The organism is Pseudanabaena sp. UWO310 (assembly GCF_006861605.1).
GTDB lineage: Bacteria > Cyanobacteriota > Cyanobacteriia > Pseudanabaenales > Pseudanabaenaceae > Pseudanabaena.
The window spans coordinates 1-57,671 of sequence record NZ_SELU01000006.1 but is presented as its reverse complement, the minus strand read 5'-3'; the positions used below and the strand labels follow the sequence as shown (position 1 = coordinate 57,671).

Annotated in this window: 48 protein-coding genes (1 of these 48 running past the window's edge); 25 read left to right on the top strand and 23 right to left on the bottom strand. The window is 44.1% G+C overall.

Annotated elements, in window-relative coordinates:
- The 3 genes from PseudUWO310_RS03695 to PseudUWO310_RS03685 all read right to left on the bottom strand — a co-directional run.
- Positions 1-2,241, bottom strand: the 5' portion of a protein-coding gene (locus PseudUWO310_RS03695; protein WP_190315893.1) for a response regulator. Its footprint begins 717 nt before the window's first position; only the first 2,241 of its 2,958 coding nucleotides appear in the window; it begins with the start codon at positions 2,239-2,241; its stop codon lies off the left edge, out of view.
- Positions 2,238-2,972: a chemotaxis protein CheW gene (locus PseudUWO310_RS03690; RefSeq protein WP_142599112.1), complete on the bottom strand. Its 735-nt coding sequence runs from the start codon at positions 2,970-2,972 to the stop codon at positions 2,238-2,240. The genes PseudUWO310_RS03695 and PseudUWO310_RS03690 overlap by 4 nt, the downstream gene beginning before the upstream one ends.
- Before the next feature lie 127 nt (positions 2,973-3,099).
- Positions 3,100-4,848: a methyl-accepting chemotaxis protein gene (locus tag PseudUWO310_RS03685; RefSeq protein WP_142599110.1), complete on the bottom strand. Its 1,749-nt coding sequence runs from the start codon at positions 4,846-4,848 to the stop codon at positions 3,100-3,102.
- Between the two features lie 542 nt (positions 4,849-5,390).
- Here PseudUWO310_RS03685 and PseudUWO310_RS03680 point away from each other — a divergent pair.
- Together PseudUWO310_RS03680 and PseudUWO310_RS03675 are read left to right on the top strand one after the other, a co-directional pair.
- On the top strand, positions 5,391-5,828 hold the full coding sequence (locus PseudUWO310_RS03680; RefSeq protein WP_142599108.1) for a chemotaxis protein CheW: 438 nt from the start codon (positions 5,391-5,393) through the stop codon (positions 5,826-5,828).
- Positions 5,816-7,045 carry a CheR family methyltransferase gene (locus PseudUWO310_RS03675; RefSeq protein WP_142599106.1) on the top strand — a complete coding sequence of 410 codons (1,230 nt, stop codon included), beginning with the start codon at positions 5,816-5,818 and terminating at the stop codon, positions 7,043-7,045. The genes PseudUWO310_RS03680 and PseudUWO310_RS03675 overlap by 13 nt, the downstream gene beginning before the upstream one ends.
- A gap of 15 nt (positions 7,046-7,060) precedes the next feature.
- On the opposite strand, the gene PseudUWO310_RS03670 is transcribed toward PseudUWO310_RS03675, so the two are convergent.
- The 3 genes from PseudUWO310_RS03670 to PseudUWO310_RS03660 form a co-directional block, all read right to left on the bottom strand.
- The gene (locus tag PseudUWO310_RS03670) at positions 7,061-8,026 is read right to left on the bottom strand and encodes an N-acetylmuramoyl-L-alanine amidase-like domain-containing protein (RefSeq protein ID WP_142599104.1); all 966 of its coding nucleotides are present in this window, start codon (positions 8,024-8,026) and stop codon (positions 7,061-7,063) included.
- 531 nt (positions 8,027-8,557) lie between these two features.
- The gene (locus tag PseudUWO310_RS03665) at positions 8,558-8,743 is read right to left on the bottom strand and encodes a hypothetical protein (protein ID WP_142599102.1); all 186 of its coding nucleotides are present in this window, start codon (positions 8,741-8,743) and stop codon (positions 8,558-8,560) included.
- A gap of 71 nt (positions 8,744-8,814) precedes the next feature.
- Positions 8,815-9,063, bottom strand: coding sequence for a Ycf34 family protein (locus PseudUWO310_RS03660; RefSeq protein ID WP_142599100.1), 249 nt, complete (start codon positions 9,061-9,063; stop codon positions 8,815-8,817).
- 655 nt (positions 9,064-9,718) lie between these two features.
- Here PseudUWO310_RS03660 and ndhO point away from each other — a divergent pair.
- Positions 9,719-9,937 carry an NAD(P)H-quinone oxidoreductase subunit O gene (gene ndhO, locus PseudUWO310_RS03655; RefSeq protein WP_142599098.1) on the top strand — a complete coding sequence of 73 codons (219 nt, stop codon included), beginning with the start codon at positions 9,719-9,721 and terminating at the stop codon, positions 9,935-9,937.
- A gap of 191 nt (positions 9,938-10,128) precedes the next feature.
- Positions 10,129-10,824, top strand: a complete 696-nt coding sequence (gene surE / locus PseudUWO310_RS03650; protein WP_142599096.1) for a 5'/3'-nucleotidase SurE — start codon at positions 10,129-10,131, stop codon at positions 10,822-10,824.
- 153 nt (positions 10,825-10,977) lie between these two features.
- Here surE and PseudUWO310_RS03645 read toward each other — a convergent pair whose 3' ends face one another.
- The 3 genes from PseudUWO310_RS03645 to serS form a co-directional block, all read right to left on the bottom strand.
- Positions 10,978-11,379 carry a hypothetical protein gene (locus tag PseudUWO310_RS03645; RefSeq protein ID WP_009627182.1) on the bottom strand — a complete coding sequence of 134 codons (402 nt, stop codon included), beginning with the start codon at positions 11,377-11,379 and terminating at the stop codon, positions 10,978-10,980.
- 41 nt (positions 11,380-11,420) lie between these two features.
- Positions 11,421-12,095 (bottom strand): L-threonylcarbamoyladenylate synthase, encoded by a 675-nt coding sequence (locus tag PseudUWO310_RS03640; protein ID WP_142599094.1) that lies wholly within the window; start codon positions 12,093-12,095, stop codon positions 11,421-11,423.
- Positions 12,096-12,249: 154 nt separating this feature from the next.
- Complete coding sequence (gene serS / locus PseudUWO310_RS03635; RefSeq protein WP_142599092.1) at positions 12,250-13,524, bottom strand: serine--tRNA ligase; 1,275 nt, start codon at positions 13,522-13,524, stop codon at positions 12,250-12,252.
- Positions 13,525-14,099: 575 nt separating this feature from the next.
- On the opposite strand from serS, the gene PseudUWO310_RS03630 reads away from it, so the two are divergent.
- Positions 14,100-14,675 carry a Uma2 family endonuclease gene (locus PseudUWO310_RS03630; protein WP_142599090.1) on the top strand — a complete coding sequence of 192 codons (576 nt, stop codon included), beginning with the start codon at positions 14,100-14,102 and terminating at the stop codon, positions 14,673-14,675.
- Between the two features lie 60 nt (positions 14,676-14,735).
- Here PseudUWO310_RS03630 and PseudUWO310_RS03625 read toward each other — a convergent pair whose 3' ends face one another.
- Together PseudUWO310_RS03625 and PseudUWO310_RS03620 are read right to left on the bottom strand one after the other, a co-directional pair.
- Positions 14,736-15,005: a type II toxin-antitoxin system YafQ family toxin gene (locus PseudUWO310_RS03625; RefSeq protein WP_142599088.1), complete on the bottom strand. Its 270-nt coding sequence runs from the start codon at positions 15,003-15,005 to the stop codon at positions 14,736-14,738.
- The gene (locus tag PseudUWO310_RS03620; RefSeq protein ID WP_142599086.1) at positions 14,998-15,216 is read right to left on the bottom strand and encodes a hypothetical protein; all 219 of its coding nucleotides are present in this window, start codon (positions 15,214-15,216) and stop codon (positions 14,998-15,000) included. Before PseudUWO310_RS03620 ends, PseudUWO310_RS03625 begins: the two co-directional genes overlap by 8 nt.
- A 92-nt stretch (positions 15,217-15,308) precedes the next feature.
- Here PseudUWO310_RS03620 and PseudUWO310_RS03615 point away from each other — a divergent pair, with 92 nt between their 5' ends.
- On the top strand, positions 15,309-17,687 hold the full coding sequence (locus tag PseudUWO310_RS03615; protein WP_142599084.1) for a GUN4 domain-containing protein: 2,379 nt from the start codon (positions 15,309-15,311) through the stop codon (positions 17,685-17,687).
- Positions 17,688-17,877: 190 nt separating this feature from the next.
- Here PseudUWO310_RS03615 and PseudUWO310_RS03610 read toward each other — a convergent pair whose 3' ends face one another.
- A complete protein-coding gene (locus PseudUWO310_RS03610) occupies positions 17,878-18,639 on the bottom strand; it encodes a transposase (protein WP_142599082.1) in 762 nt (253 codons plus the stop codon).
- A 218-nt stretch (positions 18,640-18,857) separates the two neighbouring features.
- On the opposite strand from PseudUWO310_RS03610, the gene PseudUWO310_RS03605 reads away from it, so the two are divergent.
- From PseudUWO310_RS03605 to PseudUWO310_RS03545, 13 genes are all read left to right on the top strand, one after another.
- Complete coding sequence (locus PseudUWO310_RS03605) at positions 18,858-19,637, top strand: ATP-binding cassette domain-containing protein (RefSeq protein WP_055074470.1); 780 nt, start codon at positions 18,858-18,860, stop codon at positions 19,635-19,637.
- 75 nt (positions 19,638-19,712) lie between these two features.
- Positions 19,713-21,254 (top strand): glycine betaine ABC transporter substrate-binding protein, encoded by a 1,542-nt coding sequence (locus tag PseudUWO310_RS03600; protein ID WP_142599080.1) that lies wholly within the window; start codon positions 19,713-19,715, stop codon positions 21,252-21,254.
- A gap of 241 nt (positions 21,255-21,495) precedes the next feature.
- On the top strand, positions 21,496-21,846 hold the full coding sequence (gene patD / locus PseudUWO310_RS03595; RefSeq protein ID WP_142599078.1) for a heterocyst frequency control protein PatD: 351 nt from the start codon (positions 21,496-21,498) through the stop codon (positions 21,844-21,846).
- 118 nt (positions 21,847-21,964) lie between these two features.
- Positions 21,965-23,836, top strand: coding sequence for an NAD(P)H-quinone oxidoreductase subunit F (locus PseudUWO310_RS03590; RefSeq protein ID WP_142599076.1), 1,872 nt, complete (start codon positions 21,965-21,967; stop codon positions 23,834-23,836).
- Positions 23,837-23,933: 97 nt separating this feature from the next.
- Entirely contained in the window at positions 23,934-25,466 is a 1,533-nt protein-coding gene (locus tag PseudUWO310_RS03585) for an NADH-quinone oxidoreductase subunit M (protein WP_142599074.1), read from the top strand.
- 30 nt (positions 25,467-25,496) lie between these two features.
- A complete protein-coding gene (locus PseudUWO310_RS03580) occupies positions 25,497-27,464 on the top strand; it encodes an APC family permease (protein ID WP_142599072.1) in 1,968 nt (655 codons plus the stop codon).
- A 202-nt stretch (positions 27,465-27,666) separates the two neighbouring features.
- Positions 27,667-28,845, top strand: coding sequence for a tRNA guanosine(34) transglycosylase Tgt (tgt, locus tag PseudUWO310_RS03575; protein WP_142599070.1), 1,179 nt, complete (start codon positions 27,667-27,669; stop codon positions 28,843-28,845).
- Positions 28,845-29,234 carry a DUF1049 domain-containing protein gene (locus PseudUWO310_RS03570; protein ID WP_142599068.1) on the top strand — a complete coding sequence of 130 codons (390 nt, stop codon included), beginning with the start codon at positions 28,845-28,847 and terminating at the stop codon, positions 29,232-29,234. The genes tgt and PseudUWO310_RS03570 overlap by 1 nt, the downstream gene beginning before the upstream one ends.
- 215 nt (positions 29,235-29,449) lie before the next feature.
- Positions 29,450-31,279, top strand: a complete 1,830-nt coding sequence (locus tag PseudUWO310_RS03565; RefSeq protein ID WP_142599066.1) for an iron uptake porin — start codon at positions 29,450-29,452, stop codon at positions 31,277-31,279.
- A gap of 207 nt (positions 31,280-31,486) precedes the next feature.
- The gene (locus tag PseudUWO310_RS03560; RefSeq protein WP_142599064.1) at positions 31,487-32,689 is read left to right on the top strand and encodes a BMP family ABC transporter substrate-binding protein; all 1,203 of its coding nucleotides are present in this window, start codon (positions 31,487-31,489) and stop codon (positions 32,687-32,689) included.
- Between the two features lie 185 nt (positions 32,690-32,874).
- Positions 32,875-33,963 carry an ABC transporter permease gene (locus PseudUWO310_RS03555; protein WP_142599062.1) on the top strand — a complete coding sequence of 363 codons (1,089 nt, stop codon included), beginning with the start codon at positions 32,875-32,877 and terminating at the stop codon, positions 33,961-33,963.
- Positions 33,964-34,202: 239 nt separating this feature from the next.
- Entirely contained in the window at positions 34,203-35,129 is a 927-nt protein-coding gene (locus PseudUWO310_RS03550) for an ABC transporter permease (RefSeq protein ID WP_142599060.1), read from the top strand.
- Between the two features lie 144 nt (positions 35,130-35,273).
- Positions 35,274-36,551 (top strand): DNA cytosine methyltransferase, encoded by a 1,278-nt coding sequence (locus tag PseudUWO310_RS03545; protein ID WP_142599058.1) that lies wholly within the window; start codon positions 35,274-35,276, stop codon positions 36,549-36,551.
- Positions 36,552-36,861: 310 nt separating this feature from the next.
- Here PseudUWO310_RS03545 and PseudUWO310_RS03540 read toward each other — a convergent pair whose 3' ends face one another.
- From PseudUWO310_RS03540 to PseudUWO310_RS03530, 3 genes are all read right to left on the bottom strand, one after another.
- Positions 36,862-37,260 (bottom strand): DUF4253 domain-containing protein, encoded by a 399-nt coding sequence (locus PseudUWO310_RS03540; RefSeq protein ID WP_142599056.1) that lies wholly within the window; start codon positions 37,258-37,260, stop codon positions 36,862-36,864.
- Between the two features lie 78 nt (positions 37,261-37,338).
- The gene (gene cysS / locus PseudUWO310_RS03535) at positions 37,339-38,775 is read right to left on the bottom strand and encodes a cysteine--tRNA ligase (protein ID WP_142599054.1); all 1,437 of its coding nucleotides are present in this window, start codon (positions 38,773-38,775) and stop codon (positions 37,339-37,341) included.
- A gap of 196 nt (positions 38,776-38,971) precedes the next feature.
- The gene (locus PseudUWO310_RS03530) at positions 38,972-39,235 is read right to left on the bottom strand and encodes a BolA family protein (protein WP_009627391.1); all 264 of its coding nucleotides are present in this window, start codon (positions 39,233-39,235) and stop codon (positions 38,972-38,974) included.
- Between the two features lie 264 nt (positions 39,236-39,499).
- Between PseudUWO310_RS03530 and xth the strand changes: the two genes are divergently transcribed.
- Both xth and PseudUWO310_RS03520 read left to right on the top strand, forming a co-directional pair.
- The gene (xth, locus tag PseudUWO310_RS03525) at positions 39,500-40,291 is read left to right on the top strand and encodes an exodeoxyribonuclease III (RefSeq protein ID WP_142599052.1); all 792 of its coding nucleotides are present in this window, start codon (positions 39,500-39,502) and stop codon (positions 40,289-40,291) included.
- Positions 40,292-40,573: 282 nt separating this feature from the next.
- Positions 40,574-41,020 (top strand): pentapeptide repeat-containing protein, encoded by a 447-nt coding sequence (locus PseudUWO310_RS03520; protein ID WP_142599050.1) that lies wholly within the window; start codon positions 40,574-40,576, stop codon positions 41,018-41,020.
- Between the two features lie 18 nt (positions 41,021-41,038).
- Here PseudUWO310_RS03520 and PseudUWO310_RS03515 read toward each other — a convergent pair whose 3' ends face one another.
- Positions 41,039-41,530, bottom strand: coding sequence for a GNAT family N-acetyltransferase (locus tag PseudUWO310_RS03515; protein ID WP_142599175.1), 492 nt, complete (start codon positions 41,528-41,530; stop codon positions 41,039-41,041).
- Between the two features lie 126 nt (positions 41,531-41,656).
- On the opposite strand from PseudUWO310_RS03515, the gene PseudUWO310_RS03510 reads away from it, so the two are divergent.
- A complete protein-coding gene (locus tag PseudUWO310_RS03510; protein WP_142599048.1) occupies positions 41,657-42,064 on the top strand; it encodes an MAPEG family protein in 408 nt (135 codons plus the stop codon).
- 91 nt (positions 42,065-42,155) lie between these two features.
- Here the strand turns inward: PseudUWO310_RS03510 and PseudUWO310_RS03505 are convergent, their stop codons facing one another.
- The 4 genes from PseudUWO310_RS03505 to PseudUWO310_RS03490 form a co-directional block, all read right to left on the bottom strand.
- On the bottom strand, positions 42,156-43,688 hold the full coding sequence (locus PseudUWO310_RS03505; protein ID WP_142599046.1) for a phosphomannomutase/phosphoglucomutase: 1,533 nt from the start codon (positions 43,686-43,688) through the stop codon (positions 42,156-42,158).
- Positions 43,689-43,705: 17 nt separating this feature from the next.
- Positions 43,706-45,550 carry an ABC transporter ATP-binding protein gene (locus tag PseudUWO310_RS03500; protein ID WP_142599044.1) on the bottom strand — a complete coding sequence of 615 codons (1,845 nt, stop codon included), beginning with the start codon at positions 45,548-45,550 and terminating at the stop codon, positions 43,706-43,708.
- Positions 45,551-45,849: 299 nt separating this feature from the next.
- Complete coding sequence (locus PseudUWO310_RS03495) at positions 45,850-46,317, bottom strand: hypothetical protein (protein ID WP_142599042.1); 468 nt, start codon at positions 46,315-46,317, stop codon at positions 45,850-45,852.
- A gap of 25 nt (positions 46,318-46,342) precedes the next feature.
- Positions 46,343-47,779, bottom strand: coding sequence for a GTP-binding protein (locus PseudUWO310_RS03490; RefSeq protein WP_142599040.1), 1,437 nt, complete (start codon positions 47,777-47,779; stop codon positions 46,343-46,345).
- A gap of 354 nt (positions 47,780-48,133) precedes the next feature.
- On the opposite strand from PseudUWO310_RS03490, the gene PseudUWO310_RS03485 reads away from it, so the two are divergent.
- Complete coding sequence (locus tag PseudUWO310_RS03485; RefSeq protein WP_142599038.1) at positions 48,134-48,955, top strand: Tic22 family protein; 822 nt, start codon at positions 48,134-48,136, stop codon at positions 48,953-48,955.
- A 264-nt stretch (positions 48,956-49,219) separates the two neighbouring features.
- Here PseudUWO310_RS03485 and PseudUWO310_RS03480 read toward each other — a convergent pair whose 3' ends face one another.
- Positions 49,220-50,746 (bottom strand): DUF3086 domain-containing protein, encoded by a 1,527-nt coding sequence (locus tag PseudUWO310_RS03480; RefSeq protein WP_223805513.1) that lies wholly within the window; start codon positions 50,744-50,746, stop codon positions 49,220-49,222.
- An 829-nt stretch (positions 50,747-51,575) separates the two neighbouring features.
- Here PseudUWO310_RS03480 and PseudUWO310_RS03475 point away from each other — a divergent pair.
- Positions 51,576-52,823, top strand: a complete 1,248-nt coding sequence (locus tag PseudUWO310_RS03475) for an EAL domain-containing protein (RefSeq protein WP_142599035.1) — start codon at positions 51,576-51,578, stop codon at positions 52,821-52,823.
- 125 nt (positions 52,824-52,948) lie between these two features.
- Here the strand turns inward: PseudUWO310_RS03475 and PseudUWO310_RS03470 are convergent, their stop codons facing one another.
- Positions 52,949-54,202: an aminotransferase class I/II-fold pyridoxal phosphate-dependent enzyme gene (locus PseudUWO310_RS03470; RefSeq protein ID WP_223805512.1), complete on the bottom strand. Its 1,254-nt coding sequence runs from the start codon at positions 54,200-54,202 to the stop codon at positions 52,949-52,951.
- Positions 54,203-54,394: 192 nt separating this feature from the next.
- Between PseudUWO310_RS03470 and PseudUWO310_RS03465 the strand changes: the two genes are divergently transcribed.
- Positions 54,395-55,111 carry a pyridoxine 5'-phosphate synthase gene (locus tag PseudUWO310_RS03465; protein ID WP_009625445.1) on the top strand — a complete coding sequence of 239 codons (717 nt, stop codon included), beginning with the start codon at positions 54,395-54,397 and terminating at the stop codon, positions 55,109-55,111.
- A 289-nt stretch (positions 55,112-55,400) separates the two neighbouring features.
- Here the strand turns inward: PseudUWO310_RS03465 and PseudUWO310_RS03460 are convergent.
- Positions 55,401-57,671 (bottom strand): efflux RND transporter permease subunit (locus PseudUWO310_RS03460; RefSeq protein ID WP_142599033.1); only part of this gene is annotated, 2,271 nt, incomplete at its 5' end.

The following is a 57,671-nucleotide window of genomic DNA, read 5'->3' as shown; positions in this document are numbered from 1 at the left end:
ATATTGGCGGTTCTCGATGAGGTGAATTTCTGATTTTGAGACTAAAACGATGTGATCAATGCGCGAGAGGGGAAAGGCGTAGGGCTCTCCTCCAATCTCCACTAAGAGAGAACGGGTTACCGATAAAGTTAGGGGTAACTGTAGATGAAAGGTCATCCCTTTACCCGCCTGTGAGGATGCGCGAACCATGCCGCCGACCTGCTGTACCATATTCTGCACGATATCTAGCCCCACACCGCGCCCAGACACCTCGGTAACCTGTTTCGCTGTGGAAAATCCTGGTAAAAACAGAAAATCCATGAGTTCGATTTCGCTCATTTGGGCTGCCATAGAGCGAGTCGTCATCTTTTTGTCAATTATTTTTTGACGGATATTCTCAGGATTTAATCCTTTGCCGTCATCGCTGACGGTAATCGCCAGCATTCCCGAACGATGCATTGCTTCAAGGCGAATGATTCCTTCAGGAGACTTACCTACAGCTATTCTCGCTTCAGGGGCTTCTAATCCATGATCGATGGCATTGCGGAGAATATGCGTTAGGGGAGCCTCTAGCTTTTCTAAAATATCGCGATCGACTTGGGTAGACTTACCAATGATTTCCAGCTTAACTTGCTTGCCTAGCTGTCTTGCTAAATCGCGCACCATGCGGGGAAAGCCCTGTACTCCATCGGCAAAGGGGCGCATATGGCTAGCGATGACTTCACGATATAGGCGATCGGAGAGATTTGCCGATCGCCTAGCAAAAACCTCTAGTTCGCTCAAGCGCTCAGATAGAAAATGGCGACAACTATCGGCGGTGCGACGAGCGGATTTAAACTGGATGGACTCGACTGAATTAAGCTTTTTCTGAGATTCAAGGGACTCGGAAAGAACCTCTAATTGCCGATCTAGATCTGCTTGTAAATATTTTAGCTTTAGGAGTGAATCGGCAAAAGGTTGCAACCAATTAGCTTCTACGAGGGATTCTCCTGCTAACCCCATTAAACGATTGAGATTATCCGTATTGACTTTGACGGTACGTTCGGCAATTTTTTCAGTCTCGTGGTGGGGCTTGGTAAGTGTCGTAGACTGTACGGGAGAACTAGCTGCGATCGCATCTGCCTCTGTCACCATGAGCGCTTCGCTGGGCTTGGCAACAGAATGTCCTGCCACTAGGCTGAGGGAAGATTCCACATAGGTCAAGCCCTGATTAGGCTCTTCTGTGGCTTGTTTGGCTTGTGGGACTTTCTCTTTTTCCGTATAAGCCCCAGCCACTACTAATCTATCTAATCTATTGCGTCGTTCTTCAGGCAAAATACTTTCCATCGCCACCAGAACTTCCCCAATATTGTCCCGATTGTCAGTCAACCAATCGGAAATGTTTCCTGAAGATACTTGGGAAATATTGAGTAAAATATCGACACATTGCAGAAAGATATCGATATGACTGCTGGTGATTTTGATTAATTCTGATTGAGCGCTGACAAAGCAATCTTCTAGAATATGCGCTAATTGGACGGCAACATCGAGTTGGACGATACGCGCCGCGCCTTTAATCGAGTGGGCGGCGCGCATGAGTGGTTCGATTTCATCGATCGCGTTAGGGGTGTTTTCCAGTTGTAGCAATCCATCATTGAGCACAGCCACTTGATTTTCTACCTCCATCCGAAATAGATCTAACATGGAGAAGTCGCTCAGATCGGGAATTGTATCGCTTAGGGGCGATTCAATTAGGTGGCTATTGTAAAGGGATTCTCCATCGGCTTCCTTAATCGCTCTATGATTTGGGGTCGGATTATCGCTCTCCAACGTTTTTAGCTCAGTGGATTCACCGAGATGAAGATCTTCGGCTCTGGTAACCCTATTAATACGTTGGGTGTAAAGGTCAATATATTCTTGGCGATCGCTCAAAAAAGAGGAGATTTCTGCGACAGGAACCTGTCCAACCTCGGCAAGGAAATCAACGGTTTGATGAAAAAGGTCAATATGTTCTTGTTTCGGGAGGAAAAAACCTTCTTGAAAAGCCACAAAACAGTTTTCCAGACTAGCGGTTAAATTAGCGATCGCTTCGATATGGACAATTTTGGATGCTCCCCGAATCGAATGGGTGGCGCGCATGAGGTTGGTAAATAAATCTCTAGAGGCAGCACCGAGATTGCCAGAGATGGCTTCTAAACTTTTATACATGTCAGCGGTGTGGCTCTGGATCTCCATTTGAAATAGATCCAGCATGGAGAAGTCGCCCAAGTCTGGTTGGTTCACAGCACTCTCCTGCTTAAGGTATAAAATAGCAATTCGTCATCCAAATAGCCCACAGATCGATCTTGCCAAAACATAAGCCCTTTTGTATAGGTTTCCGTTCGTTTGGAGATCGTGGTGGGGATCTCTTGGAGGCGATCGCGATGAATGGCATGGATACCTTGAATTTCATCCACGGCAAATACCCAAGAATATCCATCTTTGGTAACTACCACCATCCGAGGGTACACAACCTGTCCTTGGCGATCGATCTGGTGAGCAGTGGTAGGTTCTAAGCCCAGTAATTCCATCATAGAAATACACATCAAAATTTCACCGCGAATATTCACTAATCCCTGCAAGATCTTATTGCTGCGATGGGGAATGGTATGGATAGTCTGTACCTGAGTTACTTCTTTGAAGAGCTGCGCTGGTAAAGCCAACCATTCAGCACCTAACCGAAAAATGCCGACCGAAAGGCGATTAGCAGCATTTAAACGATAATTTTCTGGTATATCCTGCGTTGCGGTTTCTGTCCATTCATCGAGATAGCCGAGGGGGGCTTCTCTTTCTAGGAGCGATCGCCCTGCTGCGGCATAAATAAAACAATTACGGCAATGAATTTGTTTTTTTAATTCTGGACAGGAGCGATCGCCCCATACACCAACCTTACGCCAGCAATTTTGGGTGGTTTCGGTTGTATCACTGGTTGTATTGGTTGTATTACTTAGGTTAGTACCGTGGGAATTATTCATAAAGAATGGCTCTTACCTTTCTGTTATATTTTTCGTGTCATATTTTTCGCCATATTTTTCGCCATATTTTTCGCCATATTTTTCGCCATATTAGTAAATATATTTACGAATATATTCGCGAATACTTTTAACTCAACAACTGAAACCGCGATATTTCTTGTCGGAGATCGTAACCAGCTTCATTGAGTTGATCGATCGCCCGATTGATCTCTCTGAGGGCATCGGCGGTTTGATTAGCCGCCTCGCTTAATTGCACCATCGCTTCACTAATTTGGGTCGCGCCGAGAGACTGCCCTTCCATTCCTTGACTGACGGCATCAAAACGGGGAGTCAATCCCTGCACTTGATGGATAATTCCCGCTAATTTTCCGCTAATGCCCCGAATATCATCAACGCCATGACCAACTTCGCGGGTAAATTTATCCATTTCCATCACCCCCGTGGCAACTGCTGATTGCATTTCTTTGACCATGGTTTCAATGTCTAGGGTTGCTACGGCAGTTTGATCTGCCAAGCGCCGAATTTCCCTAGCCACGACCGCAAATCCTAGCCCATATTCACCTGCTTTTTCCGCCTCGATCGCCGCATTTAGGGACAACAAATTAGTTTGATCGGCAACCTTCGTGATTGTCGTGACGATACTGTTAATATTATTAGCCTTTTCGCTAATGATCCCGAGTTTAGAAGAGATCGAACCCGTTGCCTCCGCTAACTGACGCATGGTGTTTTCCATGCGGGTGAGTTCCTGTTGTCCGCCACTTGCGGAAGCTGCGGTAGCTTCCGCACTCCTCGAGACTTCATTCATGACATGGACTAGTTCCGTTGAGGTGGCGGCAATTTCCTTAGCCGTGGCGACCACTTCATTGGTTGAAGCTACCTGTTCGTTGACCGTGGCTTCGAGTTGTTTGCCAGAGGCAGAAATTTGGGTTGAAGAAGTCATGATCTTGATCCCCGTCTGACTGACTTTGCCGATCAATCCATTGAGATTATGGGTCATCAACCTAAATGCATCCAGTAATTTCCCAATCTCATCCTTAGTCGATGATTCTGGAACGCGGCTGGTCAAGTCACCAACGGAGATCTTTTCGGCAACAGAGACCACACCAGCGATTTTTGCTCCTAGGGGTTTAGCGATTATATTACTGAAAATAACTCCGAAAAATATGGCGATCGCCGCCCCCGCGATCGCTATGCCTAGACTGTTGCGAATGGCTTTAGTAGCATCTTCCTCCGCTTTGAGCGCTGTTTTTACGGAAAGGCTGAGGTTGTAAGAAAGTAATTTATTTATAGCATCATCGGCTTTATAAAAAGATGGATTTAAGGTCACTAAGGAAAAACTTACTAGTTTGGCTAAAACATCGGCAGCGTTTTTTGCTTTGACAAATTCTGGAGAGTTAGCTTGTCCTTTTTGGGTGAGATCGAACATGACTTGCAATGGGTTGGGCATATCGGCGCTTTCAAACTCATCGCTAATCTCCGAAAAACGGCGACTATTTTGTGTCCACTCTTCCCAAGGACTTTTTAATTCTCTATAGATGCCTAACTCCGTATCATCAATGGGCAAACTTTCGTATACTTTAAAACTATCCGTAATTACTTTAAATTTTGATTCAATCGTCTGTCGCGATTTCAATCTTTCTTCTTTAGCTACTTGAGGAATTAGTAGATTTCGTTGTGATGCCTTTACGGCAGTCTGCGCTTCGTTGATAATTCCCAGATGATAAAGACTAGGAGCATTATTTTTGCCTAAAGTGCGTATATGTTCGCTTAGATTTTGATTACCACTGAGTCCAACTAAGGAAACTATCATTACTAAGATAGCCATTAGTAAAAATGCTCCGATAATTCTGGCTTGCAAGCCTAAGTTTTTAAACATACATCATTTAACTCCAGAATAAATACTTCTCTTCATAACATAGCTAATTCTAAAATGAGTATATCAGTATATACAAAGGCTTCTATAAATTGTTTTGCAGGAAAATATGCCAGTAATTCTAGATTTTTAATATCTATAAAATGCTGGAATTTTACTTGATTTTTTTGGGTTTCTAATAATTAAATATTCATCCTTAGGGCGAATATTCCCATCATGGAACTGTGATCAAAGATATGTGCGCCAAAGTTTTTAAACCAGATTTTTAATTTCCCCATTTACTTAAACACTCATTTAGAGTAATCATTTAGAATAATCATTTAGAAGCATTATCTTAGTGCTGTATTCTAGATGATACTTAGCCAACAAAAATCATTACTTCTTTATTAAGACTAAAATAATACTAAGTACGTGGGCTTAATTAAATATAAAATCCTAAAGCCTGCGCCGCACGCGCAGCGTGAGCCGCAGGTTTTAGATGGGGATTTTAATTATGCTGAGATACTTAATATTAAATGTCTATCTAGATATATTGGATATGGCTTATGTTGATGCTGCTTTTTTATGTGGGAACCGAACGCTATGCGATCGCCTGTAGCTATGTCGTTGAGGTCGTAAGATTGACATCTCTACGAACACCGCAACAATTACCTCCTCCCGTTGTTGGAATGTTTAAGTATAGTAACGTCATTGTTCCTGTCATCGATCTCTGTCAGCTAATTCAGGGAACCCCTTGCAAGACGCATTTAAGCACTCGGATTATTTTGGTGCGCTATCAAGTCTCAGGACAAGAATCTCCTTCCATTTTAGGTGTGGTGGCGGAAAGAGTTACGGAAACCATTGACAGTCAAGATACGGAGTTTGTTGATTCAGGAATTACGGTCAGTGATGCTCCCTATTTAGGCAAAATCATTAGCGATCGCTATGGACTAATTCAGCAGGTAAAATTAGATCGTTTGCTACCAGATATATGTCACACATAGAAATCGCCGCATTTCTCAAACAAAAGATAGGGATGGATGCAAATACGGTCAGTCCCAGTGCGATCGCTAGTGCGATTCGTCAGAGAATGCGTTCTCTCAATCTAACAGATGAGCGAGTCTACTACCGTCTTTTACAGAGTTCGGGTGGGGAGTTACAGGAATTTATTGATGTGGTGACGGTTCCTGAAACTTGTTTTTTGCGCGATCGTGAACCATTTACATTCCTAAAGCATTACATTACGCATAATTACATTACGCATAAACGTTTGCCACAGCAACGCCACTCCATATTTAGGGTTTTAAGCGTACCCTGTGCCAGTGGTGAAGAGCCCTATTCAATCACTATCACGCTGATGGAATCTGGTTTATCTCTCAATGCTTTTCAAGTTGAGGGGATTGATGTCAGTCAAAAAATGATTCAAAAAGCAACCCGTGGAGTCTATACGATGAATTCTTTTCGGATGACTTCCCCAGAGTTTCAAGCCCGTTATTTTACAGCAAAAGATCGCGAGTATGAGTTGCATAAAGAGATTCGGGACTCGGTAAGATTTTCCCGCGATAATATTCTCGACCCTCAATTTGGTATTCATAGGCTTTCTTTCTATAATGTTATCTTTTGCCGAAATTTACTGATTTACTTCGATCAGCGCGATCGCGATCGCGCTTTACAACGTCTTCACCAAATGCTCGCTAACGATGGGATTCTTTTTGTCGGACATTCCGAAATGGGACAAATTCCCCAATCTCTTTTTGAAGCTATTCCCTCCAGCAAAGCCTATGCCTACCGCAAATTGGCGTTATGCCCTCAGCCAATCGCCGCAAGTACAGTCCCCATACCTACTTCTCCATTGGAGCAAGGGGAAATGAAGGGTGATTTTTCCGCTTCCTTCAAACCGATCGCAACAACATCTGTTGATCGCAATCTCCCCAATCCCTTAGAAGAAGCCAGAAAACTTGCCGATCGCGGGCTTTTACAAGAAGCAATTAGTATCGGCAAAGGCTATCTCGAACGCCATCGTACCGATGTGGAAGCCTATGTACTGCTCGCGCAGATCTATCAAGCGCAGGGCAGTGAAACTGAGGCGATGCATTTTTTTCAGCGTGCGCTTTATCTCAATCCCAAGCATGACGATGCACTCTTTCATCTCTACCTATTAAAGGAAAAAATGGGCGATCGCGCTGGTGCAGAAATCCTGCGTCAGCGGCTCCAACAGTAGCAAATGTCAAATTCTTTAGGGCTGCGGACGGGCCACCATAATACCGATCGCATGGTCTACCCTTTCCACGTAGCGCTGGAGATCGGGTGAGACTTTGACTTTGCCCGATGGAGATGCATGGATAAACCCAAAGCCCTTAGCAGTGGGATAGACAAAGCCTGTATGGGTTGTATCTAGCCCCTTGATATCAGTTACGACTGCGATAATGTCGCCAGCTTTTAGGGATGAATAAATCGCATGGATGTTTGGAGATGGGATATACCGTAATGGCGCGGATTTTGTCTCTAATTCCAGCTTTTCTTCCATTGCTAAAATGCATTGGTAATTGCTTTCACTATGTTTGAGTCTTGGATATTTTTGCCAGTTACTACTCATAAAGTTTAGGCGCTTTTCAAGGCGAATCCCCCCTAATTCGGCGGTAAGATCGCGCACAATATTACGTTTCTGATTATCGCGAATCCATGCAGAGAAATAATGCAAGCGACTACAATAGCCATCTAAATTTCCATTTGCATACCTTACGGTTTGAACCTGCTCGATAAAGTTTGCATAGGTCGGTTTGGTTGCCAACAAATTACGAGTGAAGGCTAAAACGGTTTCAACAAATAGCACGCAGTCAAATTCCGTCAGCGATACGGATAGCTTTTCGATTTCCCCTCGATCTAATAAGCCTTCACGATAGGGCTTGCCAAGAAATTGACTAGAAACTGTTTGTAAGACTTCATTCATAGGCAATTGTGATATGCGATCGCCAAAGGACTGCATGAGTCGCTGATATTCTGTTTTTGTGGTGGGATCGTCTAAAACATCTAAGCTTGCAGATACGCTTGATGCATGGCTTTGCAAAGTTGATGGATTGCTTTTAGCGGTGACGATAACGCGATCGTTCCGATCACAATTTTTAAATTCGGGAATAAAATAATCGCTAAAGGATATTCCTAATAAAGTACATAGCAAAAAAGGTTTGATAGCTTTTGACATGAATTCCTAACTAAATGCTGCTAATTATACCAAAACTAAAAATAGCGTAGCTATTTTTAGTTTTTCAAATCCTTATTAGGTTTGATGTTTAATTCACGCAAGTGTTGTCACACTTTCGTAAATCAAGACATCAAACCCAATAGAGAGTTGCGGCGCTTTGCGCCGCAACTCTCTATTGGGTTTGATGTTCTGATTTAAGTGAATATAGCTATAAGTAGTTGGGCATAATGAAAACCCAGAATCAAAACCTGTAGCGCAAGCGCAGCTTGCGCTACAGGTTTTGGGACTTTATATTAAATTTTGCCTAGTTACTTAGCTAAACTGAAAACTATGATCTTTTAACTAATGTGAGTGAGAAGTCCCGCACTCTATCCGTTTACAGGGATGAGTGGCGGGATGAAAACGAATCAGAAAACAAGTTAAGCGACAGTGAATCCATGGTAAAAAAGAACTAAGCGGAGTTGAAAAGAGTAGCCGTGGTGGGCGAACTTTCCGTTGTATAAAGGCTAGACACCACCTATTAGTTTTACACTAATAGCCCCAATATCCCGCTAAGCCGTAAAAGGGCTTATGGATGGGTGAAGTAAATAACTCTACTCCTTGGGACACAGGGAGTCTGCCTCGAAGATAGGAAACTATCTTGCCAGTTAGTACCACTATGGAGTGAGTAAAACCTGCGGAGGGAGGATAAGTCCAGATTAGAGATGGCTCTAACAAGGCTCTCCCAGTGAAAGAGGAAGCCCATACTCTATTTTTTTGTTTACAGAAAAAAATGAGTGTCGGGTATGTCACGTGGGGACAAGTTCGCCTGGACGCAATTTTACCCATTTCCCCATTTCTGCCGAAAAACTCTCACAGCCAACCACATCCCATTCCATTTGAATATCTTCGGATTCCGTGCGGATATTAACATTAATCGTGGGAGAGAGAGCCTCAAAATCTGGATTTTCGGTTAGATGTGGTTGCTGGTGGAGGCTCTCAACGGAGTGATAGGTGATGCAGCGATCGACATAGGTGCAATTGATGCAGATGCACATGGCAGTTATACCTAATTCATGGGGCTATCCTAACAAAAATATTTGGTGGTGTTATAGCTATCGCCAAATGTATAGCTGCTGCCAACTGTATCAGGACATAAAACCCCAAAGAGAGTTGCCGCGCTCCACGCGGCAACTCTCTTTGAGGTTTTGATTTTGTCCTAACAAAACTGGCGGCAGCTATACTAGGACATAACCCCCAAGAATTGACTGGCGGCGCGAAGCGCCGCCAGTCAATTCTTGGGGGTTGATTTGTCTTAATTCAAGTGACTGTAGCTATATATTCAGACTAAGTAGGATTATCAAAAGTTCTTAAAGGACTCTATGCATAGATATCCAGCGCTTTGCGCTCAAATCCAAACCAAGAAAAATCTTGAAAGCGTTGCTTCGCAACGCTTTCAAGATTTTTCTTGTGGTTCGTTTGATCAATAATTGCTGTCAGAGCTTTTGAAGTTTTTTCTTGAGAGTGAAGGATTCCATACCTATTAGGACTGGTGACTTTGATAGGTAATTATCTATCGAAGTCATAGAAGTTTTCAGGTTGCCCAAGATCGGATGAAAACTTCGCTAGTTATTCCTAAATACTGCTTGAGCTTCTGTTATACAATACTTAGTAGCAGTTTTAAATCCTTAACAATTTGTTGCATTGAATATTATGGCACTGAAAAAAGGCACTCTCGTTCGCGCTGTTCGTGAAAAGTTAGAAAATAGTCTTGAAGCATCGGCAAATGATACTCGCTGGTCATCGTACATTTTTGAGACATGGGGCGAAGTGTTAGAGTTTCGCGGTGATTACGTGCAAATCAAATTTGCTAAAGTCCCTACACCTGTAATCTGGCTGCATAAGGATCAGCTAGAGGAACAAGCGGCTTAATCCATAGGAAATAATTACAACCCAAAGCCTAAACCTGTGGCGCATCGTGCTTAATACCAAAACACAAAATGGCGTAGCCATTTTGTGTTTTGAAAACACTTACTGGGTTTGGTTTTTAATTCACAAAATTGTTGTCACACTTTCGTGAATTGGTATAGGTTTGGGGGCGTTAGCGCTAATTTTAGGAAGTTATGACAGTAATTTTGACCAATGACGATGGGATTGATGCCGAGGGACTTTGGGCTTTGCAACGAGCGACGGAACTATTTTTTGGGAATAAAGGGGCGATCGCTGCTCCCAATTGTCAATATTCGGGTTGTGGTCATCAAGTAACAACCAAAGAGCCGATCGCGATCGCCCAACGCGACAAGGATATTTACGAGATCGCTGGATCGCCTGCGGATTGCGTGCGGGTTGCGATCGCCCATTTATACAGCGATGTGAAATTGGTGCTGTCAGGAATCAATCATGGCGCTAATATGGGGCTCGATACCTACATGTCTGGCACGGTTGCGGCGGTGCGCGAGGCAGCTTTTTATAATATTCCTGCGATCGCCATTTCCCACTATCAAGATCGGCGGCGAGAATTTAACTGGACTTGGGCATCTGAGACTGCTGCGCGTGTAATCAAGCAACTTCTGGAAATTCCCCTGCCGCCGCAGTCCTATTGGAATGTGAATTTGCCCCATTTGCCTGAAGCAGAGCAAAATCTGAACACTGAAGTTGTTTTTTGTGAAAAGTCGAATTCCCCATTACCCTTAGAGTTTCAGACTGAAGGCGATCGGGTGACCTATGCAGGTCGCTATCACCTCCGCGAGCGTACGCCAAATACCGATGTGGATGTTTGTTTCTCTGGCAAAATTTCAGTTACCCAAATGAGGATCTGAGCAATATTTGATACCAAAACTCAAAATGGCGTTGCCATTTTGAGTTTTGGTATAATACCCCAAGAATTGAATGGCGGTGCGAAGCGCCGCCATTCAATTCTTGGGGTTTATTGTAGCTATATTTACAATGCTGTGGAGAAGATGAAGCCTAGGCTATTTAATTAGCGATTCGCCAAAAGTGCGGATTACAGGCAATGTATCGGTAAACCAACCGAGCCCCAAACCTCCACCAGCAATCAAGGCTAGAACAAAAAAATTCCATCCCCGATTGTTCATAAAAGCGCGAAGTTCATTTCGAGCCACATACATCAACAATGCCCAAACGATGCTAATGCCTAGAGATAGGGCAAACTGTGATTTTTGGAAGAACACAAAAAAGACTGCGGCGATCGCCCATCCAACGGCAACAATCCACTCAACCCCAAAGGCGATCGCGCCAGCAGGAATCCAGATCCGCCAATCTGCCTTGTGAATCGACAGCAACCATCCGTAGACGATATAACCAAATAGGACAAGAGCTAATGATAATAGCGGTAATTTTCGTAAAGAACGCATATTTTGCATCTCCAGACAAAGCGTGTTAGTTAGAGCTTATATTACAAAAATGGAACTTCCCCTAGTCCTTGACGCAAAATCTGGGGATTGAGATCGTCGGTAAGATCGATGATGGTCGAGACCTCATAACTGAGCTCGGAACCATCGTCAACGATGAGATCGACTAACTTATAAAAGTAATCGAATAGTTCAATTTTGGAAAGGGTCGAAACATGGCGCTGTTTGCTACCTTTGCCCTGATAGTCCAACTCCAGACTGTCTAGAACGTCTTCTTTCAAATTTGCAGAAGTAGAAATAACGGGATTGCCTAATGCTTCAATTAGCGCTTGCGATACCATGTGATTGGGAACGCGAATGCCTGTAGTTTTACGTTTTGGATTTAACACCAACTTCGGCACGAGCTTGGTCGCTGGCAAGATAAAAGTAAATGGACCTGGAACCAAACTTTTCATCGTGCGATAATTGGCATTGGAGACATTGGCATATTCCGCAATATTAGAAAGAGACGAACATAAAAACGTTAGAGGTTTATCGTTCGACATCTGCTTCAGCTTGCGAACGCTCTCCACTGCCGACTTTGACATCAGATCGCAACCGATCGCAAAGACTGTATCCGTCGGATAGAGCATGATCGCGCCATCGCGTAAAGCATCGACAATCTGGGCGATCGTACGTGCTTGGGGATTGTCTGGATGCAGTCGGTGGATCGTAGCCATAATTATGTCTCTTGTTAAAGCCTCAAGAGGCTTTGGGGAATAACAGAAATTTTTAAAAATTTGGCAAAGCCAGATTTTTAAAAATTTCTGGGGGTTTTCAGAAAGCTCAAAATATTTTTAGTTATCTAGAAGTAACCAGATAACTGGACTTTTTCTAGAGGTATTCTCTATTTAGTAGAGGTTGTAGCACTTCAGGAATTAAAATGCGTCCGTCAGGTTGCTGATAGTTTTCCAGAATGGCGGTCATCGTGCGTCCCACGGCCAGTCCTGAGCCATTGAGCGTATGCACAAATTCCGTTCCCTTCTTACCTTTACTCTTAAAGCGAATATTGGCGCGTCGAGCTTGGAAATCTAGGAAATTAGAACAACTAGAAATTTCGCGATAGGTATTTGCCGCAGGCAGCCATACCTCGAGGTCATAGCATTTGGCGGCACTAAAGCCGATGTCTCCCGTGCAGAGTTCCATTACCCGATAGGGAAGCTTTAGGGCTTGGAGAATGGATTCCGCGTCGCGTACTAACTTCTCATGCTCCGCCGCCGAGTTCTCAGGAAGTACAAATTTGACCAGTTCCACTTTGTTGAACTGGTGCAAACGAATTAACCCTCTGGTATCGCGTCCATAGCTTCCTGCCTCGCGACGGAAACAAGGGGTATAGGCACAGTGATGGATGGGGAGATTTTCACCCTCAAGGATTTCATCGCGATAGAGATTTGTAACGGGAACTTCCGCCGTGGGAATTAACCACAGATCGTCTTCAGCACATTTAAAGAGATCTTCAGCAAACTTTGGCAATTGTCCCGTGCCTGTCATGCTGGCAGTATTGACAAGCAGGGGCGGCGCAACTTCGGTATAGCCATTAGCGGTATGGGTATTCAGCATGAACTGAATTAGGGCGCGTTCGAGGGCGGCTCCCGCACCAATGAGGTTGACAAAGCGAGTTTGGGCGATCTTAACAGCGCGTTCAAAGTTAAGGATGCCCAACTTTTCGCCAATTTCCCAATGGGGCAAGATATCGGTACGGCTAGTCTTATATTCATCGCCCCAGCGCCGCACTTCCACATTTTCATCTTCATTCGCGCCGATGGGTGTGGTTTCGCTAGGCAAGTTGGGCAGGGTCATCAAGATTGCATTACTCTCTTCCCGCAAGGATTTTTCCTTGGGTTCGAGTTCTGCTAGTAATTGTTTGACTTCTAGCGATCGCGCTTTGAGTGCTTGGATTTCTTCGGCAGGGGCACTCGATTTCATTTTGATGCCGACTTGCTTGCCGATGTCGTTGCTTTCGGCTTGCAAATGCGATCGCTGAGTTTCGAGCCCGCGAACTTCCTGCTCTAGTTCGACCAGTTTACTGATGTCGTAACCTTTGCCTCGGCTGTTGAGGCGAGCTTGTACCTGTTCGGGCTGCGATCGCACGAGCTTAATGTCTAACACGGACTTTTATTTAACCTAAACGCATTCAAAGCATCATAACTCACTGCATTACCGTTAAGGCGATCGTTAATTTTTGATTGCTATAGCAATGTAAGGTTTACTTTAGGATATACAGCTACCGCCAATCTTATTAGGACAAAATTCAAACCCAAGATCGTGTTGTCGCGCGGAGCGCGACAACACGATCTTGGGTTTTATACCAATTTCCAAAATGGCAACGCCATTTTGGAAATCTCAAAACCTTACTGGGTTTGGTTTTTAATTCATGAAATTGTGGCAACACTTTCACGAATTGGTATTATGTCCTGATACAGTTGGCGGTAGCTATAAACCCCTAAAGATGAGTGGCGGCGCAAAGCGCCGCCACTCATCTTTAGGGGTTTATGTCCTTGCTATACCAAATTAAGAAATGGCGTAGCCATTTCTTAATTTGAAAACCCTTACGAGGTTTAGTTTTTAATTCACAAATTTAATTCACGAAGGCGTGGCAACACTTTCGTGAATTGGTATTAGAACCTGTGATAAATGAGCCTGTGATAAAATCATTATGTAGGCTCAACTCCTCACTGAGAACTATGAATGCTTTAACGATCAGCCTAGAGTCTGTAATCGATCTTACTGACGAACAATTTTTTCAACTTTGCCGCAAAAATAGCGACCTCAGATTTGAGCGCAACGCTCAAGGTGATATTACAATTATGCCTCCCGCAGGTAGTGAAACAAGCGCCCGTAATTCTGATTTAAATGCCGATCTCGTATTTTGGAATCGAAGAACAAAGTTGGGTATTGTCTTTGATTCTTCTGGGGGATTTAAACTTCCGAATGGTAGCGATCGCTCGCCTGATGCTTCATGGATCTTGAAGGAGCGTTGGGAAGCATTAACGACCGAACAACAGGCAAAGTTCGCTCCCATTTGTCCAGATTTTGTAGTGGAATTGATGTCCCCTAGCGATAATTTGAAGGTCACACAAGCAAAGATGCAGGAGTATCAGGATAACGGCGCGAGGCTTGGTTGGCTGATTAATCGTAAAGATCGGGAAGTAGAAGTTTATCGCCTTGGTAAGCCTAGGGAAGTTTTACAAAATCCGATTTCGCTCTCTGGGGAAGATGTATTGCCTGAGTTCGTTTTGAGTCTTGCGGAAATTTGGTAATTTAAGATACGGCGAATGCGCGATCGCTTTAAGCACGATGAATCAATAGACACTTTAGATTTAATACACTTCATCGTGAGTTCCGAGAGCGATTAGTAACACTTTGATATCAGATAAAAATTTAAAAACTAGTCTATGTTCGTAGTTGATGCTGATAGCCCAATATCCTGCAAGATTTCCACTTAAGCTATGGGTCTTCAATGATGGATGAAATGGCTCATGTTTAAAGAGTTCGAGTTTTTGCTGAAATCGATCGACAAGTTCAGGATTTTTCTTGCGCCATTTCTTTAAGATTCGAGTAAATGACTCATCCCAAGTTATTTCAATCATCAGTAGAATCCATCATTAGATCTGTAACACTGCCTGAACGAACTTTCCCAAGCCTATAGTTCTCTTCGGCTTCTTGGATTCTTAAGGCAATTTTGTTTCTGCGTAGTTCTACTATTCTTTTTTGTAAGGTTTCGGCTACAAAAAGCTGATCTTCAAAATCGAGAATTGATATTGCTTCTAAGATATTACCGACGGGTGTTGATGTTTGCATAGGACTTGATCGATTTTCAGGGTTCTTACTTTAGATCATATTAATTTATTTTATCGGTTTATAATGCTGACAATGCGATCGTCCTAAGCAAAATGCCTCAAGAGCCAGAATCAAATAATGCTAATAAATCGAAATTAACTACCCAAGAACAGGTCATCAATTTTATTTCAATAATCATCAAAAATGGTGGTCTTGTAGGTGGTGGAGCAGGTGCAGCTTGGATATATTTCAAAGATAGTGATATTCCCAAAGCGATCGCGTCAATGTTGCTTGGTGCATTGATCTCCTATGGTGGAGAAACGATCAAGCCAATCCATGAAGGTAATAAAAAGCGATTTAAGGGTTTAGGGGAGTCGGCAGATCGATTTGCAGATCGAGTTCTAGATGTGGTTGGCGAAAATGTCACGGCATCTTGGCGATCGCTAGGCTTTACTGAGAAATATCTCAAATGCCAAGAATGGGATTGCCATGAAGACAATGTCGTGGGAATGCGCGAAGATGACGATCTGCCTGTAAATAATCCTCTCTTGCGAGAGGTGTTTGTCCCTTTGGAATTAAGTGCTGATTCGTTGGCTAGAGGGTATGAATTTCGCGATCGCGCTGAAAGTAGAACTGAAGCCTGCGAACAACTGCAAATTTGGCAATTACTAGAACTGGTAAGAAAAGACAATCGTTTACGACAAATCGCGATTAGAGCATGGGGTGGCTATGGGAAATCAACACTATTAAAGCATCTTGCCTATATTTACAGTACTCAGGAATATTGCAAAGAGCCTTATCGGAGATATAAGGTTCCGACATTAATCCCCTTTTTATTGATTTTAGGAGGTTGTTGGAAAGAAATCACTAAAGAGAATCCGCCGAATCTGCCCGAGCTTTTGACCGACTATCACATCGGCAGATTGACAAAAATTAAGCCTCTTGAGCCTGTACCGAGCAATTGGGCGCTAAATATTCTCAGGCGTGGTGATGCCTTGGTGATGTTTGATGGATTTGATGAAGTGCCACCTGCGGAAAGGGCAAAGGTCAGTAGTTGGCTGAGTGACGCAATGCGCCAATATCCAGAATCAGTATTTATTTTGACATCGCGCCCCACGGCATATAAGGAAGACTATGTTGCAAGAAAACCAACAGCGAGTTTTTGGATTAAAGATTTTAATCAAGAACAACGTAAGAAATTTGTGGTGCAGTGGTATTTGTGTCAAGAGCGCTATGCAAGGGGTGGACGCAATACTCCTGATGTGGAAGCCAAGGCAACGGAAAAGGCGAATAAGCTATTAGAGCAAATTGATGCGCGTCCCGAACTTAAGGATCTTGCGGGTAATGCGTTGCTATTGAATATGATGGCGCGGTTCCATCGCGATAATAAGCAAGGCTCGGAGTTGCCACAGCGTAAGGTGGAGCTATATCAAGAGATTTGCGAGTTGCAATTGGGGCGGCGAGCGAGTGCAAGAGGTATTATCTTAGTTCTCAATTCGATTAGTCAGCGTCAGGAAGTATTGCAATTTGTCGCGTTAGAAATGATGTGTGGAGGCTCAAAGACATTTCTCACTGATTTAGCTATATCCCTAGAACACTTTGAAAAGGAGGGATTTAAGCAGATCTCCCAAGCCGATCTTCTGGGTTACATAGCGACCGCGCTGGAAAAAATCGATTCTGATGTATCAGCCCTAGAGTTTCTGAAGCAATCGGAAAATATTAGCGAGTTGATAGTGAAGAAGGATGGAAATATATACCAATTTGCCCATCTCAGTTTTCAGGAATTTCTGGCTGCTTGTGAACTGGTCAGGTTGAAAGAAGGTGGGGAAAAACTAATCTTCAAATGCTTGGGAATTAGTGCATGGAAGGATGTCGCCTTGTTTTATGCGGCAATGATTAACCCAACCAAATTAATCCAAGAAGCTCTAAATCAAAAGCATACCGATCTCGCCTATCGCATCTATAAACAGTCTGAGAAGCGCTTAAATTTATCCATTGCCGAACAGAAATCATTGGAAGGAGTAAAGCAATCTGTCACAGAATCCCGCTATCAGCAGTTAGAAGAATATCTCAAGGCAAAGGAATGGGAGAAAGCCGATCGCGAAACCGATAAATTGATGCTAAGTGCAGTAGGCAAAGAATCGGGACAATGGCTAGAACCAGATGAACTACGCAATTTCCCATGTGATGAATTATTAGCAATCGATCGCCTTTGGGTAAAGCATAGCAATGGACTCTATGGTTTCAGTGTCCAGAAACAAATTTACGAGGAATGTGGTGGTAAGCTAGATTTTAGCTATCCAAGTGATGAAACTTGGGACAAATTTTGCGATCTCGTCGCATGGAAGGACAAAGGAAAATATTTGACTGACTACTCTAATTTTTTTGATAAAAAATTTATAAATAAATCAGGACATCTCCCCTTTGGTGGGTTTGACGGATTGGTGGGGCGGGGGGTGTTGTTACTTCTTTTCTCGCATCCAGACTTGTGAACTGTAGCAGATAAGCAATACAGCCCAATATTAAGAAATCGTTACAAACCCATTTACGTTGTTACCTGTCACCCGCACTTTTGTTACCTGTCACCGAGGGTATTTCAGAGATCCCCCCCAGCCCCCCTTAAAAAGGGGGGAGAATATCATCTTTTTCTCTTTCCTCCTTCCATAAGGGGGGTAGCGGGGATCATCCCAACATCATCAAAGCAATTTTAGGATTCAGAGCATTTGCCCCAACAAACTTCAGCGCCACTGCCAAAATTTCGGCGTTTTCTGCTTCCCAACTGTCCCAAGGTAGCCCTATCTGACCTTTACATTTTTTGGGACTACCCCTCGCAATTCCTAGCCCTGACAGTAACTTGCTACCCCACGATCGCTTAATTTCTGGTTTTGGCTTGGGTCGATATTTCTCGCAAAACCCTTTATAACGATCCGCACATTCTTGCAAGGACTTGCCCAAAGCCAAAAAAGCAGGATGCCACTCAGTCAATCCGTCATCGGTAAGGCGTTCATAGGAACCGTAGTTACTAAAATCATAGAAAAATCCACGCTGAAAACCCGCCGCTTTGGGATTGGCATGGATATAACGCAAAGTATTCAAAGCCCTTTGCTGATCGCTATTAGCAAACCCAGTACAGTGATAGCGTTTCTCCCAAAAATGTCCCGTCCGATTGAGCATTCGATTGAAACACATTGCAGTATACCAATTCAGCCAATGCATAATTTTGGGTAACTCTTCCGCGATCGCAGGTTCCATCAAATAATGAATGTGATTACTCATGATGCAGATTGCATAGAGCTTGAGGCTGTATTTCTCTTTTAATTTCGCGATCGCATAGAGAAGTACCTTTCGACATTCCAAACGAGTCAGCCGAAACTCGCGGTTATTGCATCGCATCGTGATGTGATAGGAAAAATTGGATTGTAATTCGCGTTTGGGACGGGACATTATTCGCGATCGCTAATTGTTAAGCGTAGAAACTGCAAATATAGGCGATCGCTATTGTCTTCAAAAGCGTGATGACATTTCTCGCATGAATGCTAATAAAGATATTGGGCGATCGGGTAGACTAAGCACATTGTTTTTTAGAACAATTTTTTAGAACAATTTTTTAGAACAATTTTTTAGAACAATTTTATTGCCTTACTAATCATGAAGTGAGTAATATGCCCCAATCAACAAGCGTAAATTCTCCAGATGTTGATTTATCGGAGGTCAAGGTGGAATTTCGGGATGTGAACTTTCGTGTAGGTCGCCGAGAGCTAGTTTCACGGGTAAATTTGACAATCAATCAAGGCGAAGCATTGTTATTGTTGGGGCGCAGTGGTAGCGGTAAGACGACGACTTTAAAATTAATTAACCGCTTGCTGATGCCAACTTCAGGGCAGGTTTTGGTAGAAGATCGCTCTACCCTCGCATGGGATGCGATCGCTCTTAGGCGCAAGATTGGCTATGCGATCCAAGAGACAGGTTTATTTCCCCACTTTACCGTTGGAGAGAATGTTGGGCTAGTTCCATCTTTGCTGCAATGGTCGCGCCCCAAACTCGAAGCGAGAGTCGATGAAATGCTTAATTTAGTGGGACTAGAGCCAGAAATATTTGCACATCGCTATCCCCAACAATTATCTGGCGGACAACGCCAGCGCGTCGGTATTGCGAGGGCTTTAGCCGCCGATCCGCCGATTCTGTTAATGGATGAACCCTTTGGCGCACTCGACCCGATTACGAGATTGGAATTACAACAACAGTTCCGTTATTTACAAAAGCAATTGGGAAAGACCGTCGTATTTGTCACCCATGATATTCAAGAAGCCTTCTTTCTGGGTACGCGCATTGGCTTGATGCATGAAGGTCAATTAGTGGTACTAGGAACTAAAGAAGAATTTATGCGATCGCCCCATCCCGAAGCTCAAGCATTTATGGCTTGTTTGCCAACTAATTTGTGAAGCAGATATTAATTGTGTTCACATGTGTTCACACCTTCGGCGGGGACACAATAAAAACCATTGGAGATTACTTAGTTGTTTAATTTTCTGAATCAATATACATCGGAGATTTTGCGCCTTAGTGGTGAGCATGTAGTTTTAGTAATCATGGCGATGATCATCGCCATTGCGATCGGCATCCCTTTGGGAATTCTGATTACTCGCCGCCCGAAATTTGCTCCCTTAATTCTAGGACTTGCTAACGCTCTCCAGACCATTCCCAGCTTGGCGATTTTTGGCTTTCTGATATCAGTTCCATTTCTTGGGGGCATCGGTAAAACTCCTGCGATCGTGGCGCTAACTCTTTACGCCCTACTGCCCATCATCCGCAATACCTATATTGGCATTCAGAACATCGATCCCTCCGTGCGTGAAGCTGGACGGGGAATGGGCATGACCGATTGGCAATTATTAACTCAGGTGGAACTGCCCCTTGCCACAGGGGTGATTTTAGCGGGCGTGCGGGTAGCAACGGTGATTTCCGTGGGGATTGCCACCATTGCCGCCGCGATTGGCGGTGGTGGATTGGGCGTATTTATTTTTCGCGGCATTTCCACAGTTAACAATCAATTAATTCTGGCAGGGGCTATTCCCGCTGCAATCATGGCGCTAATAGCCGATTTTGGCTTAGGTTGGCTAGAGAAAAAGATTACCCAGCAGAAGATAAAACAATCAAGATCTAATCGTCGATTCACAATTGTGGTTATGGTGGCGATCGCAATTATTACCGCGATCGCGACAATTCTCCTTCAACAAGCTCCCGCAAAAATTATCATTGGTTCTAAAAATTTTACCGAGCAATTAATCCTCGGCGAGCTATTAGCGCAGCAAATTGAGAACCGCACCCATTTACAGGTCGATCGCCGTTTTAACTTGGGCGGAACCTTTGTTTGCCATGAAGCGGTAAAAGCGGGACAAATTTCGGCTTATGTGGAATATACTGGCACGGCTCTGACGGCGGTATTAAAGCGATCGCCCATTACCGATCCTGCGACGGTATATCAACAGGTCAAGCAAAACTACGCTGAAAATTTTCAATTAGAAGTAATGCCTTCCTTGGGTTTTAATAATACCTTTGCGATTACCATTCGCGGTGATGAGGCAAAGCGCCTCAATCTCAAAACGATATCTGACGCAGCTCAATATACTCCCCAATGGCAAGCAGGGTTTGGTTATGAGTTTTTAGAAAGAGCCGATGGCTATGCTGGGTTAGCCAAAACTTACGGTTTAAAGTTTGACAAGCCGCCGCAGCAAATGGACATCGGTTTAATGTATCAAGCCCTAGCCCAGAAGAAGGTCGATCTCATCGCAGGCAATTCCACTGATGGTCTGATTCCCGTTTTAAATTTATTTATTTTGGAAGATGATAAAAAATATTTCCCGCCCTATGAAGCAGTACCAATTGTCAATCAAGCTGTTTTACAGAAATATCCCGAAGTACGTAACGCGATCGCTCAATTAACAGGCTTAGTTTCTAACGAAGATATGCAAAAGATGAATTATCAAGTCGATAGTCAGGCGATACCCGTCGAAACTGTTGTGAAGAATTGGCTGAGGTCTAAGCTGCCCATTAAGTAATACCAAGTAAGTAGCTAGGCATAAAAACCAAAACCAGAGAGCGTACCGCCCGCGTAGCGGGCGGTACGCTCTTCTAGGTTTTAAGTTTACTTAATGGGCTGACTTAGGCTATAAAAAACGAAAGATGAGTGGCGGCGCGAAGCGCCGCCACTCATCTTTCGTTTTTTGATTTGTCATAAATAAGGAATCGCTAAGGAGAAAGTTATTTTATACTCGAAGTTCTAGATTGCAGGTTTAGAATTTGTCACAAAATTATTTAGATTTAATTCATCAATTGCGAAGCCAGCTTGAAATATTGCAAACGGCGATCGCCACACAGCTAGAACCATCTCCGACCAAGGTCAAAGAATGGAGGCGATCGCATGGTGAAATCCAAGGTTTTTTTCAGTCGCAAATTATCAATACCGCCTTAGAAATAACGCCGCAAAATTTATCCTTGCAGGTGGAAATTGACAAACAACTCAAAATGCTTGGCGTAGACTTAAACCTGTTGCAAACTGCCCGCAATCCCGCCACATGGCAAAAGCGCCACCAACAAGCAGGCGATCGCTTTGTTTTACTAAAACGTTATTGTGAAATGTCTTCCGAATAAAGTCTTCTGCATAAAAGCGAATCTTGCCATCGCTTAAGCGCGAAGCTTTTTGCGGTAGACTCTTAGCATATCTAATACATTTTAAGATTAACATAGTAAAAACTCTATAGTAGAATCAATGATCCTAGAAACAGCTTGGGTGCTTCCTTGCTATGGTCTGTTGGGGGCAGGGCTAACACTGCCTTGGTCGCTAAGGATAATCCGACGTACTGGTCCCCGTCCTGCGGTCTACCTAAACATGATGATGACCGTCCTTGCCCTAGTGCATAGTTGTTGGTTATTAACATCGGTTTGGGGACAGCCAGCTCAACATTTTGAGTTTATTTGGTTTCAATCCCTTGATTTAAATATCGCTTGCTCTTTTGAAGTTTCTGCCATTAGTGCTGGCGCATCGGTCATGATCGCCACGATGAGCTTAATCTCGCAGGTTTACGGATTGGGATCGCTGGAAACCGACTGGGCGATCGCTAGATTTTGTGCTCTGATTGGCTTTTTTGAAGCGGCGATTACAGGGATTGCCTTTAGCGATTCGTTGTTTTTTAGCTATGCCTTGCTGGAAATGCTTACCCTTTCCACCTACTTATTAGTCGGCTTTTGGTATGCTCAGCCGCTAGTAGTAACCGCCGCAAGGGATGCCTTCTGGACTAAGCGTGTAGGCGATTTATTTCTGCTGATGGGCGTAGTGACCCTCGCCAATCTGACCGATAGCTTGAATTTTTCCGATCTCAAGACTTGGGCTCATGCCCCCCAAACGATCGCCTATTTTGCCGAACACCAACAGTTTGGCACGCTATTGGGATTAGCCCTGATTGCTGGCCCCCTTGGGAAATGTGCCCAGTTCCCTCTTCACCTCTGGCTCGACGAAGCGATGGAGGGACCCAACCCTGCTTCGATTTTGCGAAACTCCGTAGTGGTAGGGGCAGGAGCCTACGTACTGATTAAATTTCAGCCTATTTTATCGCTGTTTCCCGTGGCGGCGGAATTGACTGTGGTAATTGGGGCGATTACGGCGATCGGTGCATCCCTAGTGGCGATCGCCCAAATCGATCTCAAACGCGCCCTATCCCATTCGACCAGTGCCTATCTCGGGCTAGTATTTATCGCCGTGGGGATGCAACAGCCCGACCTTGCTTTAGGTTTGCTATTTAGTCATGGCATCAGTAAATCGCTGCTATTTCTAAGCTCAGGGGCGGTGATGATGACCACTATCACCCAAGATCTCACTGAAATGGGCGGCATTAAAACCCGAATGCCCGCAACCCTGATCGCCTTTATCGTTGGTTCGTTTGGTTTAGTTGCCATGCTTCCCTTTGGCGGTTTTTGGACGCTCTTGCGCTGGGAAGAGACCTTTTGGGCTAGCAACCCTTGGCTGATTGCGATCGCCCTATTAGTGAATAGTATTACAGCCTTTGGACTAATGCGGATTTTTGCGCTGGTTTTTCTCGGACAGGTGCAGCCCAAAACCCGTCGCGTTCCCGAAGTGGCTTGGCAGGTTGCGATTCCCCTCGTCTCGCTAACGATCGTGACTTTGCTCGTACCGATTCTACTTCCCTCATGGCACTTTGTTGATATTGACTTAAACACTGTCAATATCTGGGAAACCATCCTCCTATCAGCTTCAGGATTTATGGGCTTTGGGATCGGCGCATATATCTATATCAAACCCTACGAGACTGGCAGTTCAGTACCGATGCCACCCAAGATTACCCGTAATGCTTGGAAAGCCGTGCAGGACTTACTTGCCTACGATCTTTACGTGCAAGCAATCTATAAATATACGGTAGTTTTAATTGTTGGTGGTGGTTCCAAGGTTTTGGCTTGGGTCGATCGCTATTTAGTTGATGGTTCCGTTAACTTTTTGGGTTTTGCCTCAATATTTAGTGGTGAGAGCCTCAAATATACAGTTACAGGTCGATTGCAGCAGTACGTCTTGACTATTGTGGTGGGTCTAATTCTGATTGGATTTGCGGCTTTTTATGGGCTGAATTAATTGTGAAGCGCCCTAGGCGCTTCACAATTAATTATTTTAATTATTTTTAATTACTTTTTGATTACTTGATTACTATTTAAAACTACTTAAGTTAAATATGCTTAGTACATTAGTTTGGGTACCGATCGCAGGGGCGCTCCTTATCACTTTCTTGGGAGCTTTCCTCGATTCTCAACAATTGCGCCGAATATCCTTGGGCATTGCGATCGCCACCTTTGGCTGGTCAATATTTTTACTAACCAAATTCGATCTCAGCCTCGCGACGATTCAATTAGGCGAATCCCTAGCTTGGTTAGACCCGATCGGACTCACCTATCGACTGGGCGTAGATGGTTTATCCTTTCCCCTCCTTCTACTCAATGGCTTGCTTTTGAGTATCGCCATCTATATTAGTAATGATATCCAGCGTCCCCGCCTCTATTTCCCCCTCCTATTACTACTCGGTGGTGGCGTAAATGGAGCCTTCCTTTCCCAAAATTTACTCCTTTTCTTCCTCTTCTTTGAAGTGGAACTCATTCCCCTTTATCTATTAATCGCGATCTGGGGTGGGGAAAAGCGCGGCTATGCGGCTACCAAGTTTTTAATTTACACCGCAATCTCAGGTGTACTGATTTTAGCCGCCTTCTTTGGTATGGCAATTTTTGGTAGTGGCGATGCCAATGCCTTTACCTTTAACTATCAAGACTTAAATCTGGAAGGAGCTTCCAAAAACGTCAAGGGGATTTTGCTCATTCTGCTATTGCTTGGTTTTGGCATCAAAATCCCGATCGTGCCATTACATACATGGTTGCCCGATGCCCATGTCGAAGCTTCAACCCCAGTTTCGACCTTATTAGCAGGAGTTTTGTTAAAGCTAGGAACCTATGGGTTACTAAGGTTTGGCTTGGGTTTACTCCCCGATGCATGGCAGGCGATCGCGCCATTTTTGGCGATCTGGGCTGTGGTGAGCGTAATTTACGGATGCCTTACCGCGATTAACCAAACCGACATGAAAAAAATGGTTGCCTACAGTTCTGTAGGGCATATGGGCTATATTCTGCTCGCCCTATCTGCGGCTACCCCTCTTTCGCTGGTTGGCGCAACTTTCCAAATGGTCAGTCATGGTCTAATTTCAGCATTGCTATTTATTTTAGTAGGCATTGTTTATAAGAAAACAGGAACCCGTGATATCAACTCTCTCAACGGCTTACTCAATCCCGAACGGGGTTTGCCGATTACAGGCTCGCTCATGATTTTGGCGGCGATGGCGAGTGCAGGTACGCCAGGCATGGTGGGATTTATTGCGGAATTTGTAATTTTTCGGAGCAGTTATGCGGTTTTCCCCTTCCAAACCCTGCTCTGTATGATTGGAACGGGACTAACTGCGGTCTATTTCTTAATCATGATCGATCGCGTATTTTTCGGTCGTCTTGCTGTCGAAAAATCTAAAGATCGCCCACCGATCAATAGTTTTCCCTTTGCCAAGTGGCAAGAAAAATTCCCCGCGATCGCCCTTGCGCTGATAATTGTTTTCTTTGGACTGATCCCCAACTTTGCCACGCAGATGATCGAGATCTCCGCCGATGCGATCGCCCCCAATCGGACTAAGCCGAATCAAATTGCCCTAGTACAATCTCTAACTGTGCCTTAGACTAATTGAGTATTATCCCCAATTTGCTTTATGGCTTCCCCAGTTTCCCCCCTTCATCAGTCTGAATTTGCGCAAAGGCTAAAAAAATGGCTTTTAGCTGGTAGCTACCAGCATCCTGATACTGATGGGGAGCCTCCCCAAAAGCCTAGTGATAAACATGGTGATAAACATGCTTGGTGGCAGGTGATGTGTTTAACGGGGGTGGACTATTTCTCTACCCTCGGTTACCAGCCAGGCATTGCTGCCCTTGCCGCAGGAGCACTTTCGCCAATAGCAACATTGATTTTGCTATTGTTGACACTCTTTGGCGCGTTGCCCATCTATCGTAAGGTAGCCGCAACTAGTCCCCATGGTGAGGGTTCGCTTGCCATGCTCGAACGCTTGCTACCTTGGTGGCAGGGTAAGCTTTTAGTTCTCTGCTTGCTCGGTTTTGTGGCTACGGATTTTATTATTACGATTACTCTATCCGCTGCCGATGCGACCGCTCACATTGTAGAGAATCCCCTCGTACCAGCTTTCTTTCACGGGCAGATGGTACCAATTACGCTGATACTAGTTGCCTTACTCGGAGCCGTATTTCTCAAGGGCTTTCGGGAGGCGATCGGTATTGCTGTCTTGCTAGTAGTTGTCTATCTACTGCTTAATCTTGTCATCATAGGTTTTGGTCTGCAAAATATTGCGACCCATCCTGAAACGATCGCTAACTGGCAAAAAGCTTTATTAGTAGAACATCAAAGCCCCTTAATGCTGTTAGGGATCTCCGTCTTAGTTTTTCCAAAGTTAGCTCTAGGACTATCAGGCTTTGAGACAGGTGTGGCGGTCATGCCCTTGGTGAAGGGCAATAGTGATGATACGGAAGAAGTCCCCACTGGCCGAATCCACAATACCTATAAAATGCTGACCAGTGCTGCTTGGATTATGAGTTTTTTCCTGTTAACCAGTAGTGTGGTAACGACTCTATTAATCCCCGCATCAGAGTTTGCTGTCGGTGGTAAAGCCAATGGTCGCGCCCTTGCTTTTCTTGCCCATCAATTTTTCGGTGATTGGTTTGGCACGATTTATGACATCAGCACCATCTCGATCCTTTGGTTTGCAGGTGCTTCAGCGATGGCGGGCTTGTTAAATATTGTGCCTCGTTATTTACCCCGCTATGGCATGGCTCCTAACTGGACTTTGGCGGTGCGACCTTTGGTTTTGGTCTATACCGCGATCGCCTTTGTGGTTACCTTGATCTTCCAAGCTAATGTCGAAGCCCAAGGGGGAGCCTATGCCACAGGTGTATTGGTACTGATGACTTCGGCGGCCTTTGCCGTAACCTTAGCCTCCTATAAAAGAGGCAAGCGGGGAGAGATCTTTCTATTTAGTACGATTACCTTAGTCTTTATCTACACCACGATCACCAATATCATCGAAAGACCCGAAGGCATTAGAATTGCAGGTACTTTCATTGCCAGTATTGTCGTAACTTCCCTAGTTTCTAGAGTATGGCGTTCTACTGAGTTGCGATCGGATCGCGTAGAAATGGATGAGTTAGCCGAAAGTTTCATCCAAACTACCACCGAACGTACGGTGCGAGTCATTGCCCATCGCCCTAACCGAGGAGACGATGGCGAATATTGCCAAAAAGAAACCGATACTCGCCAAGAACACCATTTGCCCGTGGACGATCCCTTGATTTTCCTTGAGATTCAAGTTTCCGATCCCTCAGAATTCGCAGGTACAATTCATATTGAAGGGCATCAGGTAGGCAACTATCGCATCTTGCGATCGCGTGGCGCGGCAGTTCCCAATACGATCGCTGCAATATTACTGGATATTCGCGAGCGCACCCATAAATTGCCCCATGCCTACTTTGGTTGGGCAGAGGGAAACCCCCTGCAATACTTGATGCGATTTATCCTATTTGGAGAAGGTGATATCGCGATTGTCACTCGCGAAGTGTTGCGCACCGTCGAGAAAGACCCTAAAAAACGACCAGGGATTCATGTCGGGGGATAGCAATTTGTAGGAACCAAAATAATTTTGCGATACAATGGAAAGCTATCTGAACTTATAGCCATAGCCAATAATGTTAGGACAAGCATCAAACCCAATAGAGAGTTGCGGCGCTTCGCGCCGCAACTCTCTATTGGGTTTGATGTCCTGACTTGAGTAACTATAGCTATATCCAAATTTGTCAATAAGTCTAGGATCGTAAGCTCTGAATAACTTTACCTTTAAATTAGTTTGTCAATGTGGCAACACCGATGCCAGAGTGGGGGAATTCCATACTCCCCATGGAGTCGTGCATACCCCAAGATTTATGCCCGTTGGTACATTGGCAAATGTAAAAACCGTTACCCCTGCCCAACTCAAGGACTGTAAGGCAGAAATGATCCTAGCCAATACCTATCACCTCCATCTGCAACCAGGAGAGGATATTGTGGCTGAGGCAGGTGGCTTACATAAATTTATGAATTGGGATGGACCCATTCTGACGGATTCGGGTGGTTTTCAAGTTTTCAGCCTCAGCGAAATTCGTTCCATTAGTGAAGAGGGAGTCCAGTTCCGATCGCCCCGTGATGGCAATACGATCAATCTCACGCCAGAGAAATCAATTCAAATCCAGAATCAACTCGGCGCAGATGTGATCATGGCGTTTGACGAATGCGCCCCCTATCCGGCCACTTATGAAGCCGTCAAGCTTGCGGGACAACGCACGACTCGCTGGCTGGAGCGTTGCATCAAAGCTCATGATCGCAAGGACGATCAAGCTTTATTTGGCATTGTGCAGGGAGGCGTTTTTTTGGATTTGCGCCAACAATCTGCAAGAGAACTAATTGAATTCGATTTGCCTGGCTATGCGATCGGCGGTGTGAGTGTCGGCGAGCCCCCAGAATTAATCGAAAAAATCGTTAAGGCAACTACGCCCCTCCTCCCAGCCGATAAACCTCGCTATCTGATGGGGGTCGGAACCTATAAAGAAATGGCTCAAGCCGTTGCCGCAGGAATCGATCTGTTTGACTGTGTAATTCCTACGCGCTTTGCGCGGCACAGTGTCGCCCTAGTCAGAGGCGAACGCTGGAATCTCAAAAACCAAAAATTTAAACGGGACTTCACTCCCATCGATCGCGAATGTAACTGCTACGCCTGCCAAAACTTTTCACGAGCCTATATCAGCCATCTCGTGCGATCGCAAGAAATCCTCGGTTACACATTACTATCAATTCATAACATTACCGAATTAATCCGCTTTACCCAGCAAATGCGCCAAGCAATTATCGAAAATTGCTTTGTCGAAAAATTTGGGCATTATCTGGTCGAAGATTCCCCTGCCCAATCCCCTGCGCATCCTGATAAGGTAACTGAAAAGGTAACTGAAAAGGTAGGTCATTTATAATGCTGCGACTCTCCCTATATCTATTCCTTTGGGGTCTGACATTAGCGATCGCGGTATTTGCGGGACAAAATACCTATCTCGTGAATTTGAAACTTTTTTCCTTACAATCAATTAAATTACCCTTAGGAGTAGTTCTAGTTTTCGCCACTGGCTTAGGCGCAGCATTTGTCAGCCTCTGGCAAAGCTCACTCAACTTCCGTCTGCCAGAAGTGCCAAAATTTTCTGGCTTTACCTCCCCTAAATACCCCTCCAATAATCAATCCCAAAAATCAGAAGTTAAGCAAGAGGTTAAACAAGAAGTTAAAAGGGAAGTTAAAAAGGATATTTCGAGAACTGCTAAAAAGCAAAGAGACGATTTTGATGATGACTGGGATGACGATTGGGGATAGATTGTATCTACTAATACATTTACTGAACTTCAATTTTGTTAACTTTTAACCCATAGGTTTTAGCTAATATAAACAAGTTTTGTGATCGCAGAGTTCTCATAATATTTAATCATTATCAATTATTCTCATTTAATAATTCATTCTTGATTAACTATTTCTGCTGATCATGCTGTTTGTCATAATAGCGAGGCATATTTCTTTAATGGTGTGAAGGAATGAAAAAGGTCAGTAATATTTCAATTCTATTAGGCTTAAGCCTGTTGGCAGCAACAGGGGCAAATGCAGAAACTATCAATCAATCCCAAGTTCAGTCAAAGGTTTCATCAGTTCCAACTTTACAGTCTTCATTGCCTGTTAGTGAAGTAAAGCTTAGCGAAGTAAAGATCAGTGAAGTAAAGCCCAGTGAAGTAAAACTTAGTGAAGCTTCAGTGCCAGCAACGGCAATTCCTGCTACACCTGCTACATCATTGTCATCGACGGAAATTAAGCTCAGCGATTCAGCAACTATTCAATCGATTAATGCAGAGCTAAACCGTTCCAAAACAGAAGTAGCTCAAAACGTTACTTCTGTATCACAGCTAAGTGATGTCAAGCCCACTGATTGGGCATTTACAGCATTACAATCTCTCGTAGAGCGCTATGGATGTATCGCAGGTTATCCCGACCGTACCTTCCGTGGCAAGCAGGCAACCAGTCGTTACGAATTTGCCGCAGGTTTAAATGCTTGTTTAGACAAGATCAATGAAATTATCTCCGCAGGTTTAGCCGATAAGGTCAGTAAAGAAGACCTCGCTACTCTCAAGAAACTGCAAGAAGAATTTGCCGCAGAACTAGCTACTCTTCGTGGTCGCGTTGATGCCCTAGATGCTAAGGTGGCAAAACTAGAAGCACAACAGTTTTCGACTACTACCAAGCTCAGTGGTTTAGCATTCTTTAACCTTACAGGTGCTTCGTCGGCTACCGTATCTGGCGCTTCTTCAACAGCTAAACCCAATATCACCTTTAGTGGCTTGGTTTGGTTGACCCTCAATACCTCCTTCACTGGTAAAGATTCGTTAGTTACCCAGTTGGCTGTTGGTAATGGTAGCTCTCCCTACAATACCTATGCAGGCGGCAGTTTCTTCAATACTACTGGGGTTCCTTTTACCGATCAAACTGCTGGAGTTAACTCCAATCAGTTCATCTTGCGTGAGTTGTCCTATACTTTCCCAGTGTTTGACAAAGCTACTCTCGTTGTCGGTCCTCGCGTCAATTTCTACAAATATTTTGATGGCATTCGTTTCATCTATCCTTGGAATACCACATTCAACTCAATTAATAGCACGTTGTTGAGTGACTCCAAACGTGGTGCTGGTGCGGTCTTTATGACTCCCTTGGGCAACATGTTTGACTTTAAGGTTGGCTACTTGGCTGATAGTAGAGAGTTTGTTGGTACCACATCTGCTTCCAATCCCAACGAAGGTTTATTCGGTGGAACCAATAATTTGACGGCTGAAATCGGTTTCAAACCCAGCGATGCCTTCAAACTCCGACTCATCTATAGCCATGGTAACTTTACTAGAAATACCGCAACGACTATCGGTGGTGGTCCTTCTTTCCAAGGTATTGCGACCGTTGCTTCTGGGGTAAACAATGCCCAATCTGATATCTTTGTGGCTAACTTTGATTGGTTGGTTACCAAAGGATTTGGATTGTTTGGTCGGTATGGTTATGGAACGACTAACATCAACCTCACTGCGGGTGGTTCGACGAGTATCAACCAGTACACCTTCCAAGTTGGGGCAGCTTTCCCTGACCTGTTTAAAGAAGGGGCACAAGCGATGATCTCCTTCTCTTTACCATATAAGTTTGGTGATAGCAGCAATGTGATTACCGCTGGTAGAGGTAATGACGGGACTGAATATAACCTCGAACTGTCTTACATCTATCCCGTAACCAAGAATATCTCCTTGGTTCCTTCGGCCTACTTCATCTTCAATCCTAACAACTTTAGTACTAATCCAACCGTGTTTGTGGGTAACCTACAAGCGGTATTTAGCTTCTAAATTTAGGGCGTAAACTTCCTAATCCAAAAGGGTGTGCAAAGCACGCCCTTTTGTGTTTTACATAAATATGGCTCGGTAGTTCAAGTAGTTAGTAATACATTTGTTACAACTAATGTTTGCTAAGTTCTAGTCCAGTGTAGATTTCTCTTATTACTATTTTTAGTTTTCTAACTCGCGTTACGTTCAATCTTGAAAAGGTGTGAAGGCATGAGTCCGATCTATATTCCCCGTCGCAAATTTATCCGAGGCGCGATCGCTACAGCCGCTTTTGGCGCAACTTCTCAACTATGGGCTGGTTGTACAGAACAAGCTCCTACAAATACCACCACTTCAGCAGGTTCGCCCAGTGCTTCAGGTGCACCAGCGGCAGGACCCATAACTATTGGATTCATTTATGTTGGTCCGAAGGATGACTATGGATATAGTCAAGCTCACTTTGAGGGTGAAACGGCGATCGGTAAATTGCCGAATGTGAAGACGGTCAGTGAGGCTAGTGTTGCGGAGACCGCCACTGTACAAGAAACCATGCTCAGCATGATCAATCAAAACAATGTTTCTGCCCTCTTCCCAACATCCTTTGGATACTTCGATCCGCATATTCTCAAAGTTGCTGCGGCAAATCCCAAGGTGCAGTTCTTCCATTGTGGCGGTATGTATACCGAGGGCAAACATCCTAAGAACATTGGTAGTTACTATGGCTACATCGACGAAGCAGAATATGTCGCGGGTGTGGTTGCAGGACTAACCACAAAGTCTGGCAAGTTAGGATTTGTCGCTGCGAAACCAATTCCTCAAGTAATTCGCAATATTAATAGCTACACCCTTGGCGCGCGCAGTGTTAATCCTAAAGCCACGGTACAGGTCATTTTCACGGGTGATTGGTCGGTTCCTGTTAAGGAAGCTGAAGCCTCGAACAGCATGGTCGATCAAGGCGTAGATGTTTTAACCTGTCACGTTGATAGTCCTAAGGTAGTGATGGAAACTGCCGAAAAACGGAAGATTTTCTGTACTGGCTATCATGCTAATCAATCGAAGCTTGCTCCTAATGGTTATTTAACTGGTGCGGAATGGGATTGGACTAGCGTATATACCCAATATGTAGAATGGTTTAAGGCTGGTAAGTCTGTTACTGATGGAGGCATTCCCCATCTAGTGCGTGGTGGGCTGAAGGAGAAGTTCTGTAAGATTTCACCCTTTGGTAGTGCGGTCAGCGCTGCAACCAAGAAAGAAGCCGAAAAGGTACTGGCTAAATTCATGGATGGTAGCATGGTGATCTATGCTGGCGAAATCAAAGACAACACAGGCAAGGTAGTTATTGCGAAGGATAAGCAGTACAAACAAACCGATCTCTATTTAGAAGAGAAGATGGATTGGTTTGTGGAAGGCGTTATCGGTAGCATCAAAAGCTAAGTCCCATAAACTTTTAAGTAGCTATGTGTAATTAAAAACCAAAACCAGAGAGCGTACCGCCCGCTTAGCGGGCGGTACGCTCTGCTAGGTTTTAAGTTTACTTATGCCTAGCTATTTAAGAAAGACTTACTAAGAAAGCTTTTTTAAAAGTTTATGGGCAAATTATTTATTTGAGAACCAAGTATATGAATATACTCGATCGCTGGCGTTCTAAATCGGAGACGATTCTCATTCCGATTGGGGCGATAATTGCCTCTTTAATTGTTTTCGGTATATTTTGTGCATTCCAAGGAAAGAATCCGATCGAGATTTATGGCACGATCTACAAGTCTGCCTTTGGCAATAGCTTTTCATGGCAGGGAACTCTGATCAGAGCAGCACCGTTAATGCTGACCTCCCTATGCACGGCTTTACCTGCAATGTTGGGGTTGACAATAATCGGTAACGAAGGAGCCTTGATTGTTGGTGGCTTAGGGGCAATTGCGATTGGGTTGTCTTTAGGCTCCTTACCTCCAGTCATGGTGCAGATCGCGATGGCTATGGGTGGCATTATCGCTGGTGGTTTATGGATCGCTTTTGTTGGGGCGATTAAGTACTACCGAGGCGTAAATGAAACTATCAGTAGTTTGTTAATGAACTATATTGCGATCGCCTTGCTCAACACCCTAGTTGAAGGGCCCATGCGCGATCCTTCTAGTTTGAATAAGCCTTCGAGTTTTCCCCTTGCGGCGGTAAATATGCTGCAAAGCATTCCTAACTCGCGGGTGCACTATGGATTGATCTATGGATTGGTAGCCTGTGCGATCGCCTATTTCCTCATTCATCGCACAACTTTTGGTTTTGCGGTTCGTACCGTCGGTGGCAATATCCGTGCTGCTAAAATTGCTGGCTTGCCCGTCGGAAAACTCACCCTCATTGTCAGTTTTCTGGGTGGTTCCTGTGCTGGGCTTGCAGGAATGGTAGAGATTGCTGCCATTCATGGTAGCGCTAATGCCTCCTTAAATTCTGATTATGGATACAGTGGTATTCTGGTTGCCTTTATTGCGAGGCAGAATCCCCTAGTGGCCGTACTGGTTGCTGTTTTAATGGGCGGTATTTTGGCTAGTGGTAGTGCCCTTCAGCGAAGCTTTGGACTGCCCGATGCCACGGTTTTGCTTTTCCAAGGTATTGTCTTCTTAGCGATTCTCTTTAGTGAGTCTCTTTACGGTCGTTTAGAATTCTTTAAAGATAGAGAACCTGAAGCTAAAATTGATGCATCTGCCAGCTTGGTTTAGATAGCTAACGATCAAAATTGCGCGTACCGCCCGCTACACAGGCGTTACGCACTTCAAGATTTTTAATTTACTTATGCTTACAGCAATTATCGACCAAACGAACCATAGGGAAATTTTTGAAAGGGTTGCAAAGCAAAGCTTTCAAAAATTTTCTTGGTTTGGGGTTGAGCGCAAAGCACTGTAACAGTCAAACCACAAGTTTAACAATCTAATCACAAATGCTCGATAGATAAAAAACAATGACAGATGATTCACTAGGTTGGATGAGCGTACCGCTAGCGATCGTGGCAGGGACGCTCCGAGGAAGCGCTCCATTTCTATTTGTCAGCTTAGGCGAGTGCCTCACTGAGAAATCTGGCAAAATTAATCTCGGTCTGGAAGGAACCCTACTCACTGGGGCAATGACCGCCTATGCTGTCTCCTATCTAACCCAGTCTCCTTGGTTCGGAGTTCTGGTCGCTGGCTTAGCGGGAGTTGGCTTAGGTTTGATTCATGCTTGGTTATCGCAGCGTCCGAGGGTAAGTGATGTTGCCGTTGGCATCGCGATGATTATCTTTGGTAGCGGTATTGCTTTCTTTTTTGGTAAGGCTTTTATTCAACCCAAGGCGATTCCTTTACCCGTTCTTGAGTGGGGTAACTGGAGTACCTATTCACAGGTGCAATCAGCGCTAAAGGTCAGTCCTTTGCTATTGATTGGGATTGCGATCGCCTTTTTCATGCAGTGGTTCTTTAGTTCGACCCGTTGGGGCTTGTACATTCGAGCCGTGGGCGATAGTCCTAGTGCGGCAAGGGCAATGGGGATATCGGTTGTGGGTGTGCGTACCTGTGCGATCGTGGCAGGGAGTTTCTTAGCTGGGATTGGCGGTGCGAGTCTATCGCTATATTATCCAGGACTGTGGTCGGAGCGGATTTCTAGCGGACAGGGCTTAATGGCGGTAGCTTTGGTAATTTTCGCGCGATGGCAACCAGTGCAATGCCTCTGGGCTTCCTTGTTATTTGGTGGCGCTCAAGCCATTGGTCCTGCATTGCAAGCGGTGGGTATTACGTCTTACTATTACCTGTTCAACGCTGCGCCCTATATTATGACTTTAATTATTACGATCGCCACTTGTTCCCCACGGAGAACATTGACTGGCTCCCCTGGAGCATTAGGGACTAATGAATAGGACTTAATTTGAATCTGACTAGACTAGTAAAACGAGTGGCGGCGCTTCGCGCCGCCACTCGTCTTTTCGGTTTTATATCCTAAGCGAAACTTTCATTGCTATACAATAGATTTTCTGTTCTGATATCTAAATTCTTTGTCGATTATGGGAAATCAACGACCGATCGCGGTGGATTTATTTGCGGGAGCGGGAGGTATGACCTTGGGCTTTGAGCAAGCTGGTTTTGATGTACTTGCTTCCGTCGAGATCGATCCGATTCATTGCGCTACCCATGAGTACAATTTCCCCATGTGGAAAGTAATCTGTGCTAACGTCACAAAAATATCAGGTGATGAGATTCGCCAAAGATCGCAAATAGGCGATCGCGAAGTTGATGTGGTTTTCGGAGGACCTCCATGCCAAGGCTTCTCCTTGATGGGTAAACGCGCTTTTGACGATCCGCGCAATGAGTTGGTGTCGCACTTTATGCGCATCGTGACGGAACTCAATGCCAAATACTTTGTAATGGAAAATGTCAAAGGGCTGACCGTAGGTAACCACAGGAAATTTTTAGATGAAGTGATTGATAGTTTCGAGCAGCATGGTTACAAAGTCCTACAAAACTATAAAGTGCTTAATGCAGCCCATTTTGGTGTACCCCAACATCGTGAACGACTTTTCTTAATTGGTTGTCGCCAAGATGTCCATCTTCCTAATTACCCTGCCCCAATTACGAAACCTGCCAAGGCAAAACGCATTGCGAAGGAGCTGATCGATTTGCCCAATGGTCCTACGGTCTATGAAGCGATCGCTGATTTACAAGATATTGCCCAACATCCTGCATTGCGGAATCAAGACTTTTGTACGGCTACGATTAGCGGTTCTAGTAAGTATGTAGAACTGATCAATGATTTTGGGAAGGCTAACTTTGGCTATAAACGCAAGCATAATGCCAATATCCTCACTTCGAGCCTAATGTCCAAACATGGAGAGAGTTCAAAATACCGATTTCGGAATACAGCGCAAGGAGAAGTAGAACGCATTAGCCGATTTTATAAACTGGATTTAAATGGGATTAGCAACACTCTGAGAGCAGGAACACCTAGTAATCGAGGCGCTTTTACAGCACCTCGCCCTATCCATCCTAATTCCCCAAGATGCATAACCGTCAGGGAAGCGGCAAGGTTACATAGTTATCCCGATTGGTTCCGTTTTCATAAGACTATTTGGCATGGCTTTAGACAGGTTGGGAACTCCGTTCCGCCCCTATTGGCTAAAGCCGTAGCTTCTCAAATCATGGAAATATTGCAACCTTACCCTGTCATAGGTAAAGATGAATATGTTTTGGGAGAAGACAAACTATTGCAGTTGAATATGACTACAGCCGTTAAATACTACGGAATTAAACCGCATACGATCGAACCAAGAACTAAAATTCGATAGCTGCCGACAAGGCAAGAACTATTCATAAATTGCTCCTGCATCGCCTTCTCTGTTTGGGGCTTATACCAATTCCCAAAATGGCAACGCCATTTTGGGAATTTCAAAACCTTACGGAACGTGAGTTCGGGTTAAGCTGGCAAAATTTATAGCAATTATCGATCAAACGAACCACAAGAAAAAAATTTGAAAGCGTTGCAAAGCAACGCTTTCAAATTTTTTTCTTGGTTTGGGTTTGAGCGCAAAGCGCTGTAAAAGCGCAAAAGTAAAAGCCTTGCGTAGCAAGGCTTTTACTTTTGCGCTTTGAAATTGATTAATCCCACCACAATCCAACTGATTTATTGAGAGCGAGCGATCGCTTCAGAAGTTCAAAACCGTAGTTCTCATCATTGAAATCGATATCTTTTACGAATTCTTGAAAATTCTCAGGAATATCCTGTTCTGAGGCTTCCATTTCTTCGAGCAGATCACCAATACAGCCAAAATGTTGATCGATAGTGTCTGGGCATAGTTTATAGATATCTATGGAAAGTTCCGTTAGATCTTCAGGGAGATTCAAAAAGAATATATCCAACGCATCTTCCTCAACATTATCAATGCTAATGCCATACTGAGCATCCCACTTAGACAACCAATTGATAATATCCTCCGTTTCTAGATCGTAATTAGGAGCATTTGTACCTGTATCCCTTAAAACTTGATATTTGTCCATGAGTTTTACCTAGCTTGTTACTAATAGTTAGTTCATCAGGTTAAAGAACAAAGGCACTGCTGAGCAGTGCCTTTGTTCTTACATCCAACTGGTTGTACCGTCTTTCCGATCAATCAGAGTAATGCCTTTATCTTTTAGGTAATCGCGAATGCGATCGCCTTCCTGATAGTTTTTTGTTTTTTTTGCCTCAATTCTTTGCTGAATTAAGCTTGTAATTTCAGTTTCACTGAGACTTTCAGGCTTCACCGCGCGATCGCCAATCTTGGCAATAAAGCCTAAAATATTCGTCATGTAACTGAGGGCTTGCCAGTCTCTAAAGAGAGTTTCTGAACTAGCAGCCGTTTCACCTGTATGGGATAGGGAATTTCGCTCTGCCCGCAATTTCTTAGCTAGTTCAAATACGTAGGAAATTGCTACCGAGGTATTAAAATCATCCTCCATTGCTTCTTCAAAACCAGCGATCGCCTCGCTAACTTCATGGCGCAATGGAGGATCGATCTGCTGCCATCCCCACCTTTCGCCGAAGTCCGAAGCAAATAGCATTCCCTCACGGATTGTCTCCCAGCCTTTAGTTGCGGCGTTAATCGCCTCTTCCGTAAAGTCAATCGGTTGGCGGTACTGCGCTTGCAGAACAAATAGACGGATTGCCATTGGGTCGAAAACTGTCAATAAATCGCGAATCGTTTGGAAATTATTGAGCGATTTGGACATTTTCTCGCCATCAATATTGACAAAGCCATTATGCATCCAGTAGTTCGCTAAAGGCTGTTTATAGGCTGCTTCTGATTGCGCGATTTCATTCTCATGATGGGGAAATTGTAAATCCGTACCACCTGCATGGATATCAATGGTTTCTCCTAAATGAGATCTCACCATTGCCGAGCATTCGATATGCCAACCTGGACGACCATCGCCCCAAGGTGATACCCAAAATGGTTCATTCGGCTTAGCCGATTTCCATAGAGCAAAGTCAAAGGGATAGCGTTTTTGTTCTTCGCGATCGTCCACGCGCCCGCTTGCCCCCGCTTGCATATCTTCGAGCTTGCGCCCTGACAACTTGCCGTAGGTGGGAAATTTCTGCACGGCATAATACACATCGCCATGGGAAACGTAGGCATAGTCGCGATCGATTAATTGCTGAATGAGTTCGATAATTTCAGGAATCGTGGCAGTGGCTCGCGGATAACTATTAGCTTTGGCAATATTGAGCCTTGCCATATCCTCATCGTAGGCAGCAATATACTGCTCTGCGATCGCCTGCATAGTCGTATTTTGTTCCTGAGCCCGCTTTAAAATTTTGTCATCAATATCGGTAATATTCTGGACAAACTGAACTTGGTACTTGGTTTCCAGATAGCGTCGCACCATATCCCAAACTACATAGGCTCTGGCATGACCCAAATGGCAATAATCATAGACCGTTACACCACAAACATACATTTTTACAATTCCCGATGTGAGGGGAATAAAATCTTCTTTGCGTCTGGTGATTGTGTTGTAAATGCGAAGGGTCATGAATTTGACTGCTAAATTGACTGCTAATTTTCTGATTTATGCTGCGTATTGATAAACATGGCGCGAGCAAATTATACAGTAGCTTTAAATGCCAATTCAAAAAATGCCAATTCAAAAATTCATCAAACCCCAAAGAGCGTTGCGTTGTAAATTGCCGCGATTCTCTTTGGGGTTTTGGCTGCATGGCAATCTCTAATTAGAGAACCTGTACCTGCATACTTTCCCACTGCGAGAGGCTATAGGTTTTGAGCTGTAGAGCGTGAATTGCGCCAGTGTCAAGGTGCTCTTGAATTGCACCATAGACCAGTTTATGCTGCTTGATCATCGATAAACCTTCAAATTGTTCGGCGACGATGATTGCGGTAAAGTGTTGACCATCATGATTGGGATCTTCCACCTGTACCTTGGCATTAGGTAAAGCGGCACGAATTAAATCGGCGATATTGTTGTGAGAAATCATGTCGAACAAACTCAAATTGGGAAAATTTAATTAACTGTTTAAATTGTGGCACGAAGGATAATGTTTATGCTGCCAAGTAAGTAGTTCGGCATAATTAAAAAACCAAACCAGAGAGCGTACCGCCCGCGTAGCGGGCGGTACGCTCTCTGGTTTTACTAAGGTAAGGCAGAAGTAAACTTAAAACCTAGAAGCTTAGTTTGCTATCATGGCGAGCAAACCAAGCTCAGAACTGAGCTACTTGTATGGATTTGATATAGAGATTTTATGAAAATTGCAACTTGGAACGTCAATTCAGTGCGGACGCGGATTACCCATGTTTGTGATTGGTTGCAGGCAAATCCTGAGGTTGATGTGCTGTGCTTACAGGAAACCAAGGTGGTTGATGGCGACTTTCCCCATTCCCCCTTTACGGAGTTGGGCTATCAAACCTATATTTATGGACAGAAATCCTATAACGGTGTGGCACTGATTTCGCGATCGCCTTTACAGGATATTCAAACTGGGTTTGCTGCGGTATTGGGAGAAATTTCCGAGCCAAGTCTGGAGGATCAGAAGCGCTTGATCGCGGCAAAGTATGGCGATGTCCAGATCGTGAATATGTATGTCCCCAATGGCTCGGAAGTAGGGAGCGAAAAATATGAATATAAGTTGCGTTGGCTGAAATTATTAAAGGAATATCTGCAAGCGTTGCTAAACCAAAATGACAAAGTGCTAATCTGTGGCGATTTTAATGTGGCGATCGCCGATCTCGATATCTACGATCCTAAAGGGCGCGAAAATAAGGTGATGTCAACGGATATCGAACGCGAAGCCCTAGATGCGGTTTTAAATCTGGGATTTAAAGATGTATTTCGGAAGTTTGAATCGGCGGGCGGGTACTATAGTTGGTGGGATTATCGTTCTGGAGGCTTTAGTCGCAATCGGGGCTGGCGGATTGATTACCATTTCTTAACCGAGCCGTTATACGATCGCGCTACAGCCTGTGCGATCGATGTCGAACCTCGAAAATTGACGCAACCTAGCGATCACACTCCCGTCATTGTCACAATTGATTAATTTTAATTGATTTTGATTAATTACTAATTTTTACTGAAGTACCTCAGCATAATTAAAATCCAGATCTAAAACCTGCGGCACACGCTGCGCGTGCGCCATAGGTTTTAGGGTTTTATATTTAATTAAGCCCACTTATACCAATTCACGAAAGTGTGACAACACTTTTGGGAATTGAAAACCAAACCCAGTAAGGGTTTTAAAACCCCAAAATGGCGTTGCCATTTTGGGAATTGGTATTACCTATTAATTTATTTAGATTATTTAGAGTCGAAAACTTTAGCTATGAAATACCGCATCTTTTTCGCGATCGCGCTACTCATTTTGCTTCTGTTTCCCCTGCCCGCATGGGCGGCAAATCCGCGCCATGTCATCCAGCTCCAAACTACTCAAAAATGTCAAGTTTGCGATTTGACAGGAGCATATTTACCAGTTAGCAAATTGGACTACAGCCATATTCTTGCATCCGACCTCAGCCGCGCCAACTTAGTCGGGGCGAGTATTACCTTTTCTAATCTCAGCCGCGCCAATCTCACCGAGGCAAATCTTAGTAATGTCAACTTAAAGCGCACTAAAATGCTATTGACTAATTTTACTAACGCAATTTTCCATAATACCAATCTAACTGAAGCCGATTTGACGAGCTCGAACATATCAGAATCCCAATTGGCGAATGCAAAACTATGCAAAACCACTTTGCCTAGTGGATTAATCTCCAACCGAGATTGCTAGAAATTCTGGCGCGATCGCTCAGGAACTTGCTAGGTTCTTTAAGTCTTCGCCAGTGACGCGGCAAATCCGCCAATCGGGTAGAACTTCTGCACCAATCCGTTTGTAAAAAGCGATCGCAGGGGCATTCCAATCTAAAACCGACCACTCAAAACGACCGCATCCTCTAGCTAAGGCAATTTGGGCAACCTTGGCAATCAATCCCTTACCAATTCCGCTACCGCGATATTCCGATAACACAAATAGATCTTCTAAATAAATCCCTCTTTGAGTTAAGAAGGTAGAATAGTTGGTAAAAAAGAGTGCAAATCCGACAACTTGCTGAGATGCTTCTATCTGAGCGACGATCGCTTCAATACAGGGATGAGTACCAAAAAGATCTTCTTGAAGTTGCGCGATATCCCCTGTTACCTGATCGGAAAGCTTTTCATAGTCAGCGAGAGCCTGAATTAGCGAAAAAATGGCTGGAATATCGGCAATGGTCGCCGCACGAATTGTAAATTGAGGTTGCATCATGAATTGGATTGCAGTAGGCAAAAGGTTTTGAGGGCTTTAGTTTCAGAAAACATTACCATATAGGATAAAGTTAACTTTTGTTAACTTTATTTTTGCTCGGTCTTCATTACTTCATATAAAAGCATGATGAATTTTATTATTACACCATCGCAGCTATTGCTGTATGGCATAGCGATCGCGGCGGGGTTAGTGTATTTGCCCTATATAGTGGTCGCTTACGGACGGTTGCATATTGGTATCGATATGAACGCCCCAAGGGCCATGTTCGATCGCTTACCAGACTATGCCAAGCGAGCCACATGGGCGCACCAAAATTCCTTTGAGGTATTTGCATTATTTGCAGCCGCAGCCCTCACCGCCTACGTGACCAATGTTGCTTCCGATCGCACTTCGCTTTATATCATTGCTTTTCTGGTGGCAAGATTTTTATTTAACTTGTTTTATATTCTCGATTTACCTTGGTTGCGATCGCCCATGTGGGCGATCGGCATGGTTTGTATCGGCGGCTTGTTTTCCGCGAGTCTTTTCTAAGTAATCCCAAAACACACAATGGCTACGCCATTGTGTGTTTTGGGATAAAACCCTAAAGATGAGTGGCGGCGCGAAGCGCCGCCACTCATCTTTAGCCATTGCGAGAAAATGCCGAAATATCCAGCCCTTCTATGGATTGGAAGAAAGCTGTTAACCTTTGGAGAATCTTGGCAACGCCGCCTTCAATATTGGACTCGATATTTAAAGGCATCACAGGATCGTGTAATGAGAGGCGTAGTAAAAACCAACCATTTTCATCCATGGAATTACAGGAAACGCGAATTCCTTCGTAGTTATGAGGAACAATTTGCCAATCTGGTTGGTTACTCGCAAAGGCTTGTAAATCTTTAATCAGGCGATCGCCTAAGGCTTTGAAATCATCTACCGTCATCTTGATCCGAAATTCTTCGCTTTCGATCGGTTCCTGTAGATTCACGATTAAATCCGTGAGGGACTTTCCCGTTAATTTAGACTTCGCTAACTCAATTAAGAGCTTACTGACTAAGTAAGCTCCATCATCAAGGAAGTAATTCTCCTTCATCGCCCCATGCCCCGAAGTCTCGATCGCTAACCAAGACTCCTGCCCGATCTGATTGAGGCGGATCGACTCATTAATCACGTTTTTGTATCCCCGCTTAAAACGGTGATGTTTGCCCTGTAAGTCCCGTTCGATAAATTTAGTTAGCCCATCGGAAGTAATAGAATCCGTCACAATTGTTGATTGGGGATGTTCTTGTAGAACGATCGCTGAAATTAACGCAATTAAACGATTGCGATTTAATTCCTTGCCAAACTGATCTACGGCGGCACTGCGATCGACATCAGTATCAAAAATAATGCCAAAATCCGCTTGATGTTTAATTACGGCATCACAAATTGCTGCCATTGCCACCTTATCCTCAGGATTGGGAACATGGTTGGGGAATGTGCCATCGGGATCGAGAAATTGACTGCCCGTAATATCCGCTCCTAAAGGCAGCAAAACCTGATCGGCATAAAAGCCTCCTGCGCCATTCCCTGCATCGACAATGACTTTTAATCCCTTCAGGGGCTGTTCGTAATGTTCAGGATGATTGACCGCTCTGCGGATTTGCGTAACAAATTGACTGGCATAAACGGCAATAAAATTATGTTCGGTAATTTTGCCCTGAGATTCAGAAGTCACAAATTCATTCTTTTCTGCAAGGGTAAGAATATCCGTAATGTCCTTTTTCTCTAAACCACCTTGGGCGGTAAAAAACTTTAAGCCATTGCGATTGAAGGGGAGATGGCTCGCGGTTAGCATAATTGCCCCATCGCATTTAAATCCATCGGTAATCGTACTCATAAACATGGCAGGAGTAGAAGCGATCTCCAAGTCATAAACTTGACTGCCGAGAGCATTAATTCCTGTCATTACCGCTTGCATTAATTCTGCTCCCGAAAGACGGCTATCCCTACCAACGGAAATGAGTAATTCTGTCGTCGGCTTATTTAACTTTTGGGATAGCCAACTTGCAAAAGCTTTACCCAAAATACTGACAACTTCAGGGGTTAGGTTGACTTCTTCGTTGGGTACACCAGCGATCGCCACACCACGAATATCAGAACCATTCTGGATTTTTTGCCAGTTAAAAGCTTGCATAATTTTCACTTTAAAAGCTATTGGTAACCTGCCGCTTGCAGCGAAAAAAGATGGGCATAGCGTCCATCTGCTGCTAATAATTGCTCGTGACTGCCTTGCTCGATAATTCTACCATCTGCCATTACGACGATCTGATCGGCCATTCTCACGGTAGAGAAGCGATGGGAAATGAGAACGACCATGCGATCTTTAGTGAGAGAATGGAAATGATTGAAAATGCTCATTTCTGCCTCAGCATCCATCGCCGCAGTTGGTTCATCTAATACCAGAATGTCGGCTTGCGATCGCATAAAGGCTCTGGATAGAGCAATCTTTTGCCATTGCCCACCTGATAACTCTTGACCACCCTTAAACCATTTGCCTAGCTGGGTACTAAATTTCTGGGGCATATTATTAATGAATGGTTTTGCCATCCCTTTTTCGGTAGCAATTTCCCATTCTCGGACATCTTCGAGTCTCGCCACATTACCGACTCCGACATTCTCGCCTACGGTAAATTGGTACTGGACGAAGTTCTGAAAAATTACCCCAATTCTGTTTCGCAATGCATCTAGATCCCAATCATTCAGATCCACACCATCCAGTAAAATCCTGCCGCTACTGGGAATATAGAGCCTTGTTAACAGCTTGATCAGAGTGGTTTTCCCAGAGCCATTTTCGCCCACGATCGCGAGTTTCTGTCCTTGCTTTAAATGTAAAGAAATATCCTTTAACACGGGCTCTTGGCTTTCAGGATAACAGAAGGAAACATTCTCAAATCTAATTCCATCCGACGTAATTCCATGTTTGATCGTGCCGTAGGATTTAGGAATGGGTTGTTCGAGAAATTCGTATAGGTTGGCTAAATAGAGATTGTCTTCGTACATGCCGCCAATGGAGGTTAATGCCGAGGCAAAGGTAGATTGACCTTGACGAAAGACCACTAAATACATGGTCATTTCCCCCAAGCTGATCTGACCTGCGATCGCCTCGATCACGATCCAAGCGTAAGCGGCATAAAACGCTCCCGTACTGAGCAGTCCTAGCAAATATCCCCAAATTCCTTTTTGAATTGTAAGATGGCGATCCTCATCGTAAAGACGGTTGAAAATATCACGATAGCGCTGTAATAGCATTCCGCCTAATTGATAAAGTTGCACCTCCTTGGCATAATCTTCCCGCGCCAGTAAGGTTTCTAAATAATGTTGCTGTCTGGTCTCAGGCGATCGCCATCGAAATAAACGGAATGCATGTTCTGAAAATCTGGTTTCGGCGACAAATGCAGGAATTGCTGCCAAAATTAAGACCATTACAGCCCAGATTGAAAAATGCCATAACAGCCCGCTAAAGGTTACTAAAGTTAAAGCTGATTGTCCCAAACCAAAGATACGGCTAATCAGCGATAGAGGACGATTAGAAGCCTGCGATCGCGCTTGGGTCATCTTGTCATAGAATTCTGAATCCTCAAAATGAGCTAGATTGAGGGTGAGGGCTTTTTCGAGAATTAATACATTCACCTTCTGTCCGAGCAATACACGCAGCAATGATTGCGATATGTTTAAGCCTTTTTGGGCAGCCGCTAAAACAATAATTAAGAAGGCTTCTAAGCCAACATAGCTCAGGGCTAAATGGCGATCGCTCCCTATACCACTGTGGGAGGCGATGACCACACTATCAACGATTAGTTTTCCCACATAGGCGATCGCCGCAGGTAGCAATCCCCCCATCAGGGTAAACAAGGCGATCGCTAGGGTCAAAGTTCGACTAGTCGTCCAGACCAAGCCGAGAGCCTTGATGACATAACGAAATACTGATAAAGACTTACCTAAGGTTTTAAGGAGTGAGCTTCGTCCTTTAAATTCACTTTTTTTCTTTTTTCCCATATGGTCATTTTATCGCTATCGCTAGTCATGTTAATTAATACCAATTCACGAAAGTGTGACAATACTTTTGTGAATTAAAAACCAAACCCAGTAAGGGTTTTCAAAACACAAAATGGCATAGCCATTTTGTGTTTTGGTATAACGTCAGTTGGGGTTAAGCTGGCAAGTTTTCAAAGCTCAAAAGTAAAAGCCTTGCTACGCAAGGCTTTTACTTTTGGGCTTTGAGAAAGGGTTTGCTACGCAAACCCTTTCTCAAAGCCCGTTTCAAATTATCCCAAACTCATGTTATGCCCAGCTAATTAAGATCTAAAAAGCGATCGCCAATAAGCTCGGATCGGAAAGGCAGTATAGTCGCGGACGATTGACATTAACACCAATAAATGACCGCAAAAAGTGGCGATCGCCCAAAACTTAGGAAACCATGCTAAAGGCACATTAGGTTCTGGGGCAAAATAATAGGCGGCGCAGGAAGTAATTGCCGTGGGAATAATCACTAACAAAATCCCCAAAATGCTCAGCCAGCGACTCGTATAGACCTGAACGGCGTTAGCATTTTCCCAGCGTTTGCCCGTCCAAGCCCAGCGCAGGGTAGAGATCGTATCTGCCATTCGCAAAAACTGTTGCCGTCGATCCTCGCTTTGCTCCAGCAAAAAAATATGACTGCAAAAGTTACAAGCTAGGGATTCCATCATTGGCATAGGCGCGATCGCCCCTCGCAAACAGACGGGACAGGCAGAAGATGGCGATCGCGAACTAGAATAATCCATTAAAATAACTCATTAAAATAGCTCATTATGTTTTCCTGAGGCGACGCAGATCGATTTTGGCGCGAAGTTCATCCTTAATTCTAGCTAGGATCGAATCTTCATCGATCGTATCGAGAATACGTTTAACGACCGCTTTAGGACCATCAGCCCCCCATGATGCACCATTGGCGAGATATTCCTTAGTGACCAGTCCGAGGGCATAGGTTGAGAAACCCGCGACCCCAGCTTGGGCGATCGCTACGGATAGATAACCACCCAGAGTCAAGCCACCCGTTGCAGGCGCGGCAATGCCCAGTAGCCCTTTGAGCGAACTCAAGCCAAAATTTGCGAGAAATTCACTGGCACTGATTCCCCCCATCCCTAGGGCGATCTTTTGCATTAATGCGATCGCGCCCCGATTGCTCATATTTATGCCATAGAGTTTTGACAGGGCAACGATCATCGACACATCAATAATGGCAGTGCTAATTACGTCAATTACCGTAAAGGGATTAACGGCGATCGCCACAGCTTGTGTGATCACACAATTCCAGACGATCCGATTGGCTTGGCGATCGCGAACAAACATTTTGCGCTGGACTACCCGCTCCTGCACCATATCGGCAAACATCATCGTATTGAGAGCAATCAGGGATTTGCCCTCACGATCCAACACCTCTAGAATTTTTAACTTGAGATCCTCAATTTGCGGTTTACCAACAACCAGCTCCGCTTCAAAGGAGCCATCGGGTTGACGGACTGCCTTGGCGATCAAGGGTGAGGCAGCCGCCATCACGATTTCATCTTGAGTCAATAGTTCGCGCACCCGCTCATCGCGAATTTTGGCATAAATGGCTAGACGATCTTCGGGGGGGTACTGATCGATTTTGTTAAACACCAAGAGGATCGGCTTACTAGCCCCTCTTAATTCCGAGAGTGCATCATATTCCACCTTAGTCATATCGCCAGCCACGATAAATAAAATTAAATCCGCTTGCTGGGCGATCCGCTTGGCTAGTTCGGCACGACCTTCCCCATCAACCTCGTCAATACCTGGGGTATCGATTAATTCAATACGGGCTTCGCCGCGCCCCTGAAAGGAGGCCCTCAGGATCGTGCGATCGCCATTAGTTTCCATGCTCTCCCGCGATATTTGCCATTCGGCTGCTTGCCTACTGGTCGTGACCCCATGCAGGGGACCAGTCTCAAAAAATTGCCCACCCATGAGGGCATTGAGAACCGATGACTTACCCCTGCCTACCATGCCAAATACGGCGATTTGTAAAACCTGACGCTCTAGCTTATCGAGCATTTGCTGGAGTTCTTCTAAGGGTTCCTCTAATCCACGCCGTTCGCGCTCTGACAAATCTAGATTTGCCACAATATCGCGCAATGTTCTCTGTGCTTGGCGATAATTTAGTTCCTCAAAGATTTCATCAAAGCTGAGAAAATTTTCATCTTGTGGCATCACATTGCTAGGCATAACTATTTAGCATGAACTATTTCAGAAGGAACTATACTTATGGTATTCGAGTCTTAAAGGCTAACAATTTACCCACAAGCTAGTATTAAAACTGGTGTAAAAAGGTTGTCTTTTTTAGTGAAGTATTGTTAAATTTGCCAGAAATCACTTTCGGACAATGATTACCTTTGACTTTTAAACTAAGTCTGCAAGTTTAAGTCTGCAAGTTTAAATTTGTAAGTTTAAATCTGCAAGTTTGAGTTTGCAAGTTTGAGTTTGCAAGTTTAAATCTGCAAATTTAAGTTTACGTAGTTATTTCTGCGTATCCAATCCCAAATAACCCTCATAATAAATAGTATTGTAGCTAGGAGAAATATGTCCTTATTTAAGTCGTTGGTTAATCTAGCAGCCACCGCAGGTGTCGCAGGGGCGATCGCTGTTAGTCCCATATTTACTCTGAAAGCTGAAGCCTTGACCGAAGCCCAAGTTTTGGAGAGATTGGGTAGTATTCCTGTTTTTACAATCACCGATGATAAGGGTTCGCCCCTATTAGGTGCAATCCCCCAACAGCCAAACGCGAAGCCCGATGACAGTCAGCTTCTGTTTTTCTTCCTCGGTCCCGATGAAGCACAAATGATGCTAGCACAGGTACAAAAATCTAATCCTGAAGTTGGCAAAAAAGCGCAGATTGTCATAAGGTCAATGAATGACGCTTACACGGTAATTCGCCAAAATAAAGACAAAAAAATTGTTTTTCAGTTTATTCCCACTAAGGCAAGTGTCGAATCGGCGCGGACAATCTTAACCGCTCAGGGGGTGGCAGCCGACAAGATTCCCAATGTGCCTGTTTTCTTTGCGATCGGCGGTCAAGCTAATAGTCAAGGCTTGTTAACTATGAGCATCGATCAAAATGGCAAAAAGGAGCAAGTCGTCCCCTTCTTCCTTGATAAAACCGATCTCCAAAACTTGCTAGATCGCGCGGGCAAGGAGCAGCCTGATGTAGCCAAGACAACTAAGATCCAAGTTGCATCGCTCTTCCAAGTACTGGATTCGATGGTATCTAAGGATGATAAGCCCAATCCAGAAGTAGAACGTTTCCAGTTTGTGCCATCCCGTTCTTCCTTTGAGTATATCCTCAAGAATACGAAGCAATCTGCTACACCTCAGATAGCACCCCAGACCACTCCCCAAAAATAACGTGAGTTCGGGATAATTTGAAACGGGATTTGAGAAAGGGTTTGCTACGCAAACCCTTTCTCAAATCCCAAAAGTAAAAGCCTTGCTACGCAAGGCTTTTACTTTTGGGATTTTAAAATTTGTCAGCTTAACCCAAACTGACGTTAAATTGGTATTAAACCCCAAAAGAGGGTTGCCGCGCGGAGCGCGGCAACCCTCTTTTGATACCGTTGGCGGCAGCTATAAATAAAATAAATGGGCGCATTGCGCCCATTTATTTTATGTTTACCAATCCCAGTCGGAGTCCTGATTGCGTCCGCCGCCCCCATAACCCGTATTACGAGGTTCGTTATAATTACGGCTTGGGTAGTCTCTCGATTCATAGCCCCTATTGCGACTATCGCGTTCTTTTGCACCATAGTCTCGCTCTTGTCCCATATTACGGAAATTATCGCGTGGAGCTTCGCGAATATAGTCCCGATTATTTTGACCTTCGCGATTATTATCACGATTCATATAGGTTGAGGAAGCCGCAGGTTTTGGGTCAGCCGCTCCACCAAAGGCAATTAGCAGGGGAAACCGCAATAGCTCGACAGAGATAATTTCTTCGGATTCATCGATGATTATTAAGGGCATTAGTCCTTCTTTAACAAGGCGATCGCCTTTAGTTGCCATAGGTTCGGGATCTTCAAAAAGGGCAATACCCTTGTCAGAGCCAAAATGTTCGCGGGTTAACCCCAAACAGTCTTGGAAACCCCGTCGCCATTCTCCGAGACGTTCGGGGGAAGTAGCTAAGACCAAGACCCGTAATTTTTCGCCATAAACAGATTTTAAGACCGATATCGAAGCTGAAGTGACGAGGATATTTTGCAAACGGGTTCCCATCGTCCGAATTGCGCCACGCCCAGACTGCTCAAAAAACCACTTAGAAACGCGATCGGCATGAACTTGCTCGAAAGTGCGTCTGAGCTTCCATGCAGGTCCATAGTAATCGGGAAGAGTGCGATAGCGATCTAATAACTGATCGACCCGTTGCTTATATTCGGCAAAGGTCTGTCCAGAGAGTAGTAATGGTTCGGATTCGGTAACTGGTTTCTTTTCTGCTGCTGCGACAGTTTCGACGACAGGCTGGGGTGATGGAGCGACGAGATTGAGCTTTTCGGCACTCGCGACCAAATCCTGTAAACTCCCAACCAGATAGTCTTTGAAACCCTGTACCCTTACCGCAATATCCTGTGACACCCCTGCATAGGTGCTGGTCATTTCTTTGTCAAGACGATCCTTGCGTTTTTCAAGAACGGCGATCGCTGCTTGGAGTTCTTGTTTTTGATATTCGAGGCGAGCGACATCGGCTTGCGCGAGACGAATGATGCCAGCTTGTAAATCGTCTATTTGATCCTGTAAAACTTTTGACTTGGTGGTTTTGAGGCGATCAAGTTCTGCTTTGAGATCCGTTTCTTCCTGTTTTAATTGCGCGATTATTGCGGTTTTCTCTAATATTTCATCTGATACTTCTGATAAAGTAACTTCTAAATTATCTGACAAATTATCTGATAAATTATTTGACAAATTATCTGAAACCCCTTCTGGCTTAATCTCTTCCAGAGCTTGTTCAACAGCTACAGCTATATTTTCTGAAGCTGAGATCGCGGTAGTTTCAGTAATAACTTCACTACTATCGTTAGATGGCTGATTGACCATATTTTCAGCGATTGGCTCACCTAAAGTTGCTGATATGGCGATCGCTTCGGAGGACTCTCCTTGAGCGGAGGGATTTAAATTTTCTTCTACGGGCAGTTGAGCGGACTCCATACAGTTCTCATCGCGTCGGGCTTACCTATTTTATACCAATTTTTTAACAAGGCAGCTTGAGCAGTTTGTGAAAACCATTATTATGAAGGTTTACAATGATTTTCGGGCTAAATTTCGGATAAAAAACTTACGGTTATATTTCGCAGATTTAAATCGTTAACTTCTCGCACCAATAACCTCAATCTCTGGACGGGAAATAGCCGACTAAATATAACAACGTAATATGACAACGTAAGGTTTGCTGAGGACATAAAACGCCAAATATGCGTAGCGGTGCTTTGCACCGCTACTCATATTTGGCGTTTTGAAGTAATTTAAATTACCTGTGGCTTTGACTCTGCTCAGCCAAAATTAGCTTTTTTACCCGTAAGTGCTTTATGTATAAATCTTTTATAAATTCTATCGAGTCACTAAATTAGTCTCAAGAGAATGATCTTACAAGGAGCAATACTTCCACTCTTGTTGTCTCTAATTAGCGATACTGTGATTTAGTATTAAGTAGCTAGACATAAGTAAATTTGAAACCTAGAAGAGCATACCGCCCGCTGCGCGGGCGGTATGCTCTTCTAGGTTTTGTTTTTTAATTATGCCGAACTACTTAATTTAGCTAAGCAGAATAAACGCAAAACCTGAATACCTGTAACATCTACTGTGTAGGTAGTGCAGCCGCTGATTTTATTATTTAACTATGCTGATGGACATACCATATAATGTTACTAAAGCTTGCAAGAAAGATCTAGTGAGAGTAAAGCTATTGCAGGAGATTCTCTCACATATTATTTGGAATTCCTACGATTCCTACTTTGTTTACTAAATCACCCTATGTCTGATGAATACAAAAGTTAAGATTCTTTTAGTTGATGACACTCGTTACAATCTGCAAATCCTATCAATTATGCTTGTAAATCAGGGGTATGTTGTCTTAGAAGCTACAAATGGAATTAAAGCAATTGAACTAGCTAAAAAATACCTGCCAAGCTTGATTTTATTGGATATTAAGATGCCACAAATGGATGGCTATCAGGTTTGTGCAATTCTTAAAAATAATCCCATTACCCAAAATATTCCAATTATTTTTATTAGTGCTATTGAGAATGTAGAAGAAAAGGTTGAGGCATTTGCGATAGGGGGAATTGATTTTATTAATAAACCATTTCATTTGATAGAGGTTTTGGCAAGGGTAGAAACTCATTTAAGGGTGAGTTCTTTGCAAGCGCAGTTATTAGAACAAACTAAACTTTTAGAGAGCCAAAATATTAGTCTACAAAAGGAGATTTCTAACCTAACAGGATTTAACTGGGATTTATATACAGAGTTAAAAGATGCTATTGAAGCTCGACAAATGCGGTTATTTTATCAACCTCTGGTTAGTTTAGAGACCAATCTCATCACTGGATTTGAAGCTCTTATTCGTTGGCAGCATCCGCAAAAGGGCATAATTTATCCTGCGGAATTTATTGATATTATCGAAACGACGGATTTAGTCTACTTAATTGGAAGATGGGTGATCGAGACTGCCTGTAAACAATTAAAGGAATGGCAGAAAGATTTCCCTAAATATGCCGATTTGACGATGAGTGTAAACGTATCTACTAGGCAACTGGCTGAGTTTAACTTAGTAGAATATATCCGCGATATTTTGATGCAATATCAGGTTAATCCCCATTGTCTAAAGTTAGAAATTACGGAATGTACGGTCATGGGCGATCGCGATCGCACTCTCCAGATTCTCCATCAATTAAGAGAACTCAATATTCAGTTTTGCATTGATGATTTTGGTACTGGCTATTCATCCCTAAGAAGGTTAACAGACTTTCCGATTGATATTCTAAAAATTGATCGTTCGTTTATTCAAAACGGGGAATGGATTATTGTCAAGGCAATTGGCACTTTAGCTTTTGCCCTAGGGAAAAGTATTGTTGTTGAGGGAATTGAAACCACTACGCAATTATCAATGTTGAAAAAATTATTTAGTTCTTCTTTGCATGGATGTTATGGGCAAGGATATCTATTCTCTCAACCGCTAGATGCAGATTCTGGCTCTGAATTTCTGGCAAGCGAGCAAGTGTTTGAATAGTAAGTAGTTCGGCATAATTAACAACCAAAACCAGAAGAGCATACCGTCTGCGTAGCGGGCGGTATGCTCTTCTGGGTTTTAAGTTTACTTATGCCTAGCTACTTATTTGAATAGTTTTTGAATAGTTATAGATTCTCAAGCTGGAAATTTTCGATCGCGATCGCTACATGTGTCCAATGGGTTCCGCCTTGGAGAAAGACGGTATAGGGTTCTCGTAAAGGACCATCGGCGGAGAGTTCCAACGTACTCCCATCAATAAAAGTACCGCCAGCCATGACTAGCTGACTAACATAGCCAGGCATCTCTCCAGGTACAGGATCGACGTAGGAATCGATCGGGGAGAAGCGCTGAAGATTGCGGCAGAACTCAATCAACTTTTGGGGACTTCCTAGTTGAATCGCCTGAATGATATCGCATCTTGTCTCGTAGGGGAGTGGTTTGACTTTGTATCCTAATTTGTCAAATACGTAGGCGGCAAGGTGACTACTTTTCATCGCTTCACCGACCATTTGTGGCGCAAGGAATAAACCTTGAAAGAGTAACCGATTCAGATCGAAGGTTGCCCCGCCTTCTCGACCAATCCCAGGTGCAGTGAGGCGTTGGGCTGCTAGTTCTACATATTCAGCTTTTCCTGCCACATAGCCCCCTGCGGTAGCGATCGTTCCCCCAGGATTTTTGATCAAGGAACCTGCGATAATATCCGCGCCAACCGCAGTTGGCTCGCGATCGCTAATAAATTCGCCATAGCAGTTATCCACAAAGCACACTGTATTAGGATTTTGCTGCTTGACTAATTTGATGATTTTCTCAATATCCTCAATAGAAAGGCTCTGCCGCCATGCATAGCCACAGGAGCGCTGAATTAAAACCATTTTAGTCTGAGGTTTCACAGCCTTTGCCAAAGCTTCCCAATTGACATTGCCCTCCGCCGTAAGTTCTACTTGCCGATAGGTGATGCCAAAATCCTTAAGTGAACCAGCATAGTCCTTTCCTTTGCTATCAGAGGTAAGGGGATAGCCGATTACTTCTTCAAGGGTATCGTAGGGGGCTCCGACTACGGATAATAGTTCGTCAAGGGGGCGCAAAATACCGAACAAACAGCAGGCGATCGCATGGGTTCCTGAAACAAATTGCACACGGACAGCAGCGGCTTCGGCTCCCATCACCTGCGCGAAAACCTCATCTAGAACATCACGCCCCATATCACCATGTCCGTAGCCTGACACGCTGGCAAAATGATGGGCTCCCACTCGGCAATCGCGAAAAGCTTTTAAAACTCGTTCGAGATTGTTTTTTACATGGAGATCAATTTGGGTAAATGTTGGTGCAAGATTGGTAACAGCTTCTGCAACCAGCAGTTTCATTTTGTCAGAGGTCATTGAGCTTTAAGATTTTTTGGCGGTTTAAGATCGTACGCGAATATGAAGGGTTTTGTCTATAGATTCGACAAACTAAAAACAGCCTTAAATCACTGCTTTTGCTCCCTAGACTGGAATTTGTTCTAATATCATAAAGTAAGGAATATAAATACTTTGTAAAATTCACTTTGTAAAATTCTTGAGGACAAAGCTTTGCCTACACTCGGAGTAAATATCGATCATATTGCTACCATTCGCCAAGCTCGTCGAGGCACGGAACCTGATCCCGTAGCTGCGGCTGTAATTGCGGAGTTAGCGGGGGCTGATGGGATCACTGTCCATTTACGTGAAGATCGTCGTCATATCCAAGAACGTGATGTGCGGTTATTGCGGCAAACTGTGCGAACTCGCCTCAATTTGGAAATGGCAGCAACTCCTGAAATGGTAGCGATCGCTCTAGATGTGAAACCCGACTATATTACCCTCGTCCCCGAACGCCGTGAAGAAATCACGACGGAAGGTGGCTTAAATGTTAAGGCTCAATGCGATCGGCTAGGTAAATTTGTACATCAATTACAAGGTGCAGGTATTCCTGTAAGTTTATTTGTCGATGCAGAAACCGACCAGATTCAAGCTTCGGCAAGGACTGGCGCAAAATTTGTGGAATTACATACTGGAACTTATGCTAACGCCAAAAATGAAGAAGAGCTTAAACAGGAGTTAGCGGTCTTAACTAAGGGAGGAGCCTTAGCAATTGAATTAGGAATAAGGCTTAATTCGGGACATGGTTTAACCTATTGGAATACTAGAGCTATTGCCCAAATTGCAGGAATGGAAGAGTTAAATATAGGTCATAGCATCATTAGTCGGGCGGTACTTGTCGGTTTAGATCGAGCAGTTCGGGAAATGAAAGACTTGATAAATTCATAAACTTGATATAACCATGCAAGCTTTGCCTAGGGCATATATAGCTTGTACTGGGATATAATACCAATTCCCAAAATGGCATTGCCATTTTGGGAATCTCAAAACCTTACTGGGTCTGATGTTTAATTCACAAAAGTGTTGTCACACTTTCGTGAATTGGTATAACCCCCAAGAATTGAGTGGCGGCGCGAAGCGCCGCCACTCAATTCTTGGGGGTTAATTGGTATTAGGTATAAAAAATAATGGGCGGCGCTTCGCGCCGCCCATTATTTTTTTTGATTAGAGCCAATATCTAAGATTTAGGGCTATTTTCTTCTTGAGATTCTTCAGCATCACTATTGTGACTACCATTCTTGAAACTACTTCCGTTGAGATCACCTTCATGCAATGGGGCGATCGCTACTTCATGTTCGAGTTCAAGTTCATGGGAATGTGGTTTGTATAAACCAGCCATCATTCGCTCTTCAATATTTTTGACAACAATATAAAGAATGGGAACGATGAATAAACTGAGTACCGTCGCCAGACACATACCACCCATGACCGCAGTTCCCAAGGATTGACGTGCAGCAGCACCTGCTCCCGTTGCGATTACTAGGGGGAAAATCCCGATAATAGTCGCAGAGGCTGTCATCAGGATTGGTCTTAAACGTTGCTGGGAAGCTTCAAGCACAGCTTTCGTAATGCTTAAACCTCTTTCGCGTAACTGGTTGGCAAACTCCACAATTAAAATGGCATTTTTACTAGCCATCCCAATTAGCATGACTAACCCAATTTGGGTATACACATCATTGGAGAAAACAGGATTAAATAAACCACGCAATAAAACTGCTGAAAGCGCACCTAAGACTGCAAGGGGTACTGTCAGCATGATGATTACGGGATCAATGTAATTCTCGTATTGAGCGGCAAGTACTAAGAATACAAATACAATGCCCAAACCGAAAATAAAGACGGCGCTGCTGCCAGAGCCGATCTCCTCTAAAGATAATCCCGACCATTCATAGCCAAAACTTTTCGGTAGGACTTCTTTAGCCACCTTGCTCATAATATCAATCGCTTGTCCCGAACTAACCCCCGGAGCAGTGTTGCCAGTAATCTGGACGGAGCGGAACAGGTTATAGTGATTGATAATCGAGGGACCAACGGTTTGAGTAACTCTGACCAGATTGCTTAATGGAATCTGCTGACCGCTACTAGAGCGCACGTAGAGCTTATTAATATCTTCAGGGTTAGAACGGAACTGAGCGTCCGCTTGGACATAAACTCGATAGGTTCTTCCAAAAGTATTGAAGTCATTTACGTACTGCGAACCAAGTAGGGTTTGCAAAGTGCTGTAAATATCTTGCAAAGAGACTTTCAAAGCATTAGCCTTGACGCGATCGACTTCTACGGTTAACTGTGGTGTATTCCCGTTGAAATTAGGGCGTAACCCTGAAAGCTTGGGGTGACTGGGGTCGGGATAGGTACTTGCCCTACCGAGTAAAGCTCCCATGGTCTGTTCGATGATCGGAAAGCCTTGATTGGCTTTGTCTTGCAATTGGAATTCAAAACCGCCATAGTTGCTTAAGCCTTGAATTGCGGGTGGGGGAAAGGGAACCACAAAAGCTTCTTTAATAGAAACTAATTCGGGAAATAAACCAAAAGGTTTGGGAGTAAACCCACCAATAATGCTATCTGCTGAGCGCGATCGCTCTTTCCAAGGTTTTAGGGTCGAGAAGATAATGCCATTGTTTGGGGTGTTGCCGCTAAAACTAAAACCTGAGATTGCAAAGATATTCGCAATTTCGGGATAAGCAGGTTCCCCCTTATCATTCTTCCGACGCATGATTCCTTCAATATTCTCTAGCACTTTTTCGGTGTAATTTAACGACACACCTTCAGGAGCCTGCACAATTGTAATGAAGTATCCTTGATCTTCCTGTGGTAAAAAGCCTCTAGGAACGCTGGTATATACCCAGTAGGTTAGGAAAAGGGAACCGATAAAGAGGATCATCATGATCCCTTTCAGGTTCGTGGATTTTCCCAATAACCATCGATAGCGATCGCGCGTACCGTCAATTAACCAATTCACCCGATCAAAGAACCAATTCCCATGGATAGTCTCTTGTCTGAGCAGTAGCCCTGCTAAGGTTGGCGATAGGGTCAAGGCGTTAAATGTAGAAACCGTGATCGAAAAAGCGATCGTCAACGCAAACTGTTTATACAGTTGTCCAGTCGTGCCAGGGAAAAACGCCACAGGCACAAACACGGCAATCAGTACCAGAGAACTAGCAATTACCGCCCCCTGTAGTTCATTCATCGCAGCGATCGCTGCTTTGATCGGGGATTCACCCTTTTCTTGAATGCGTCGGGCAATATCCTCAACCACTACGATCGCGTCATCAACAACTAGCCCTGTGGCAAGGGTTAACCCAAATAGAGTTAGGGTATTGATATTAAAGTTGAGCAGTTTGATGAAAATGAAAGTTCCCACTAAGGAAACGGGAATAGCAATAGCTGGAATCAGCGTTGCCCGCCAGTTCTGCAAAAACAGATAGATGATCACGATCACAAGCCCGAT

Coding starts and splice junctions, on each gene's coding strand:
- PseudUWO310_RS03690 (WP_142599112.1), bottom strand. CDS start 2,972: ATGAATAATTCCCACGGTACTAACCTAAGTAATACAACCAATACAACC.
- PseudUWO310_RS03685 (WP_142599110.1), bottom strand. CDS start 4,848: ATGTTTAAAAACTTAGGCTTGCAAGCCAGAATTATCGGAGCATTTTTA.
- PseudUWO310_RS03680 (WP_142599108.1), top strand. CDS start 5,391: ATGTTGATGCTGCTTTTTTATGTGGGAACCGAACGCTATGCGATCGCC.
- PseudUWO310_RS03675 (WP_142599106.1), top strand. CDS start 5,816: ATGTCACACATAGAAATCGCCGCATTTCTCAAACAAAAGATAGGGATG.
- PseudUWO310_RS03670 (WP_142599104.1), bottom strand. CDS start 8,026: ATGTCAAAAGCTATCAAACCTTTTTTGCTATGTACTTTATTAGGAATA.
- PseudUWO310_RS03660 (WP_142599100.1), bottom strand. CDS start 9,063: ATGTGCATCTGCATCAATTGCACCTATGTCGATCGCTGCATCACCTAT.
- ndhO (WP_142599098.1), top strand. CDS start 9,719: ATGGCACTGAAAAAAGGCACTCTCGTTCGCGCTGTTCGTGAAAAGTTA.
- surE (WP_142599096.1), top strand. CDS start 10,129: ATGACAGTAATTTTGACCAATGACGATGGGATTGATGCCGAGGGACTT.
- PseudUWO310_RS03645 (WP_009627182.1), bottom strand. CDS start 11,379: ATGCGTTCTTTACGAAAATTACCGCTATTATCATTAGCTCTTGTCCTA.
- PseudUWO310_RS03640 (WP_142599094.1), bottom strand. CDS start 12,095: ATGGCTACGATCCACCGACTGCATCCAGACAATCCCCAAGCACGTACG.
- PseudUWO310_RS03630 (WP_142599090.1), top strand. CDS start 14,100: ATGAATGCTTTAACGATCAGCCTAGAGTCTGTAATCGATCTTACTGAC.
- PseudUWO310_RS03625 (WP_142599088.1), bottom strand. CDS start 15,005: ATGATTGAAATAACTTGGGATGAGTCATTTACTCGAATCTTAAAGAAA.
- PseudUWO310_RS03620 (WP_142599086.1), bottom strand. CDS start 15,216: ATGCAAACATCAACACCCGTCGGTAATATCTTAGAAGCAATATCAATT.
- PseudUWO310_RS03615 (WP_142599084.1), top strand. CDS start 15,309: ATGCCTCAAGAGCCAGAATCAAATAATGCTAATAAATCGAAATTAACT.
- PseudUWO310_RS03610 (WP_142599082.1), bottom strand. CDS start 18,639: ATGTCCCGTCCCAAACGCGAATTACAATCCAATTTTTCCTATCACATC.
- PseudUWO310_RS03605 (WP_055074470.1), top strand. CDS start 18,858: ATGCCCCAATCAACAAGCGTAAATTCTCCAGATGTTGATTTATCGGAG.
- PseudUWO310_RS03590 (WP_142599076.1), top strand. CDS start 21,965: ATGATCCTAGAAACAGCTTGGGTGCTTCCTTGCTATGGTCTGTTGGGG.
- PseudUWO310_RS03585 (WP_142599074.1), top strand. CDS start 23,934: ATGCTTAGTACATTAGTTTGGGTACCGATCGCAGGGGCGCTCCTTATC.
- PseudUWO310_RS03580 (WP_142599072.1), top strand. CDS start 25,497: ATGGCTTCCCCAGTTTCCCCCCTTCATCAGTCTGAATTTGCGCAAAGG.
- PseudUWO310_RS03570 (WP_142599068.1), top strand. CDS start 28,845: ATGCTGCGACTCTCCCTATATCTATTCCTTTGGGGTCTGACATTAGCG.
- PseudUWO310_RS03565 (WP_142599066.1), top strand. CDS start 29,450: ATGAAAAAGGTCAGTAATATTTCAATTCTATTAGGCTTAAGCCTGTTG.
- PseudUWO310_RS03560 (WP_142599064.1), top strand. CDS start 31,487: ATGAGTCCGATCTATATTCCCCGTCGCAAATTTATCCGAGGCGCGATC.
- PseudUWO310_RS03555 (WP_142599062.1), top strand. CDS start 32,875: ATGAATATACTCGATCGCTGGCGTTCTAAATCGGAGACGATTCTCATT.
- PseudUWO310_RS03550 (WP_142599060.1), top strand. CDS start 34,203: ATGACAGATGATTCACTAGGTTGGATGAGCGTACCGCTAGCGATCGTG.
- PseudUWO310_RS03545 (WP_142599058.1), top strand. CDS start 35,274: ATGGGAAATCAACGACCGATCGCGGTGGATTTATTTGCGGGAGCGGGA.
- PseudUWO310_RS03540 (WP_142599056.1), bottom strand. CDS start 37,260: ATGGACAAATATCAAGTTTTAAGGGATACAGGTACAAATGCTCCTAAT.
- cysS (WP_142599054.1), bottom strand. CDS start 38,775: ATGACCCTTCGCATTTACAACACAATCACCAGACGCAAAGAAGATTTT.
- PseudUWO310_RS03530 (WP_009627391.1), bottom strand. CDS start 39,235: ATGATTTCTCACAACAATATCGCCGATTTAATTCGTGCCGCTTTACCT.
- xth (WP_142599052.1), top strand. CDS start 39,500: ATGAAAATTGCAACTTGGAACGTCAATTCAGTGCGGACGCGGATTACC.
- PseudUWO310_RS03520 (WP_142599050.1), top strand. CDS start 40,574: ATGAAATACCGCATCTTTTTCGCGATCGCGCTACTCATTTTGCTTCTG.
- PseudUWO310_RS03515 (WP_142599175.1), bottom strand. CDS start 41,530: ATGCAACCTCAATTTACAATTCGTGCGGCGACCATTGCCGATATTCCA.
- PseudUWO310_RS03510 (WP_142599048.1), top strand. CDS start 41,657: ATGATGAATTTTATTATTACACCATCGCAGCTATTGCTGTATGGCATA.
- PseudUWO310_RS03505 (WP_142599046.1), bottom strand. CDS start 43,688: ATGCAAGCTTTTAACTGGCAAAAAATCCAGAATGGTTCTGATATTCGT.
- PseudUWO310_RS03500 (WP_142599044.1), bottom strand. CDS start 45,550: ATGGGAAAAAAGAAAAAAAGTGAATTTAAAGGACGAAGCTCACTCCTT.
- PseudUWO310_RS03495 (WP_142599042.1), bottom strand. CDS start 46,317: ATGGATTATTCTAGTTCGCGATCGCCATCTTCTGCCTGTCCCGTCTGT.
- PseudUWO310_RS03490 (WP_142599040.1), bottom strand. CDS start 47,779: ATGCCTAGCAATGTGATGCCACAAGATGAAAATTTTCTCAGCTTTGAT.
- PseudUWO310_RS03485 (WP_142599038.1), top strand. CDS start 48,134: ATGTCCTTATTTAAGTCGTTGGTTAATCTAGCAGCCACCGCAGGTGTC.
- PseudUWO310_RS03480 (WP_223805513.1), bottom strand. CDS start 50,746: ATGGAGTCCGCTCAACTGCCCGTAGAAGAAAATTTAAATCCCTCCGCT.
- PseudUWO310_RS03475 (WP_142599035.1), top strand. CDS start 51,576: ATGAATACAAAAGTTAAGATTCTTTTAGTTGATGACACTCGTTACAAT.
- PseudUWO310_RS03470 (WP_223805512.1), bottom strand. CDS start 54,202: ATGACCTCTGACAAAATGAAACTGCTGGTTGCAGAAGCTGTTACCAAT.